At 65.3% G+C, this 53,845-nt stretch carries 60 protein-coding genes and 1 pseudogene (1 of these 61 cut by a window edge); 33 read left to right on the top strand and 28 right to left on the bottom strand.

All coding sequences use genetic code 11. The features are described from left to right. Positions 1-383 carry the beginning of an MFS transporter gene (locus tag BLP96_RS15940; RefSeq protein ID WP_176761542.1) on the bottom strand. It extends 871 nt beyond the left edge of the window, so only the first 383 of its 1,254 coding nucleotides appear in the window; the start codon lies at positions 381-383; the stop codon falls past the left edge of the window. A 154-nt stretch (positions 384-537) separates the two neighbouring features. On the opposite strand from BLP96_RS15940, the gene BLP96_RS15935 reads away from it, so the two are divergent. After that, complete coding sequence (locus BLP96_RS15935; RefSeq protein ID WP_089688143.1) at positions 538-1,437, top strand: LysR substrate-binding domain-containing protein; 900 nt, start codon at positions 538-540, stop codon at positions 1,435-1,437. Next, positions 1,434-1,787 carry a DUF427 domain-containing protein gene (locus tag BLP96_RS15930; protein WP_089688140.1) on the top strand — a complete coding sequence of 118 codons (354 nt, stop codon included), beginning with the start codon at positions 1,434-1,436 and terminating at the stop codon, positions 1,785-1,787. Before BLP96_RS15935 ends, BLP96_RS15930 begins: the two co-directional genes overlap by 4 nt. 237 nt (positions 1,788-2,024) lie before the next feature. On the opposite strand, the gene BLP96_RS15925 is transcribed toward BLP96_RS15930, so the two are convergent. Beyond that, positions 2,025-2,240, bottom strand: a complete 216-nt coding sequence (locus BLP96_RS15925; protein WP_089688138.1) for a DUF3820 family protein — start codon at positions 2,238-2,240, stop codon at positions 2,025-2,027. Positions 2,241-2,400: 160 nt separating this feature from the next. Between BLP96_RS15925 and BLP96_RS15920 the strand changes: the two genes are divergently transcribed. Then, positions 2,401-2,823 carry a GFA family protein gene (locus BLP96_RS15920; protein ID WP_089688136.1) on the top strand — a complete coding sequence of 141 codons (423 nt, stop codon included), beginning with the start codon at positions 2,401-2,403 and terminating at the stop codon, positions 2,821-2,823. Positions 2,824-2,952: 129 nt separating this feature from the next. Further along, the gene (locus BLP96_RS15915) at positions 2,953-3,699 is read left to right on the top strand and encodes a FadR/GntR family transcriptional regulator (protein WP_089688134.1); all 747 of its coding nucleotides are present in this window, start codon (positions 2,953-2,955) and stop codon (positions 3,697-3,699) included. Positions 3,700-3,710: 11 nt separating this feature from the next. Here BLP96_RS15915 and BLP96_RS15910 read toward each other — a convergent pair whose 3' ends face one another. Genes BLP96_RS15910 through BLP96_RS15900 form a run of 3 tightly spaced genes read right to left on the bottom strand, consistent with a single transcriptional unit; the run spans position 3,711 to position 7,091 of the window. Then, entirely contained in the window at positions 3,711-4,976 is a 1,266-nt protein-coding gene (locus BLP96_RS15910; RefSeq protein ID WP_143005128.1) for an allantoate amidohydrolase, read from the bottom strand. Between the two features lie 14 nt (positions 4,977-4,990). Beyond that, positions 4,991-5,692: a DUF1028 domain-containing protein gene (locus BLP96_RS15905; RefSeq protein WP_089688132.1), complete on the bottom strand. Its 702-nt coding sequence runs from the start codon at positions 5,690-5,692 to the stop codon at positions 4,991-4,993. 7 nt (positions 5,693-5,699) lie between these two features. Beyond that, entirely contained in the window at positions 5,700-7,091 is a 1,392-nt protein-coding gene (locus tag BLP96_RS15900) for a YfcC family protein (RefSeq protein ID WP_089688129.1), read from the bottom strand. 205 nt (positions 7,092-7,296) lie between these two features. On the opposite strand from BLP96_RS15900, the gene BLP96_RS15895 reads away from it, so the two are divergent. Next, entirely contained in the window at positions 7,297-7,863 is a 567-nt protein-coding gene (locus BLP96_RS15895) for a nucleoside deaminase (RefSeq protein ID WP_089688127.1), read from the top strand. A gap of 42 nt (positions 7,864-7,905) precedes the next feature. Here the strand turns inward: BLP96_RS15895 and BLP96_RS15890 are convergent, their stop codons facing one another. Beyond that, positions 7,906-8,379, bottom strand: a complete 474-nt coding sequence (locus BLP96_RS15890) for a YbaK/EbsC family protein (protein ID WP_089688125.1) — start codon at positions 8,377-8,379, stop codon at positions 7,906-7,908. 243 nt (positions 8,380-8,622) lie between these two features. Between BLP96_RS15890 and BLP96_RS15885 the strand changes: the two genes are divergently transcribed. The 8 genes from BLP96_RS15885 (at position 8,623) to BLP96_RS15850 (ending at position 14,553) form a co-directional block, all read left to right on the top strand. Beyond that, complete coding sequence (locus BLP96_RS15885) at positions 8,623-9,213, top strand: TetR/AcrR family transcriptional regulator (RefSeq protein ID WP_089688123.1); 591 nt, start codon at positions 8,623-8,625, stop codon at positions 9,211-9,213. Further along, entirely contained in the window at positions 9,210-10,163 is a 954-nt protein-coding gene (locus tag BLP96_RS15880) for a DMT family transporter (RefSeq protein ID WP_089688121.1), read from the top strand. The genes BLP96_RS15885 and BLP96_RS15880 overlap by 4 nt, the downstream gene beginning before the upstream one ends. A gap of 9 nt (positions 10,164-10,172) precedes the next feature. Then, positions 10,173-10,805, top strand: a complete 633-nt coding sequence (locus BLP96_RS15875) for an SDR family oxidoreductase (protein WP_089688119.1) — start codon at positions 10,173-10,175, stop codon at positions 10,803-10,805. A gap of 10 nt (positions 10,806-10,815) precedes the next feature. After that, the gene (locus BLP96_RS15870; RefSeq protein WP_089688117.1) at positions 10,816-11,298 is read left to right on the top strand and encodes a metallophosphoesterase family protein; all 483 of its coding nucleotides are present in this window, start codon (positions 10,816-10,818) and stop codon (positions 11,296-11,298) included. 60 nt (positions 11,299-11,358) lie between these two features. After that, complete coding sequence (locus tag BLP96_RS15865; protein ID WP_089688115.1) at positions 11,359-11,703, top strand: hypothetical protein; 345 nt, start codon at positions 11,359-11,361, stop codon at positions 11,701-11,703. A gap of 120 nt (positions 11,704-11,823) precedes the next feature. After that, positions 11,824-12,561 carry a class D beta-lactamase gene (blaOXA, locus tag BLP96_RS15860; protein ID WP_422666826.1) on the top strand — a complete coding sequence of 246 codons (738 nt, stop codon included), beginning with the start codon at positions 11,824-11,826 and terminating at the stop codon, positions 12,559-12,561. A gap of 225 nt (positions 12,562-12,786) precedes the next feature. After that, positions 12,787-13,167, top strand: a complete 381-nt coding sequence (locus BLP96_RS15855; RefSeq protein WP_089688111.1) for a GNAT family N-acetyltransferase — start codon at positions 12,787-12,789, stop codon at positions 13,165-13,167. 153 nt (positions 13,168-13,320) lie between these two features. Then, positions 13,321-14,553 carry a DUF1835 domain-containing protein gene (locus tag BLP96_RS15850; protein ID WP_089688109.1) on the top strand — a complete coding sequence of 411 codons (1,233 nt, stop codon included), beginning with the start codon at positions 13,321-13,323 and terminating at the stop codon, positions 14,551-14,553. A 19-nt stretch (positions 14,554-14,572) separates the two neighbouring features. Here the strand turns inward: BLP96_RS15850 and BLP96_RS15845 are convergent, their stop codons facing one another. From BLP96_RS15845 to BLP96_RS15835, 3 genes are all read right to left on the bottom strand, one after another. After that, the gene (locus BLP96_RS15845; RefSeq protein ID WP_089688106.1) at positions 14,573-14,860 is read right to left on the bottom strand and encodes a sll1863 family stress response protein; all 288 of its coding nucleotides are present in this window, start codon (positions 14,858-14,860) and stop codon (positions 14,573-14,575) included. Between the two features lie 151 nt (positions 14,861-15,011). Then, positions 15,012-16,319 (bottom strand): MFS transporter, encoded by a 1,308-nt coding sequence (locus BLP96_RS15840; protein WP_089688104.1) that lies wholly within the window; start codon positions 16,317-16,319, stop codon positions 15,012-15,014. Continuing rightward, the gene (locus BLP96_RS15835) at positions 16,316-16,882 is read right to left on the bottom strand and encodes a TetR/AcrR family transcriptional regulator (protein WP_089688103.1); all 567 of its coding nucleotides are present in this window, start codon (positions 16,880-16,882) and stop codon (positions 16,316-16,318) included. Before BLP96_RS15835 ends, BLP96_RS15840 begins: the two co-directional genes overlap by 4 nt. A gap of 266 nt (positions 16,883-17,148) precedes the next feature. On the opposite strand from BLP96_RS15835, the gene BLP96_RS15830 reads away from it, so the two are divergent. Beyond that, the gene (locus BLP96_RS15830; RefSeq protein WP_089688101.1) at positions 17,149-17,979 is read left to right on the top strand and encodes an AraC family transcriptional regulator; all 831 of its coding nucleotides are present in this window, start codon (positions 17,149-17,151) and stop codon (positions 17,977-17,979) included. Positions 17,980-17,992: 13 nt separating this feature from the next. Beyond that, the gene (locus BLP96_RS15825) at positions 17,993-18,607 is read left to right on the top strand and encodes a LysE family translocator (protein ID WP_089688099.1); all 615 of its coding nucleotides are present in this window, start codon (positions 17,993-17,995) and stop codon (positions 18,605-18,607) included. A gap of 53 nt (positions 18,608-18,660) precedes the next feature. Here the strand turns inward: BLP96_RS15825 and BLP96_RS15820 are convergent, their stop codons facing one another. From BLP96_RS15820 to BLP96_RS15810, 3 genes are read right to left on the bottom strand one after another with little or no spacing between them, the layout of a single operon-like run. Next, positions 18,661-19,803, bottom strand: coding sequence for a mandelate racemase/muconate lactonizing enzyme family protein (locus BLP96_RS15820; protein WP_089688097.1), 1,143 nt, complete (start codon positions 19,801-19,803; stop codon positions 18,661-18,663). Further along, positions 19,800-20,990, bottom strand: a complete 1,191-nt coding sequence (locus BLP96_RS15815) for an iron-containing alcohol dehydrogenase (RefSeq protein ID WP_089688095.1) — start codon at positions 20,988-20,990, stop codon at positions 19,800-19,802. The genes BLP96_RS15820 and BLP96_RS15815 overlap by 4 nt, the downstream gene beginning before the upstream one ends. A 1-nt stretch (position 20,991) precedes the next feature. Continuing rightward, the gene (locus BLP96_RS15810) at positions 20,992-22,518 is read right to left on the bottom strand and encodes an aldehyde dehydrogenase (RefSeq protein WP_245682288.1); all 1,527 of its coding nucleotides are present in this window, start codon (positions 22,516-22,518) and stop codon (positions 20,992-20,994) included. Between the two features lie 177 nt (positions 22,519-22,695). Between BLP96_RS15810 and BLP96_RS15805 the strand changes: the two genes are divergently transcribed. Then, positions 22,696-23,619, top strand: a complete 924-nt coding sequence (locus BLP96_RS15805; protein WP_089688093.1) for a LysR substrate-binding domain-containing protein — start codon at positions 22,696-22,698, stop codon at positions 23,617-23,619. Here the strand turns inward: BLP96_RS15805 and BLP96_RS15800 are convergent. Next, positions 23,614-24,516 carry a LysR substrate-binding domain-containing protein gene (locus BLP96_RS15800; protein WP_240455595.1) on the bottom strand — a complete coding sequence of 301 codons (903 nt, stop codon included), beginning with the start codon at positions 24,514-24,516 and terminating at the stop codon, positions 23,614-23,616. The genes BLP96_RS15805 and BLP96_RS15800 overlap by 6 nt on opposite strands. Before the next feature lie 82 nt (positions 24,517-24,598). Between BLP96_RS15800 and BLP96_RS15795 the strand changes: the two genes are divergently transcribed. From BLP96_RS15795 to BLP96_RS15785, 3 genes are all read left to right on the top strand, one after another. Next, positions 24,599-25,492: a HalD/BesD family halogenase gene (locus BLP96_RS15795; protein ID WP_089688089.1), complete on the top strand. Its 894-nt coding sequence runs from the start codon at positions 24,599-24,601 to the stop codon at positions 25,490-25,492. 44 nt (positions 25,493-25,536) lie between these two features. After that, complete coding sequence (locus tag BLP96_RS15790; protein ID WP_089688087.1) at positions 25,537-26,784, top strand: M24 family metallopeptidase; 1,248 nt, start codon at positions 25,537-25,539, stop codon at positions 26,782-26,784. Between the two features lie 125 nt (positions 26,785-26,909). Continuing rightward, positions 26,910-27,779, top strand: a complete 870-nt coding sequence (locus BLP96_RS15785; protein ID WP_089688086.1) for a glycine betaine ABC transporter substrate-binding protein — start codon at positions 26,910-26,912, stop codon at positions 27,777-27,779. A 43-nt stretch (positions 27,780-27,822) separates the two neighbouring features. Here BLP96_RS15785 and BLP96_RS15780 read toward each other — a convergent pair whose 3' ends face one another. Further along, on the bottom strand, positions 27,823-28,695 hold the full coding sequence (locus BLP96_RS15780; RefSeq protein WP_089688084.1) for a sirohydrochlorin chelatase: 873 nt from the start codon (positions 28,693-28,695) through the stop codon (positions 27,823-27,825). 17 nt (positions 28,696-28,712) lie between these two features. Then, positions 28,713-29,045: a heme-degrading protein HmuQ gene (gene hmuQ / locus BLP96_RS15775; protein WP_089688082.1), complete on the bottom strand. Its 333-nt coding sequence runs from the start codon at positions 29,043-29,045 to the stop codon at positions 28,713-28,715. 354 nt (positions 29,046-29,399) lie between these two features. Between hmuQ and tehB the strand changes: the two genes are divergently transcribed. The 3 genes from tehB (at position 29,400) to BLP96_RS15760 (ending at position 31,776) form a co-directional block, all read left to right on the top strand. Continuing rightward, on the top strand, positions 29,400-29,966 hold the full coding sequence (tehB, locus tag BLP96_RS15770; RefSeq protein ID WP_089688080.1) for a tellurite resistance methyltransferase TehB: 567 nt from the start codon (positions 29,400-29,402) through the stop codon (positions 29,964-29,966). A gap of 249 nt (positions 29,967-30,215) precedes the next feature. After that, entirely contained in the window at positions 30,216-31,241 is a 1,026-nt protein-coding gene (locus tag BLP96_RS15765) for a MerR family transcriptional regulator (RefSeq protein ID WP_089688078.1), read from the top strand. Between the two features lie 184 nt (positions 31,242-31,425). After that, entirely contained in the window at positions 31,426-31,776 is a 351-nt protein-coding gene (locus BLP96_RS15760) for a VOC family protein (protein ID WP_089688077.1), read from the top strand. A 40-nt stretch (positions 31,777-31,816) separates the two neighbouring features. Here BLP96_RS15760 and BLP96_RS15755 read toward each other — a convergent pair whose 3' ends face one another. Next, positions 31,817-32,311, bottom strand: a complete 495-nt coding sequence (locus BLP96_RS15755) for a DUF2938 domain-containing protein (RefSeq protein ID WP_089688075.1) — start codon at positions 32,309-32,311, stop codon at positions 31,817-31,819. Between the two features lie 178 nt (positions 32,312-32,489). Here BLP96_RS15755 and BLP96_RS15750 point away from each other — a divergent pair, with 178 nt between their 5' ends. Then, positions 32,490-32,954, top strand: a complete 465-nt coding sequence (locus BLP96_RS15750; RefSeq protein ID WP_089688073.1) for a helix-turn-helix domain-containing protein — start codon at positions 32,490-32,492, stop codon at positions 32,952-32,954. Positions 32,955-33,057: 103 nt separating this feature from the next. Then, positions 33,058-33,855, top strand: coding sequence for an inositol monophosphatase family protein (locus BLP96_RS15745; RefSeq protein ID WP_089688070.1), 798 nt, complete (start codon positions 33,058-33,060; stop codon positions 33,853-33,855). A 229-nt stretch (positions 33,856-34,084) separates the two neighbouring features. Here BLP96_RS15745 and BLP96_RS15735 read toward each other — a convergent pair whose 3' ends face one another. The 7 genes from BLP96_RS15735 to BLP96_RS15705 all read right to left on the bottom strand — a co-directional run bounded on the left by BLP96_RS15735 (position 34,085) and on the right by BLP96_RS15705 (position 42,268). Beyond that, positions 34,085-35,413 (bottom strand): glycosyltransferase, encoded by a 1,329-nt coding sequence (locus tag BLP96_RS15735; RefSeq protein ID WP_089688068.1) that lies wholly within the window; start codon positions 35,411-35,413, stop codon positions 34,085-34,087. Between the two features lie 91 nt (positions 35,414-35,504). After that, a complete protein-coding gene (locus tag BLP96_RS15730; protein WP_089688066.1) occupies positions 35,505-37,166 on the bottom strand; it encodes an ABC transporter ATP-binding protein in 1,662 nt (553 codons plus the stop codon). Further along, the gene (locus tag BLP96_RS15725) at positions 37,163-38,017 is read right to left on the bottom strand and encodes a metallophosphoesterase family protein (RefSeq protein WP_089688064.1); all 855 of its coding nucleotides are present in this window, start codon (positions 38,015-38,017) and stop codon (positions 37,163-37,165) included. Before BLP96_RS15725 ends, BLP96_RS15730 begins: the two co-directional genes overlap by 4 nt. A 55-nt stretch (positions 38,018-38,072) precedes the next feature. After that, positions 38,073-39,623 (bottom strand): ABC transporter substrate-binding protein, encoded by a 1,551-nt coding sequence (locus tag BLP96_RS15720; RefSeq protein WP_089688061.1) that lies wholly within the window; start codon positions 39,621-39,623, stop codon positions 38,073-38,075. 64 nt (positions 39,624-39,687) lie between these two features. Continuing rightward, positions 39,688-40,563 (bottom strand): ABC transporter permease, encoded by an 876-nt coding sequence (locus tag BLP96_RS15715; RefSeq protein WP_089688060.1) that lies wholly within the window; start codon positions 40,561-40,563, stop codon positions 39,688-39,690. Beyond that, positions 40,560-41,492, bottom strand: a complete 933-nt coding sequence (locus tag BLP96_RS15710) for an ABC transporter permease (RefSeq protein WP_089688058.1) — start codon at positions 41,490-41,492, stop codon at positions 40,560-40,562. The genes BLP96_RS15715 and BLP96_RS15710 overlap by 4 nt, the downstream gene beginning before the upstream one ends. Beyond that, positions 41,486-42,268 (bottom strand): HAD-IIA family hydrolase, encoded by a 783-nt coding sequence (locus BLP96_RS15705; RefSeq protein ID WP_218118621.1) that lies wholly within the window; start codon positions 42,266-42,268, stop codon positions 41,486-41,488. Before BLP96_RS15705 ends, BLP96_RS15710 begins: the two co-directional genes overlap by 7 nt. Positions 42,269-42,381: 113 nt before the next feature. Between BLP96_RS15705 and BLP96_RS15700 the strand changes: the two genes are divergently transcribed. Together BLP96_RS15700 and BLP96_RS15695 are read left to right on the top strand one after the other, a co-directional pair. Next, on the top strand, positions 42,382-43,275 hold the full coding sequence (locus BLP96_RS15700; RefSeq protein ID WP_089688054.1) for a LysR family transcriptional regulator: 894 nt from the start codon (positions 42,382-42,384) through the stop codon (positions 43,273-43,275). Positions 43,276-43,493: 218 nt separating this feature from the next. After that, positions 43,494-43,784, top strand: coding sequence for a nucleotidyltransferase family protein (locus BLP96_RS15695; RefSeq protein ID WP_089688052.1), 291 nt, complete (start codon positions 43,494-43,496; stop codon positions 43,782-43,784). A gap of 37 nt (positions 43,785-43,821) precedes the next feature. Here BLP96_RS15695 and BLP96_RS15690 read toward each other — a convergent pair whose 3' ends face one another. Next, the gene (locus BLP96_RS15690) at positions 43,822-44,733 is read right to left on the bottom strand and encodes a LysR substrate-binding domain-containing protein (RefSeq protein WP_089688050.1); all 912 of its coding nucleotides are present in this window, start codon (positions 44,731-44,733) and stop codon (positions 43,822-43,824) included. Between the two features lie 122 nt (positions 44,734-44,855). Between BLP96_RS15690 and BLP96_RS15685 the strand changes: the two genes are divergently transcribed. The 3 genes from BLP96_RS15685 to BLP96_RS15675 all read left to right on the top strand — a co-directional run bounded on the left by BLP96_RS15685 (position 44,856) and on the right by BLP96_RS15675 (position 46,767). Then, complete coding sequence (locus BLP96_RS15685) at positions 44,856-45,560, top strand: FMN-dependent NADH-azoreductase (protein ID WP_089688048.1); 705 nt, start codon at positions 44,856-44,858, stop codon at positions 45,558-45,560. 192 nt (positions 45,561-45,752) lie between these two features. Beyond that, positions 45,753-46,469, top strand: a complete 717-nt coding sequence (locus tag BLP96_RS15680) for an AzlC family ABC transporter permease (RefSeq protein ID WP_089688047.1) — start codon at positions 45,753-45,755, stop codon at positions 46,467-46,469. Next, positions 46,459-46,767: an AzlD family protein gene (locus BLP96_RS15675; RefSeq protein WP_089688045.1), complete on the top strand. Its 309-nt coding sequence runs from the start codon at positions 46,459-46,461 to the stop codon at positions 46,765-46,767. Before BLP96_RS15680 ends, BLP96_RS15675 begins: the two co-directional genes overlap by 11 nt. A gap of 168 nt (positions 46,768-46,935) precedes the next feature. Here the strand turns inward: BLP96_RS15675 and BLP96_RS15670 are convergent, their stop codons facing one another. Next, positions 46,936-48,297, bottom strand: coding sequence for a GGDEF domain-containing protein (locus tag BLP96_RS15670; RefSeq protein WP_245682287.1), 1,362 nt, complete (start codon positions 48,295-48,297; stop codon positions 46,936-46,938). Beyond that, positions 48,191-48,874: a 5'-methylthioadenosine/S-adenosylhomocysteine nucleosidase gene (locus BLP96_RS15665; RefSeq protein WP_245682286.1), complete on the bottom strand. Its 684-nt coding sequence runs from the start codon at positions 48,872-48,874 to the stop codon at positions 48,191-48,193. The genes BLP96_RS15670 and BLP96_RS15665 overlap by 107 nt, the downstream gene beginning before the upstream one ends. 269 nt (positions 48,875-49,143) lie before the next feature. Here BLP96_RS15665 and BLP96_RS15660 point away from each other — a divergent pair, with 269 nt between their 5' ends. Beyond that, on the top strand, positions 49,144-50,145 hold the full coding sequence (locus BLP96_RS15660) for a virulence RhuM family protein/type II toxin-antitoxin system death-on-curing family toxin (RefSeq protein WP_089688040.1): 1,002 nt from the start codon (positions 49,144-49,146) through the stop codon (positions 50,143-50,145). A gap of 101 nt (positions 50,146-50,246) precedes the next feature. Here BLP96_RS15660 and BLP96_RS15655 read toward each other — a convergent pair whose 3' ends face one another. Continuing rightward, complete coding sequence (locus BLP96_RS15655; protein WP_089688038.1) at positions 50,247-50,888, bottom strand: DsbA family oxidoreductase; 642 nt, start codon at positions 50,886-50,888, stop codon at positions 50,247-50,249. 216 nt (positions 50,889-51,104) lie between these two features. Between BLP96_RS15655 and BLP96_RS15650 the strand changes: the two genes are divergently transcribed. Together BLP96_RS15650 and BLP96_RS15645 are read left to right on the top strand one after the other, a co-directional pair. Further along, a complete protein-coding gene (locus BLP96_RS15650; protein ID WP_089688036.1) occupies positions 51,105-51,431 on the top strand; it encodes a DUF427 domain-containing protein in 327 nt (108 codons plus the stop codon). 69 nt (positions 51,432-51,500) lie between these two features. Then, on the top strand, positions 51,501-53,162 hold the full coding sequence (locus BLP96_RS15645; protein WP_143005127.1) for a P-loop ATPase, Sll1717 family: 1,662 nt from the start codon (positions 51,501-51,503) through the stop codon (positions 53,160-53,162). Between the two features lie 23 nt (positions 53,163-53,185). Here the strand turns inward: BLP96_RS15645 and BLP96_RS15640 are convergent. Further along, positions 53,186-53,499: pseudogene (locus tag BLP96_RS15640) on the bottom strand (ATP-binding domain-containing protein); the annotation flags it as partial. 71 nt (positions 53,500-53,570) lie between these two features. On the opposite strand from BLP96_RS15640, the gene BLP96_RS15635 reads away from it, so the two are divergent. Beyond that, positions 53,571-53,845: transposase (locus tag BLP96_RS15635; protein WP_143005126.1), on the top strand; the 275-nt coding region annotated here is incomplete at its 3' end.

Here is a 53,845-nt window from a genome sequence, read left to right as displayed (position 1 = left end):
GCCGTACTGTAGCCGATGCCGACGAAGAACAGGCAGAACAGCAGGCCCGGGAAGGTGGTGGTGATGCCCGCCAGCGTCATGGCCAGGGCCATGATCAGCGCGCCCATCCCGATCACCCGGCGCTCGCCAGCCCGGTCAAGCCACTCGCCGGCCAGCATAAGCCCCACGATGGGCGCCACGTTGAGCACCCCGGCGAGCACCCCGACGCTGGCATGGGAGAGCTGCAGGTCCGCCTGAAGGAATCCGCCGAGCACGCCGATGCCCTGAGTCGCGACGGCAGCCGTCGTTTGTGCTGTCACGGCGGCCGTGAGCACCCACCAACGATAGGGGGCGGATGCTGCCTGCCGTCCGGCCGGTGCATCGCTCTCGTGTATGTGCTTCACGCTGTCTTTCCGCTCCTCGAGTGGAGACCCCGCGCGATATCGCCCGGCGAGCTTAGCCGAGTCGATGCGTGATTGGCTTCACGCTAAGCGATGCACCATAATTTTTTAAATTGGTTATGCGGTATCTATCATTTAGTTTCAGAGTTATGCGCCCATGCACGATTTGGAGATAGAGCTGGTACGCGCCTTCGTCGCCATCGCCGAGGAGGGCAGCTTCACCGGCGCTGGGCGACGGCTGCACCGCACCCAATCGACGGTCAGCCTGCAGCTGAAGCGTCTGGAGCGCCGCCTGGGCCTGCGGCTCTTGCATCGTACGCAAGGAAGGGCGGGGGCGCTGACGCCGACAGGGCAGCGGCTATTGGAAAACGCGCACAGCCTGCTGCGTGCCCATGACCGGGTGATCGCCGCACTCCGTGGGCGGCAGCTCAGTGGATCGGTGCGTCTTGGCCTCTCCGACGAGACGGCCCATCAGGACCTCTCGCAGGCGCTGGCCCGCCTGCAGGCGTCCCACCCCCTGGTCGAGCTCGAAGTGACCTGCGCCTCCTCGGGCGAACTCGAAGAGTGGGTCGCGACGGGTCGGATCGACCTGGCGCTGGTGAACCGCTGTACCCGCGCTGTGAGCGACAGTCTCCGGGTGCACACGCTGTATCGGGAGGCGCTGACCTGGGCCCTGCACCGGGATATCCGCTGGCAAGCGGGCCAGACACTGCCGCTGGCCTGCTCCACTCACGGCTGCGGCTATCGGGCGAGGGCGATTCAGGCGCTCGAGGCGGGGGGCGTAACGTGGCGTGCCGCCTATACCAGCTCGAGCCGGCAAGGTGTGTGGAGTGCCGTGACGGCCGGACTCGGCGCCTCGGCGTTGCCGTTGCACGGTATTTCTCACGATGCGCCCGGGGTGCTCATCGGCGCCGCTACCAAGCTCCCTCCGCTGGAATCGGTAGACGTTGCCATCGTATCCGGCGACAATCGAGACAAGGCGGAGCTATTGACGATGCTGCGCACCTACCTCCAACAGCAATTCGCCACCCGAGCCGACCCCAGGACAACGCCATGATCCACGATCCGACCGGCCGCATCACGCTGCACCGCCACGGCCGGCGCGTGCGGGTCTGGGCCGGCGAAACGCTGCTCGCCGACACCCGCAACGCCGTCGAACTGCGCGAGACCGGCTACCCCGACCGGCAGTATTTGCCGCGTGACGACGTGGCCATGCAGCGCCTCGTGCGCACCGATACCGTGACTCACTGCCCCTTCAAGGGCGGAGCCAGCTACTACGCCATCGAGCTCGTTGGCGAGTCGCTCAGCGACGCCGCCTGGAGCTACGAGGCACCATTCGAGGCGATGGCCGATATTGCCGAGCGGCTGGCCTTCGACTCCGGGAAGCTCGAGGTGAGGGTGGAATGAAGGACAGGGTGCGCTACTGAGCTGCCTCGTGTCGCCTTGCCCTACCAGCGCTCTGCCCGACGACAGGGGAAGGGCACGGAGGCACGGTGAATTTCCCGATAGGGATAAATAGCAAACCTTTCCCTCTTGCCAGCACCATCTCGTGAGGCCCTGACCCTTCGGCTTCATGCTCTTGCCGCCCTCACCGGTGTCTCGCCGGTCAGGCGGCGGAACATGACGATGAAGCGATCACCAGGCTCACTCCCGCTCCCGCAACGGCTCGAGCAGCGGGCTCAGCCCGTTGTGGTCGATCTCGTGCATCAGGTACAGGAGCTGGCCGATCTCGCCGGGCGGGAAGCCCTGGCGGGCGAACCAGTTGAGGTAGGGGCCGGGCAGGTCGGCGATCAACCAGCCTTCGTATTTGCCGTAGGGCATTTTCCGGGTGACCAGTTCTTCCAGATCCTCGGGCTTCACGCGTCGCGCTCCTGGGCAAAGCCCCGAGTATGCCATGGGGCATCCGCTGCCGCTGCTTGCTAAGCTGATACCCGGATGTCCTCGGCGGCTTCTCCGGGCACGTTGCCCCCACCATGAAACGGCCGTCGAGCCATTGTCATGCAGCCTGAGGAGGCGGGGTATGGACGCTAACTTCGAGCATCAAGGGCGTTGTCTATGCGGTGCGGTTCGAGTCACTGCCGGTACGAAGGGCAACAGCATGGGCGTGTGTCATTGCACGATGTGTCGCCGCTGGGGTGGCGGTCCGCTGTTTGCGGTGGAGTGTGACGACGCTGTGGCCTTCGAAGGCGAGGAGCACATCGCCGTCTTCAGCTCGTCGGAGTGGGCGGAGCGTGGCTTCTGTCGGACGTGTGGCACGCATCTGTTCTACCGTTTGAAGGAGGGAGGGCACTACGCGATGCCTGTCGGGCTGTTCGATGACGACGACTCGTGGCGTCTCACCGAACAGATCTTCATCGACCAGAAGCCGGCGTTCTACGCGTTTTCGCAAACGACGAAGAACCTCACCGGCGAAGAGGTGTTCGCTCTCCATTCCGGAAAATGAGGCGTCCACGCCCGCGTGGACGCAGGGAGCAGACCGACAGAGCCTAGCCGAACGTCGGATCCGGCCAGACTGTCCCCTTACCGGCCAATGGCTTACCCTTGATGTCCCTGTGTCGGCATGAGAGAAGCAATGGCTGGTTCTGCATCGCGTCGCCTTCCCTACCACGTCGCGGATACCATCAAGGGCTGGATCGTGGATCGGCAACTGATGCCGGGCGACCGTCTGCCCAGCGAGGCGGAACTCATGGAAACCCTCGACGTTTCCAAGGGCACCATCCGCGAGAGCACGCGGGTTCTGGAGGCGCAAGGCCTGGTGGTGACGCGCACCGGCCCGGGTGGCGGCGTGTTCGTGTGCAAGATGAGCGAGGCCAAGGCGACCTCGCTGCTCAGCCATTACTTCTATTTCCAGGACATCTCGATTCGCGACATCTACCAGATTCGCCTGGCTCTGGAGCCCGAACTCGCCGCCTCGCTGGCGGGCAAGGTCGGGGCCGAGGATCTGGCCCGCCTGCGTGCCAGCCTGCACAGCTATGCCACGGCTGCTCCCGACATGGAAACCGAGCGGCAGCAGCACATCGATTCGCTGCGCTTCCACGAGATGCTCGCCGAACTGGCCGGGGGCAATCCGCTGTTGTCGTTCATCATCCGCTTCACCGTGCAGATGCTCTCCGACCTGACCGTCTACCGGCGGCTCTACGAGCCCGGCGATCACCAGATCGGGCCCACCGGCTGCCAGTATCACGCGCGGGTGTTGGATGCCATCGAAGCAGGGGACGCCGACCTGGCCCGTGAGCTGATGCGCGAGCACATGCTCTCGGCCCAGGCGGTGATGAACGACAACGAGGCTCAGGTCAGACGTGGCTTTCTGGCCGACTGAGACGGCGGGCGTCAGTCCCGGTCGCGGGTCTCGGGTGCCGATCCCAGGTCGCTGAGAAAGCGCATCAGCACGCGGGTGGCGCGGCCGGCGTCTTCCTCGCTGATGGCTTCGTCGGGATGGTGGCTCAGGCCCTCCTTGCAGCGTACGAAGAGCATGCCGATGTCGGTCAGGTCGTGCATGGCCAGGCCGTCGTGGCCGGCGCCGCTGAACAGGCGCTGGGTAGGCTCGTCGCAAGCCCGGCAGGCGCCTTCCAGCGCTTCGATCAACCACTCGGCGCAGGCGACCGCTTCGGCGCCGTAGGTGGGTTCGCTCGACAGCTCGAGGCCGCGCGTTCGGGCGATCCGCTGGCAGGCCTCCAGGATTTCCCGACGTCCTTTCTCGCGCACGTCCGCGCTGGGGGAACGCAGCTCCAGCGTGAAATTCACCTCGGCGGGAATCACGTTCACGGCGTTGGGGCGGACATCCAGCTTGCCGACCACGCCGACCAGGTCGGGCGTGGCGTTCAGGGCCCTATCCGCTTCCACCACCATCTCGGCTGCCCCGACCAGGGCGTCGCGGCGGCCGGCCATCGGCGTGGTGCCGGCGTGTCCGGCCTTGCCGCGCAGACTTAGGCGGTGGCGCTCGATGCCGGTCAGCGCGGTCACGATGCCCACCGCCTGGTCGCGCTGCTCGAGCACCGGCCCCTGCTCGATATGCACCTCGACGAAGCCGAAGACCGACTCGGGCCGGCGGGCTACTTGTGGGATCGCCTGCGGGTTGCCGCCGAAGGCTTCCAGCGCCTCGCCGAGGGTCACGCCCTCGGCGTCGCGGGCCTCCAGGCTGGCTGGGTCGAAGGTACCGGCCAGGGCACGGCTGCCGATCAGGGTCGACTGGAAGCGGGTACCCTCCTCGTCGCCGAAGGCCACCACCTCGACCCCGTAGAGCAGCTCGGTGCCGGCCTCCTTCAGGGCTTGCAGGGCCTGCAGCGGCAGGGCGACGCCCAGCATGCCGTCGTACTTGCCCCCTTCGGTGACGGTATCCTGGTGGGAGCCCAGAATCAGGGTCCGCTCGCCCCGTGCGGCTCGTGCGTTGCGTCCCACCAGGTTGCCCGAGGCATCGAGCTCCGGGCTCAGCCCCGCCTGGCGCATCCAGTCGGCGATGAGTTCCAGCACCGCGCGATGTTCGTCGGAACAGAACAGCCGCGTCACGCCCGGGCCGGGCTGCGAGTGGCGCGCGGCCTCATCCAGGCGTGCCATCAGTCGACGACCGAGGGCCGCCTGCGTCGAGGAATCGGTCATGGTCTCTCCTGGAATCAGTGTGTGGGCAGCGAGGCGAGGAAGGCGGCGAACGCCGGTTCGCGAATGCGCTGGAGCAGTGCCCGAAGTGCGCCAGCGGGGTCGTCGGCCCAGTCCACCCGCAGGTCGATGGGCGCCGCATCGAAGGACTCGATGCGCAGGGCCGCCGAGCGGGTGCCGCGAGCGTCGCCGCCGGCCTGCAACGCCGCCTCCAGCGACTCGATCAGACTCTCCGCCAGGCGTGCCTCGTAGCCATCGCGGTAGCGGGGCGTGGCGGCCTGGCCCCACGCCGCGTCGGGGTTGGTGCAGGTCTGCGTCAGAAAGGTTCGCAGCAGCCTCTCCACGACCCGCTCGTCGGCCAGCATGTTGCCGGCCGCAGCGGCCGTGGGGCGCAGCTCGGCGGCCACCACCGCCAGATTGTCGCTGCCGGAGTGCACGGCGGCCCGGCCATCGGCATCCATCGCCAGGCATTGGCGGCGCGAGGCACCGCTGTCCCGTTCGATCGTCTCTTGCAGCGCTCGTCGGGCATCGAGGCCCTGCTCCAGTGCCTGGCGAATGCCCTCGGGGTACCACGGATTGGTGGCCAGACCCTGGGTGGCACAGGCACCCAGACCGCGCCACGCATGGTGCACGTAGCCACCCACCGCCACACCGCCGGTGGCCGTCAGCGCGGCGACCGTGCCGGTCGCCGGCTGCACGTGAATCAGCGACAAGGTCATGGCGGGCTCAGTATCCGGTCACGTGGCCGATGATCAGGCCGACCCAGGCCAGCACGTAGACCAGCACCATGAAGGGCAGAATGGCCTTCAGCCATGCCACGTAGGAGACCCGACCCAGAGCCAGCATGGCCAGGGTTCCGCCGGACGTGGGCACGATCAGGTTGGTCAGGCCGTCGCCCACCTGGAAGGCGGTGATCATCAACTGACGGCTCATGCCCACCAGGTCGGCCACCGGTATCAGGATGGGCATCGTGACCAGGGCCTGGCCGGAACCGGAAGGCACGAAGAGGTTGATCGCCCCCTGCACCACGCTCGCCATGATCGCCGACAGGGCGCCCGGAATATCCTGAATCAGGCCGCTCAGTCCATGCACGATGGTGTCGATGATCTGCGCCTGGCCGAGGATCACCTGAATGGAGGCCGCCAGGCCGATCACCAGTGCCCCGGGGGTGACCTTGGAGGCGCCTTCCATCATCTGCTTGACGATCTCGTTGGCGGAGAGGCCGTTGACGATGCCGATCACGATGGCGATCAGCAGGAACATGCCGGCGATCTCGTTGATGTACCAGCCGCGGGTGAAGACGCCCACCAGCATGGCGGCCAGGCCCAGCACGAATACGCCCAGGGTCAGCTTGTTGCTCTTGGTCAGCTGGTATTCATCCAGGGACTTGGTCATGGCCTTGGTGTTGTCCGGCTCCTCGAAGTCCATCTTGACCACCCATTTGCAGATGTAGAGGGAGAGCAGGGCCAGGGAAGAGACCACTAGCAGGGTGCGCAGCCAGGCGCCGGAGAAGGTGGGCAGTTCGGCGATGCCCTGGGCCACGCCTACGGTGTAGGGATTGATGGGCGACAGTGCGAAGCCGATGCCGATGCCGCCGACCGCCATGGTGGTGCCGACCAGGCTGGAGCAGCCGATGGCGCTGGCGATGAGCACGGCAATGGGTACCAGGGCGATGTTGTTCTCGAAGCCCACGGCCACGCCGAAGAAGCCGTAGATGAAGGTGCCGGCGGTGATGATGATGTTGCGTCGCTCGACGCCGACCCGGTTCACCGCGACGCCGATGGCATTCTCCAGCGCGCCGGTGCGCTGCAGGATATGGAACAGACCGCCGGCGATGAACACGATGAACAGGTAGAGCGATGCCTCGTTGAGGCCGCGGGGAACCGCCACGAAGATGTCGAAGGGCGAGATGGCCTCGACGTCGGTGAGATAGGTGAAGGATTCGGGGACCACGCGGGTGCGTCCATCTTCCTGGACCCGCTCGTACTCACCCGCCGGCACCACGAAGGTGAGAGCGTAGGTGGCCAGCAGGATCATGAAGATCAGCACCATGGGGTCGGGTACCGTCTGGTACCACTTCTTCTTGCGCTGTGACAGCGCCTGCTCGGTTGTACTCATGTCGTTGTCCTTGTTCGCCGTGCGCCGGCGAGTGGGGGTACCGGCGCATACTGAGCAATTTATCATGATAAATTGCCCGGTCAAGAAACGAGCCGAGAGAGCCCCGGGCGTTCATGCCGATGGCCGTCGGTCGCGATTGCCCGGAAGGAGTGGCATCGCTCGGGTCAAGGCGGCAGGATAGAGTGACAATTCGAACGGAGGCACCATGGAAACGTTGCTGAACGCACGCACGGAAGTCACGCACGCGGCCCTGGCCGCCATCGCTCACATGCCCACGGCCAGCCTGCCGGTGCTGATGGACGAGGCCTTCGCGAGGCGGCTGACCGATGGCGATTTCATGCGCATCGCGGTATTGCTGGCGCAGAAGAGCTTCGACGAGGGCGGCTGTCCCATTGGCGCGGTGATCGTCGACAACGACACCGGGCGCATCGTCGGCAAGGGCCACAACACGCTGGTGCAGGAGAACCACCCGTACCATCACGGCGAGACTTCCGCCGTGCGCGATGCCGGTCGCATCGACTTCAGCCGCACGACGTTGTTCACCTCGCTGAGCCCGTGCGAGATCTGCGCCACGCTGCTTTACATGCGCGGTTTCTCGCGCGTGGTGGTGGGCGACGTCACCAACGCCTCGGGAACCGAGTCGCTGCTGAGCGAGAAGGGCGTCCAGGTCGACATCCTGGAAGACCCCCGCGGAATCGACCTCTACGCCCGCTTTCGTGCCGCAAAGCCCGAACTCGATCGGGAAGACTGGCAGGGTCGGCGCGCCTCGTGAACCTCGATTGGGCCGGCGCCAAGCCCCGGTGCGGGTGCCGACTCAGGCCGTCACCGGCTGCTTGCAGACGTCGACCCACTCCGCCTCGACCAGCTCGGCCAGGCGGCTCGGAGTGAGGCGCACCGCGCTGTTGAGGGCGCCGGCGGCGGGCAGTACCTCGGCGAACGCGCGCAGCGAGACATCGCAGTAGACGGGCAGTGGGGTGGCCAGGCCGAAAGGGCAGACGCCGCCCACCGGATGACCGGTCAAGGCCAGCACCGTTTCGGCGTCGAGCATCTTCGCCTTGCCGCCGAAGGTTTCGCGCATCTTGCGGTTATCGATGCGCGCCTCGCCGCCGGCCACCACCAGCACCTGGCGCTCGCCCACGCGGAAGGCCAGCGTCTTGGCGATCTGCCCCGGCTCGACGCCATGGGCCGCGGCGGCCAGGGCGACCGTGGCGGTGCTGGTTTCCAGTTCCAGTATCTCGAGGTCCGGGGCTTTCTCGGCGAGGAAGGTACGTGCGCTCTCCAGGCTCACGGTCGTCTCCTTGTGGGCGTGTTCGGGGAAGGGGGGCGTGCGGCGTTCGATCCGGGCTCCGGGCTGACCGAAGCCGATAGGACTGTCACGATAGCAGGTCGTGCCGAATGCGCACCACCGGCCCGGTTTGCGTTGCCTGACCCAATGAATGCGGTCGCCTCGCCTTTTTCTGGCGACGCCCCTTGCTGCGATGGCTAGAGTAGGTAGACTGGTCTACCTACCTGTCGCTGAGATGAGCTCTTCATGCCTCTAGCACGACCTCCGTCGCCTAAGAGCGCCCGCGACCGACTGCTCGCCGCGGCCGCCGCGCTGTTCTACGACCACGGCATCCATGCCACCGGCATCGATGCCATCGTGCAGCGCGCCGGCGTGGCCAGGAAGAGCCTCTACAACAACTTCGCCTCCAAGGCCGAACTGGTGGCCGCCTATCTGGAGGCCCGCCACGCCGAGTGGCGGGCGCTCTACGAGGCCCGCCTGCACCGGGCCGGCTCGCCCAGGGAACGGGTGCTGGCGGTCTTCCAGGCCTACGAGGATCATGCCGAGCACGCCTACGAGCATGGCTTTCGCGGCTGCGGGTTGCTCAATGCCGCCGCCGAGCTGCCCGCCGGCGATGTTGGCCGGCAGGCCGTCAGGCAACACAAGGAGGAGGTCGAAGCGCTGCTGGCCGAACCGCTCGGCGAACTGTTCGGTGCCGACCCGGCGCGCCAGGCCGAGGTGGCACGGCAGCTCGCCTTCCTGCTCGAGGGGGCCATGGCGCGTGCCGGACTGGAGGGGCGCAGCGACTGCCTGCGCCAGGCGCGCGAGATGGCCGCGGCCCTGCTGGAGGCACGATGAACGCGACGACCCGAGAGCGCCTGCTGGGTACGGCGACGGTGCTCATCGCCGCCCTGCTGTGGGGCACCACCGGCACCGCTGCGACCTTCGCTCCCGAGGTGAGCGCAGTGGCCATCGGTGCGGTGGCGATGGGCGGGGGCGGTCTTCTGCAGGCACTGCTCGCTGCCGGGCGTATCCGTCGCCATGCGGGAGCGTTGTGCGCTCGGCGGCGAGTGCTGCTGCTCGGTGCCGTGGCCGTGGCCATCTACCCGCTGGCCTTCTATGCCTCCATGCGCCTGGCCGGCGTGACCATTGGCACGGTGGTTTCCATCGGCTCGGCACCGCTGCTTTCGGTACTGATCGAGAACCGTCTGGACGGGCTGCGTCTCACCGTGCGCTGGGCCACCGGTGCCGCCCTGGGGCTTGGCGGCATGCTGCTGCTGTGCCTGGCCGAAGGCGGTGGCCATGTCGCCACCGGCGACGAAGTGGTGCCTGGCGTTCTGCTGGGGCTGCTGGCCGGGCTCAGCTATGCTCTCTACTCTTGGACGGCGCGCCGCCTGATGCAGCGCGGCATTGCTTCGCGCGCCGCCATGGGGGCCACCTTCGGCATCGGTGGCCTGCTGCTGATGCCGGTGCTGCTGGTCACCGGTGCGCCGCTGTTGGCCTCCTGGGGCAACGCCGCCGTCGGCCTCTACATGGCGCTGGTGCCGATGCTGCTGGGGTATCTCTGCTTCGGCCACGGCCTGGCACGCATCCCCGCCAGCACGGCAACCACGATCACGCTCTTCGAGCCGGTGGTCGCCGCCGGCTTGGCCGTAGCCATCGTCGGCGAGCGGCTGCCACCGCTCGGCTGGGTCGGCATCGTATTGATCCTGGCCTGCCTGATATGCGTTAGTGCACCCGTTAGCCCGTCTCGCCGGCAGGCCGTTGCCGAGGCGGCGAGGCGACGTCCAATCAGCCCGCAATCCTGAGGAGAGCCCATGACGACTCTGGTAATCGGTGCCAACGGCCAGATCGGCTGCCAGTTCTGCGCGCTGGCCCACGCGGCGGGCGAGCCCATCCGCGCCATGATTCGCCATCCCGGCCAACAACCCTGGTTCGAGGAGCGCGGCATCGAAACGGTGATTGCCGACCTGGAAGGCGACTTCACCCACGCCTTCGACGACTGCGATCAGGTCGTCTTCACCGCCGGTTCCGGCCCGCACACCGGTCCCGACAAGACTCTGCTGATCGACCTCTACGGTGCCATCCGTGCCGTCGACGCCGCCCGTGAGCGTGGCCTCTCTCGCTTCCTGATGGTCAGCGCCATGCGCGCCGAGAATCCCCAGGCGGCACCCGAGAAACTGCGTCCTTACATGGCCGCCAAGTTCGCCGCCGACGCCTATTTGCGTGCTTCCGGCATGCCCCATGTGATCCTCAAGCCGGGGCGGCTCACCGACGACCCCGCCAGCGAGCGGGTGGCCGCCTCGCTGGAGGAGACCGACGGCGAGAACCGCGTCTCGCGCGGCAACGTCGCCCACGCCCTGCTGCACCTGGTGAAGGCTCGGGAACTCGTCGACCGCGAGTTCGTCCTGCTCGATGGCCAGCGATCGATGGCTGAAGTGCTCGCCTGAGGCCGTTTTCATGCAGGCCATCATTACCGAGCGGCCCATCGGCGTCATCAGCGATACCCATGGGTTGCTGCGCCACGAAGCGCTGTCGATGCTGGAGGGCTGTGGGTTGATCCTGCACCTGGGCGACGTCGGCCATCGCGACGAAGACGCCGCCATCCTCGAACGCCTGGCCGAGCTCGCTCCGCTGGCGACGGTGCGCGGCAATATCGACACTGCCCCCTGGGCCGAGACGCTGCCGATGACCCGCGATCTCGCCGTCAACGGCTGGCGTCTGCACCTGGTGCACGTCCTTCGGGAGTTCGATCCCGCCACCTCCTGCGATGCCGTGCTCCACGGCCACTCCCACAAACCGCGTAACGAATGGCAGGATGGCCGGCTGCTGTTCAACCCCGGCGCCGCCGGCAAGCGCCGCTTCCGCCTGCCCATCACTCTCGGCAAACTGTGGGCCGATGCGCGTGGCCTACGCGGCGCCATCCTGCATCTGCCGCTGTGATTCGCGCCGATGGTGTGACAGCCTTGCCGGCAGACCTCCGCCGATATCGGGATCTCGACCATGGGCACCGTTGAAGAAGCCGACCTGGCACCGCGCCTGCGCGAGCTGCTCCTGCACCTGCCTGCCGAGGCCGTGCCGATCACCTACCGGCAGGCCGCCGAGGCCCTGGGATTGTCGCCGCCGGGCACCATCCAGCGCGTAGCTCAGGCGCTGGAAACGCTGATGCGCGAAGACGTTGCCGCCGGCCGCCCGATGATCGCGGCGCTGGTGGTCAGCCGCCGCGGCGAGTTGCCCCGTCAGGGGTTCTTCGAACTGGCCGTCGAGCTCGGTCGCTTTCCCTCCGATCCGGCGCGGCATGAGGTGGCGTATCGGCAGGAATTGGCGCGGCTCATGCAGGCCCCATGAGCGCTTGGTCGCTCTCACCGTAGGCCTGTCGCCTGGCCTCATGAAACGATGGATGGAACCATGACCCTGAAACTTTTACTGGCTGGCGCCCTCGCGCTGACCTTGACGCCACTGGGCGCGATGGCCGACTCCTGGCAGGAGCGGGACGTCTGGGAGGCGCTTTTTCAGGACTATGACGCGGAGGGCTCCCTGCTGGTGGTGGATCAGCGTCAGGATACCCAAGCGGCCTGGGTGCATGACGCCGAGCGCGCAAGGCAACGCTTCGTGCCTGCCTCCACCTTCAAGGTGCCGCACACTCTTTTCGCCTTGGATGCCGGCGTGGTGGAAGACGAGTTCCAGGTCTTTGCCTGGGACGGTACCGATCGCGGTGTCCCGGCATGGAATGCCGACCAGGATCTGCGCTCCGCCCTGCGCAACTCGACGGTCTGGCTCTATCAGCAGTTCGCCCGGGAACTGGGCGAGGAGAGCGAACGCCGCTACCTGGAGGCGACCGACTACGGCAATGCCGAGGTCGGTGCCGATATCCAGAATTTCTGGCTGGAGCCGGACAATCTGGAGGTCTCGGCCGCAGAGCAGATCGGCTTCCTGCAGCAGCTCTATCGCAATGCGCTACCGTTCGACGAGGCCGACCAGCGGCTGGTCAAGGACCTGATGATCGCCGAGGCTGGCCGCGACTGGATCCTGCGCGGCAAGACCGGCTGGTCCGGCGAGCTGGCCTGGTGGGTGGGCTGGGTCGAATGGCCCAGCGGGCCGGTGTTCTTCGCCCTCAACATGGACACCCCCGATCGTATGGACGACATCCCCAAGCGCGATGCCATCGTGCGCGAGGCCCTGCGTGACTTGGAGGCGCTGCCCTGAGGGCCATCGCTTCGGCTACCGTGAGCGCTGCCTGGTAAGCTGGTACTCCGATGGTAGTGCTCATGCTAAGGACTGTGACTGGTGACTACACTTAAACTTGGGCATTTGAGCGGGCTCGTGCGTGATACCTCGCTCCATCTGGCGCCAGTTCAGGAACGCCACCTAGCAATATTGCAGAACTGGTGGCCAGATGCCGACAGCTGCCGCCTGTGGGGTGGTCCTGACATGCATTTCCCTATCATCCCGGAACAGTTTCGCCAGGATCTGCAACTCGAGAACATGTCGAGCCGCGCGCTGCTTAACGCTAAGGGCGAACTGCTGGGCTTCGGCCAATACTGCCGACGACATGAACGTTGCCACCTGGCACGGCTTGCCGTCGCCCCCTTCCGCCGCGGTCAGGGCCTGGGTGTTCAGCTCATCGCGGCCCTGGCAAGTGAGGGAGTGCAAGCGCTGGGTGTCAACGAGTGTGCTCTCTACGTCTACCCCCAGAACCCTGCCGCCAGGCTCTATACCCGGCTCGGATTTCACGATGTCGCACTCCCCGATGGCCAACGTCTGGATGGCTGTCGCTATTTGGTCGCATCCGTCATGCTTGGGTTTGCGTAGCCTCCGATTGACACCGCGCCATGCTGGGGTACGCTAAACGCAGCGCCGCCAGGCGTCCCCGTCCGCGGAAAGGGCTGCGCCCATCGCTTCCAATCGGCTTCCCCATACGACTCCCGGCCTGTCCGGCGGACGCAGGCATATGGAGGGATTCGTATGACCACGCTTCCCCGGCCGGATGCCCGGTCGCATGGCCGCTTCAATCTCGAGCAGCAGCGCAAGCGCGCCAAGGAACTGTTCAAGGCAGCCCGCGCCGACGAGCCGGCCGCTCTCGCGCGAATACTTCGGCACCTCTCGCCACGCGAGGCACCGCTCAAGCTTGCCGATGCCCAGTTCGTCATCGCCCGCGAATGCGGTTTTCCCAGTTGGCCTCGGCTCAAGGCGCATATCGAATCCCTGGAGGCGTCGCGGCGGCTGATTGCCGAACGGGGCGACGGTGACCTGGCAACGCTGCACATCCGTTGCGGTTCGGATATCGAGCACAGCCTGCGTACCGCTGGTTTTGAGGGCGACTTCCTGGAATTTTCCGATCCGTTCTGCATTGGCCCGCTGAAGGATCTGCTGCCCGAGGAACTGATGCGGTTACGCGCCAATTACCTGGCAGAGGTTTCCGGAATGGCCGAGGGCGACGTTCTGGCGCGTCTTCTCCGGAGCTACCGGGGACTGGCCGAGCTGGACCGTTATGCGCGGCTGGTGCTGTGGTTCGAGCATGACAGTTACGACCAATTGCTGCTGGCCTACCTGTTGCACCGACTGCGGGCGAACCCACCCAACGCCAGGATCGAGCTGATAGCCGTGGAGACCATCCCTGGCGTGGAGCGGTTCATCGGTATCGGCCAGCTAGCCCCGGACCTGCTGGCTTGGCTGTGGCGTCGGCGTCGTCCCGTCGAGGCGCCGCTGCTCGAGCTGGGCTCCCGGGCCTGGGAGGCACTCACGGCCGATACCCCCGAGGCGCTGGAATCCCTGATCGCCACCGGTACGCCGGCCCTGCCGATGATGGGCAAGGCGCTCGGGCGCCATCTACAGGAGCTGCCCGCACCGAATACCGGTCTCGGCCTGACCGAGCGACTCATTCTGGAGACCGTACGCGACCATGGCCCTCTGCCGGTGGGCAAGGCCTTCGCTTACCTGATGCGCGAGTACGAACCGCTGCCCTATCTGGGCGATCTGACGTTCTGGTGGTTGCTGCAACCGCTGATTGCAACGCCCCAACCGCCGCTGGAGATCGGCGAGGCTCACGAGGAGTGGCCCCATCGCCGACTCAGCCTGACCGACCTCGGGCACGATATCCTCGCGGGAAGTCGCAACTGGTTGGATCATGCTCCCGGCGAGCGCTGGGTGGGCGGTATGCGTATTGCGCCACGCCGGGAAGCGATGCGCCGGCCTTGAAACGAACTGCCGGCAGGGCTTACTTGAAGCGCGAGCGAGCCTTCTCGAAGGACTCGCTCAGCGAATCCCAGGCGCGTTCGGCGCCGGCCTTCACATCCTCCCAGGCGTCGTCGCTGGCCTCGCGCATCTCCTGGAGTTTCTGACGCACTTCCTCGCGCCTCGCTTCGAGGCGTGCGGCCTCCTTCTCCCTATCGATACGGGCATCGGCCTCGGCGCCCTTGGCCCGGGCCCGCAGCTTGTCGATCTCTGCCTGCCACTCGTCCAGTTTGGCCTGCAACTTCTGCTCGTAGGCTTCCCTATCGCTCATGAAACGCTCCTTTCCGTCCGAGAGGATGCATGTCGAGAAGCGGCCCCGGTCTTTCGGGGCGCGCCCTACCTGTTCAGAGTGGACCATCCCGCGGGAGTTTCCTACGTTGGCGACGGTCCCGCGGCAGGCCATCGAGCCTCCGGATGTGTGGCTAGGCTAGCCCGTCCTCTTTCGCCACGGGTTCGATTGGCTCGCCATTCTCGTCCAGCAACTGGTGGTCGTAGGCTGCCTGAAGGCCGGTCTCGTCAACCGCCGGCGGCTCTTCCTGTTGCGGTTCTGTGGCGTCTTCCGTCCAGTCCGCCCAGTAATCGATATGGCCCGGATAAATCGGCGACAGCATCGCCAGCAGGATGCCGATCATCGTGAAGATGGCAAATGCATCGGCGTATCCGAATCCGTCGACCAGCGCGCCGACGACCGGAGAGCCAACCGCCTGGCCGAGCGCGCAGGCCATGAATGGCAACACCGGCCCCATCGAGAGGCGGCCCGGCAACAGCCGGATGCCGGTCATGAGGTACAGCCCGGTCAGACTCATGTAGGCAAGGCCGAAGACGAGCGCGGAGAAGATCGCCAGCCCCAGCCGGCCCGGGCTGGCGGCGAGCAATGCCAGGCTCGAGGCGAGCATCATCAGCATCAAGGCTTGCGTGATCGGCGGGTTATTGCGGTCGGCCAGGTCGCTCACCATGGCACCGCCGAGGCCGGCGATACCGACCGCCAGCCACAGCCAACCGGTGTGGCCGGAGGGAAGCGCGCCGAGCGTGACCGCCAGGTCCGGCGCGAAAAGCCAGTACGCCGCCGACACGAAACCCATGGCAAAGGCGAACAGCGTGAGCCGAGCGAGACGCGACCACTGCAACCGAGTGATCGGGGGCGGCGGTGCGGCATTTGCCGGCATGATCCGTGATACCGAGGGAAGGAAGAACCACGCGGCAACGATCCCGATGCCGGCCAGCGCGGCGAACATGGCATACGTGAAACGCCACTCATCGTATAGGAAGACGACGGTCGGCACTGCGACGATGATGCCGACGCTGGTACCGGCATTCATGATGGAACTCACGCGTCCATGCATCGTGCGGCTCACCAGGGCCTGCATGGCGGCGGTCAGTGCCGGCATCATCAAACCGGTGCAGATGCCGCAGATGAACACGCCGACACCGAGCCATAGGGCATCCGATGCCTGACTGATCAGTGCCAGGCCGCCAGCACCGAAGCTACCCGAGAGCACCGCCAAGTTGCGAGCGCCGAGGCTATCGGCGGCCAGTGGCGCGACCAGCGTGGCGAGCACGAAACTGATGAACGGCAGCGCCCCGACGATGCCGATCAGGTACGGCGTCATGTCCAGCTCGGCGCTGATGGAAGGAACGAACAGGCCGAAAGCGAAGCGCGCGAGCCCATAACTGATGGCGATCAGCGCGGCACCGAATAGGGCGAATCCGATGTTCGACAAGGTTCTCATGGGGTCTCGCTCCGGGCCGTTGCGAGGAGGGTTTCGACCACCGCTCGGGTGTCGGCCAGGGCCGTCGGCGCGCCCAGCAAGGCCACCGCCATATTGCTGCCTTCCAGCACCAGGAAGAGGCGGCGCGCCAGGCCGACGTGGGGATCCAGCCCGTCGCGGGCCACGGCGGCTTCGAGGCGTGTCAGCAGCTCGGTCTTGGCGGCCGCCGCCAGGGCATGTATCTCCGCGCTGTGCTCGGCGAACTCGCCCATCGCCTTGGCCATGATGCAGCCCTGCGGGCTGTAGCGTTCCAACCAGCGGCCATGCGCCTCGACCAGGGCGCGCGTCTCCTCGCCCGGCGAGGCGGAAGCCACAGCCGCATCGAGACTGGCGATGAAGCGCTCATGGCGGGCCTCCAGGACGGCGGCCACCAGTGCCTCCTTGGAGGCGAAGTGGTTGTAGAGCGTCATGCGCACCACCCCGGCAGCCGCCACGATGCGGTCGATGCCCGTGGCATGAAACCCCTGCTCGTAGAAGAGGCGCTCGGCAGTGGCGAGCAACTGGTCGCGCTTGGAAGCTGGCATCGGCGGCCTCTCCTATATAGACCGATCTATCTAAATGTGACCCTATTGCAGTACAACGTCTCAGAGGCGTCAAGCGATTCCCTGGCGAAGTGCGCTCGGCATGAGGGCGGAAATTCGCGAGGATGGCGCTATGGCATGCCAGTCGCGGGTCAGGTCGATACCGCGGTTGGCTCACTGCCCGTCGAATTCCGCAATAATGTCCAAGCCGGTGGCCTGGCGTTACGCCTAGACTATGCCCGAGTGACGTTCAGGGGAGGCCTGGCACGGTGGAACGGACGAGTCGCTTCGACTACTACAAGAGTCGGCACATTCCCGAGCTCAAGGTGCTGCGGGCAGCGCTGAGCGATTTCAGCTACGACCGCCATGCTCATGAGGAGTATGCCTTCGGCGTGACCCTCGCCGGGCGGCAGGATTTCTTCAGCGGCGGGGAGTTTCACCGCAGCTCGCCGGGCAACGTCATCCAGTTCAATCCCGAACAGGTGCACGACGGGCACCCGGGCGATGACAGCACGCTGGGCTACGTCATGACCTACGTACCGGCCGCCCAGCTCGAGGCGTTGTTCGCCGATGCGGCGGGGAGCGAACGTGCCGGCGCATTCCGCTGTGGCGACACCTTGATCCCGGATCCCGAATTGCGGCGTGCCATCCTGGAACTCTCCCAGCTCGTCATCCACCGAGTGGGCTCGCGCATCGAGCAGGAGCACGCCCTCTACCGGATAGCGTCGCGCCTGGTGCAGCGTGCCGGCCAGTTCCAGGGGGCCGGCAAGGCGAGTCGCCCCGATGCACTGCTGATGCGCGCCAAGGAGTACATCCTCGCGCACCTGGAAGACGATGTGTCGCTGGACGACATCAGCCAGGCCGCCCACCTCTCGAAGTATCACTTCCTGCGCCTGTTCCGGCAGCAGTTCGGCATTACGCCGCATCAGTACGTGCTGAACTGTCGGGTCAATGCCGCGTGCCATGCCCTGGAGGCCGGCGTGGCACCTGCGGAAGTGGCCTTCCGCTATGGCTTTACCGACCTCAGCCACTTCAACCGCCGTTTCAAGCGCATCTACGGCAAGACGCCGAACCAGTACCAGCGCAGCGTCACTTCGTAACCGGGAATTCGCCATGTTAGCGATCGTTGCCTATGCCCTGGGCGTCATGTACACGCCCGGGCCCGTGAACCTGCTCGGTCTGAATGCCGGGCTTCATGGACAGGCCAGGGCCACGCTGGGGTTTTTCCTCGGGGTGGGGGCGGCCATGCTCATTCTCTTCTTGCTGTTCGGCTGGGTCGGCGCCGCTTGGGTACAAGGCGACGTGCTCGCCGTGGTGGGTGCCCTGGGCTGCGGATACATCCTCTATCTGGCCATCAAGATCGCTCGCTCGAGCATCGATCTGGGTGCCGTGCGCCAGGCCCCGCGGGTGATGCGCTTTCGCGATGGCCTGATCATGCAACTCTGCAACCCCAAGGGCATCGTCGCGACGTTGCCGATTGCCACGATCCAGTTTCCCGCTGCGGGCATTCACGGCATTGCCCTGGTGCTCTGGTCGATGGGGCTGGCCGTGCTGGCGGTCGGCGCGCCCGGCAGCTATGCGCTGGTCGGCGCCCTGCTCGGCAAGCGCATCGAGAACCCGAGAATCCTCAAGGGCTTCAGCCTGGCGATGGCGGCCTTGCTGCTGTGGGTCGCGATCACCATCGGCTACGAGCATGTGTGGCTGCCCCTCGCGACTGGGGGACGCTGAAGGCCGAGGGCACGAACTGACTCTGCACCGCGCTATGAAGAGGCCGCTTCATGTCAGCCATAGGTGGCCTGGTCGGCGCGGGTGTCGCGCAGGCGCTGCTCGTCGAGGGCGATGCCCAGGCCCGGCGCTTCGGAGAGGGTCAGCCAGCCGGCGTCGTCGGCGGTTAGCGGGGCGAGGAGCGGATAGTCGCGGGCCTCGGGCGTCCATTCCGGCGGGTCGAAGGGAAATTCCAGGTAAGGGCAACCTTCGGGGCCCACGGTGCCGGCGGTCAGGTGCAGGTTGGCGATCAGGCCGATGCCGTTGCCCCAGGTGTGCGGGGTGAACCACTTGCCGCGCGCGGTCACCTCCCGCGCCAGTCGGGACAGCCCCAGCATGCCGATCGAACAGACCGCGTCGGGCTGGTAGACGTCCAGGCAGTCGCGCCGCAGCATCTCGTGGAACTCGTAGGGCTCGCGGGTCATCTCGCCGCCGGCGATCTTCAGCCGGTCGCCGGCATGCGCATTGAGCGCCGCCATGCCGGGATAGTCGCCCCGGTAGAGCGGCTCCTCCATCCACAGCACGTCGTGGCGGATCAGTTCCTCGGCCACCTCGGTGGCCTTGCCCAGGTCCCAGGGGGTCTGCACGTCCCACGGCATGCGCCAGCCCTGGTTGCAGTCCACCATCAGGGTGTATTCATCGCCGAGCGCCCGGCGCACCGCCGCCAGGGCCGCCAGGTCGTCGTCGATCCTGGGGCGGCCGAAGCGCAGTTTCATGGCCGGGAAACCGGCGTCTCGCACTCGTTCGGCCAGGGTCACCAGCTGCTCGAGCGGGCGGTGGGTGCCGCTGGAAGCGTAGGCGCGCAGGCGGTTCGAGGTGCCGCCGAGCATGCGCCACACCGGCTCGCCGCGGATCTTGCCGGCGAGATCCCAGAGTGCGACCTCCAGCGGCCAGCAGCGTCCGGCGTGAAAGCCGATGTTGTCGATCACGCCGCTGTGGCGTTCCAGCTCCAGCGGATCGCGGCCGATGAACAGCGAGCGGAAGTCCTCGAAGCCATACATCGCATCGCCGGAGCCCACGCCTTCGCGTCCTTCGCTGTCGATCACGCGGACCAGGGTCGCCGGAAACCGCCGGCGCGGCTGGCTATCCCAGGCCGCCGGAAAGGGCGGCTCGAGCGGCTGTTGGTGGTGGGTGATCTCGATGCGGTCGATGACGCTCATGCGGGGTGCTCCTGGGCGGCTGTCAGGTGGGCCAGACGGCGCTCGAACAGCGACACCGTGGCCTCGGCGAGCGCGTGCCAGTCGTCGGCTTCCGGCCGTCGCGCGGCGTTGTCGGCCATGGGGGCGTTCTCCTCGGCCTGCATGGTCGCCGAGAGGGCTTCGGCGTCCATCTCGAGATCGGCGAAAGGCGCCAGCGCCGCATCGAAGCGGGCGGCATCGACCAGGGTGCTGAAGCGGGCGGGCAGATCGTGCGCCGTGTCGCCTTTCGCCAGGGCCTCGGCTGCCGGGGCGAAGACGGTCTCGCGCCCGTCGATCGTCCAGGCCAGGGTGGCCTCCACGCCGAGCGTCACGGCGACGCCATGCGGCAGGTGGTAGAGCGAGCCGAGGGCATGGCCGATGTTGTGCCCCAGGCCCGTGCCGCCGTTGTCGATCGCCTGGCCGGCGAGGCAGGCGGCGACCTGCATCTGCTGGCGCGCCTCTAGGTCGTCGGGGGCGGCCACCGTGCGGGGCAGCGCCCGCCCGATCAGCCGCATCGCCTGCAGTGCGCTGGCCTCGATGAAGACGTGGCGCCCCTGGCCGCTGGCCGCCTCGAGGGCGTGCACGAAGGCGTCCAGGCCAGTGGCGGCGGTCAGTGGCGCCGGCAGGGTGCGCGTCAGTTCGGGGTCGAGCAGCACCGCCTCGGGCAGCAGCGCGTCGCCCCAGGCCCACTGCTTGCGTCCCCGGTCGTCGGCGACGATCGAGGTGCGAGTGACCTCCGAGCCGGTGCCCGAGGTGGTGGGGATCATCACCGCGGGGGCGCGTCCCGCCCAGGGCGTGCGGGCGAGCAGGTAGTCGGCCATGGCGCCGGGGCTCTCAGCCAGGGCGGCCACCAGTTTGGCGATGTCCAGGGCGGTGCCGCCGCCCAGGCCGATCACCAGCGGCGACTCGAGCTCGCGGGCGGCCTCGGCGCCGGCGTCGACCGTCGCCAGGGTCGGCTCGCCGGCGGGTGCGATGAAGCGCGTCACGGGCAGTTCATCGTCCAGCAGCGAGGCCAGTCGGTCGACAAGGCCGGTGGCCGCGATGCCGGCGTCGGCAACGATCAGCGCACTGCCGGCGTCATGGTCGCGGCACAGCTTGGGCAGTTGCGCCAGCGTGCCGGCGCCGACCACCAGCGGCACCTGCCGGCCGGTCGTGAAGTTCATCGGCATGTCAGGCGTCCAGCTCGATCCAGGTGGTCTTGAGTTCGGTGTACTTGTCGAAGGCGTGCAGCGACTTGTCGCGCCCCTGTCCGGACTGCTTGAAGCCGCCGAAGGGGGCGTTGATGGAGGTGTGGTCGTAGCAGTTGACCCAGACGGTACCGGCGCGCAGCGCGCGGGCGGCGCGGTGGCCGTCGCTCAGGCGGTTGGTCCAGATCGCCGCGCCCAGGCCGTAATCGGTGTCGTTGGCCACGGCCAGGGCTTCGTCGAGGCCATCGACGCCGATCGTCACCAGCACCGGCCCGAAGATCTCCTCGCGGGCGATGCGCATGTCGTTGGTGACCTCGTCGAAGATCGCCGGCGTGATGAAGTCGCCGCCGCTGTCCCGGCGCACGCGCTCGCCGCCGAACAGCAGCCGGGCGCCCTCGTCGCGGCCCTGCTGGAGATAGCCCATGACCTTGTCGGCGTGTTCCGGCTCGATCATCGCGCCCATTTGAGTATCGGGATCGAGGGGATCGCCGGGCTGGAGCTCGTCGGCCCACTGGCGCACCCGGGCCAGCAGCTCGTCCTTGATGGTGCGGTCGACGATCAGCCGGGTGCCGGCGTGGCAGGTTTCGCCCTGGTTGTACCAGACGCCGTAGGCGACATACATGGCGATGCGGTCGAGGTCGTCGACGTTGCGGGTGACGATGTGCGGGCTCTTGCCGCCGCATTCCAGGCCGATGCGCTTCATGTTGGAGCGCGCCGAGTATTCCAGGAACTTCTTGCCGACTTCGGTGGAGCCGGTGAAGCCGATGGCGTCGACATCGTCGTGCAGGCCCAGCGCCTGGCCGGCCTCGTGGCCCAGGCCGGTGATCACCTGCAAGGCACCGGTCGGGATGCCGGCGTCCCGCGCCAGTTCGGCGACGCGCAGGGTGGCCAGCGTCGACTGCTCGGCGGGCTTGAGGATCACCGAGTTGCCGGCGCCCAGCGCCGGCCCGAGCTTCCAGCCGGCGATGATCAGCGGGTAGTTCCAGGGCACCACCGCGGCGACCACGCCGACCGGTTCGCGGTCGATCAGGCAGACGCTGTTCGCCCCGTTGGGCGCGGTCTCGCCGTACAGCTTGTCGAGCGCTTCGGCGTACCAGCGCAGCCCGCCGACCAGCCCGGGCACGTCCACGCTGGTGGTCTGACCGATGGGCTTGCCGGTTTCCAGGGTCTCGAGCAGGGCGATCTCGTCGGCGTGGGCGGCGATGGCATCGGCCCAGGCGAGCATGCGCGCCTTGCGCTCGGTGGGCGGCAATTCGCGCCACTCGCCGGCCTCGAAAGTGCGCCGTGCGATCGCTACCGCCCGGTCGACATCGGCGGCGTCGCAGGCGGCCACCTCGGCCAGGGGCTCGCCGGTGGCGGGGTTGCGGGCGGTGAAGGTGCGACCCGACTCGGCATTGCGCCACTCGCCGCCCACATAGGCGCGACGGGGCAGCGGCAACCGCTCGGCCAGCCCGCGCCAGCCTGCCAGTTCGCGCGTTCGGGGCATCAGCGTTTCGGTATCGTCGGCCATGGTGATCGATTTCCAGAGCTGAGGATTGAGGGTCTCGATGGCCAGTCTGGGCAGCGTCGGATGGGGCGACAAACGAGAATTTGGTACCCTGGGCATGAGTAAAACGCATGACGTACCGAAAAAGCTCGCGTTCCGAAACGCCATCTCCCGATAAAAACGCATGAGGGGCCGTCGCCCATGAGTCGCTACCTGCCACCGCTCAACGCCCTCAAGGCCTTCGAGGCCGCCGCGCAGTGCCAGAACTTCACCCTGGCGGCGCAGCGGCTGCACGTGACGCAGAGCGCGATCAGCCGTCAGGTGCGTCATCTGGAGGAGCAACTGGGGGTGAGCCTGTTCGAGCGGCGGCCGGGGCAGTTGCGGCTGACCGAGGCGGGGCGGCGCCTGCTGCCGGCGCTGAGCACGTCGTTCGACCGCATCGCCATGACGGTGCGCGATCTCGCCTCGCCGACGGATCTCACCCGCTTGCGCCTCAACGTGCCGCCGACCCTGGCCAGTCGCTGGCTGGTGCCGCGCCTGGACGATCTGCGGCGGCGTTATCCCTTCCTGTCGTTGACGTTGACCACCCGCGAGGTCGACGACCTGGCCGCCGACAGCGCGCTGGACGCCGCCATTCGCTTCGGCGACGGCGACTGGAGCGACGTCGAACCGCACTTCCTGATGCAGGAACACCACATTGCGGTCTGTTCGCCGCGCCTGCTGCGAGGCGGCCAGCCGCTGGACCTGAGCGAGCAGACGCTGCTGCACGTGATGCGCACCACCGAGGATCGCTTCCCGACCTGGCGGCACTGGCTGGATGCGGCGGGGATCGAGGGCGTCGATACCCAGGGCGGATTGGAATTCGACCTGCTGGATCTGGCGATTCGCGCTGCATTGGAAGGGTTGGGCATCACCATCGCCGACCGTGCCATGGTCGCCCGGGAGCTGGCCAAGGGAGCGTTGGTGCAGCCGCTGGCGGCGTCGATGCCCGGGCATCAATCCTATTGGTTCGTCACCCGGCCGGGGCAGGGCGACGAGCCGACGCTGACGCTGCTGCGCGACTGGCTGCTCAGCGCCGTAGCCAGCGACAGCTCCCCGGAGCGTTCGTTGGAGCGCTCGTTATAGCGTTGCGGGCAGCGCCTCCGTCATCACCTCGCGCAGCCGTTGCACGAAGGCCTCGAAGGCCGGATGCGTCAGGCTGGGCGAGCGATGGATCTCCAGCTCGGCGGCGGGCAGGGGCGGCAGGCCCTCGGCCTCGCCGAGCACCCGCCAGCGCTCGGGCACCATGCGCCGCTCGCAGAGCGTCACCGCGCGGGCCTGATCGACGATGACGCGCAGGCCGCTGGGGCTCTGGCTGGTCGAGTCGACCTGCCAGGCCAGTCCCCGCTCGGTCAGCGCCTGGAGCGCGCGCCGCCGATACACGCACTGCTCGGGGAACAGGGCCAGCGGCAGTGGGCGTTCCGGGTCTGGGCGGAAGTCGCGATGCGCGGCCCATACCACGGCCTCCTCGCCGACCACCTCGCCGCCGCTGTCGGCGGCGTGGCGCACCGCCAGCACCAGATCCAGCGAGCCGTCATCGAGCCGGTCGAGCAGCTCGGTGGACATGCGGCAGTGGATATGCACCCGCACCTCGGGATGACTCGCCGAGAAACGCTCGAGCAGGGCGGGCAGCCAGGTGCCGGCATAGTCCTCCGGCAGCCCGAAACGCAGGGTGATCGGCTCGTTCGAGACGTTCAGTGCCCCCAACGCCTCGCGCTGGAGCTGCAGCAGGCGCCGCGCGTAGACCAGAAAGGTCTGGCCGTCCGGCGTCAGCGCCAGGTGGCGGCTGGTGCGGTTCAGTAGCCGCGTGCCCAGACGATCCTCCAGGGTGCTCACCCGCAGGCTGACGGTCGACTGCGTCCTGTGCAGATAGCGTGCGGCCGCGGTGAAACCACCGCTGTCGGCCACGGTGACGAAAGCCAGCAGCAGGTCGCTGTCCAGGGCGGGCAGGCGCGATCGATCGGAATCGCCGATTGAATCCATCGGAATGACTCGTTTTTCGAATGGCTGTGGGGCGTCCAGCATAAGCCTGACCGAAGACGACCGACACCCCAGGAGGCTACCGATGAGCGCCACCGACCCTGGCCTGGCCGACGCCGAGGCCCTGGACCTTTCCGATATCGTCGACACCGCGCGATATCCCCTGCACCGGCCCGATGACCCGGCGCTGCTCGAGACCGTCGAGATGGCCCGCGCCCACCTGGACCGCGAAGGCTGCGTCGTCTTGCGCGGCTTCCTGCGCCAGGACCGCCTCGAGCGCGTCCGCGCGGAGAGCGCGCGGATGGCCGAGACGAGCTTCTACAACACCCGCGAGGTCAACGCCTACTTCACCGCCGACGACCCCGAGCTGCCCGAGGAGGATCCCCGGCGACTGTTCATGACCCGCACCAGCGGCTTCGTGACCCGCGACATGATCACTGCCGACACCCTGATCCACCGGCTCTACGTCTCACGCGCCATGAAGTCGCTGGTGCAGCGCTGCCTGGGCGAGCCGCGCATCTACGAGTACGCCGACCCGTACGCCGGGCTGGTGCTCAACGTACTGCCGGACGGCACCGAGCAGCCGTGGCACTACGACACCAACGAATTCATCGTCACCATGATGACCCAGCAGCCCGAGAGCGGCGGGGTGTTCGAATACTGCCCCAACATCCGCAACCCCCAGGACGAGAACTACGCCGAGGTCGGTGCGGTGATTCGTGGTGAGCGAACGCAAGGCGTAAAGCGGCTCGACCTGCAGCCGGGCGATCTGCAGTTGTTCAAAGGGCGCTTCAGCCTGCACCGGGTCACGCGCGTGGAAGGCGACACGCCGCGCCTGACGGCGATCTTCGCCTATTCGCAGGCGCCCGACGTGGTGGGGCGCCTTGAGCGCACCCGCCAGCTCTACGGCCGGGTCTCGGAGCAGCACATGCTGGCAGAGGAGCGCCGCGAGGCGCGTGCCGACGGCCTGATCGACTGAACCGAAACAACGATGACTACCGCCCCCGAGACGAGGAGACACCGATGAGAATGGACCTGGCGTCCATGGGCATCCTGCCGCCCACCCACGAACCGGCGGAATGCGAGCCCTCCGCCGACGAGATTCCACGCATCCTGCTGGATCGGCTCGGACGGGTGCGCGCCGAGCTGGCCAAGCGCGACATCACCGCCGCGGTGCTGTTCGACCCCGCCCACGTGCGCTACGCCACCGGCTCGCGCAACATGCAGGTCTACAGCTCGCGCAACCCCGCGCGCTATGCCTTCGTGCCCGCCGAGGGCCCGGTGGTGCTGTTCGAGTTCTCCGGCTGCGAGCATCTGGCCAGCCACCTGCCCACGGTGGACGAGATCCGGCCGGCCAAGGCGATTTCCTACTACTTCAACGAAAAGAACACCGCAGCGGTGACCCGCGCCTGGGCCGACGAGATCGTCGAGCTGGTACGCCAGTGCGGTGGCGGCGAGCGCATCGCCATCGAGAGTGCCACGCCGGAGGCGGGCTTCGAGCTGCAGCGGCGCGGCTTCCGGGTGCTGGACGCCCAGGAGCCGCTGGAACGGGCGCGTGCCTACAAGGTGCCCAACGAGATCAAGATGATCCGCTCATCGCTGCGTGCCGTGGAAGACGGCGTGCGCAAGCTGGAAGCCGCCATCGCGCCGGGCGTCAGCGAGAACGCCGTCTGGGCCAAGCTGCACGAGCACATCATCGCCACCGATGCCGACTTCGTCGAGACGCGGCTGATGAACTCGGGGCCGCGTACCAACCCCTGGTTCCAGGAGTGCTCCGACCGCCTCATCCGCGACGGCGAGCTGGTCGCCCTGGATACCGACGTGGTGGGGCGATACGGCTACTATGCCGACTTCTCGCGCACCTTCCTGTGCGGCCAGGGCGAGGCGAGCCCGGCCCAGCGGGACCTCTACAAGCTGGCCTACGAGCAGATCCGCACCAACATGGAAAACCTCAAGCCCGGGGTCAGCTTCAAGGAATACGCCGAGCGTGCCTGGCGCATTCCACCCGCCTACCGGGCGCGGCGCTATTTCGCCCTGGCGCACGGGGTGGGCATGAACGGCGAATACCCCTACATCGTTCATCGCGAGGACATCGACGACAAGGGCTACGACGGCGTCATCGCTCCGGGCATGACGTTGTGCGTGGAAAGCTTCATCGGCCACGAAGACGGCGGCGAGGGCGTCAAGCTCGAGGAACAGCTGTACGTCCGCGACGACGGCCGGGTCGAGCTGCTGTCGGATTATCCCCTCGATTCCAGGCTGATCGGCTAGGCACGAGCACCGGCGCCATTCCCTTTTCTCATGGCAGGCATTCTCAATCCAAGGGAGGGGAGTGGCGAAGAGATTGTTAGTATCGAGCTTCCATAAAACAACGCCATAACGGGGAGATTTTTCGAATGAAGAAACTGTCATCCGCACTGCTGGCCCTTGCCCTCATTCCGGCGAGCCAGGCCCTCATGGCTCAGGACGAGAACCTGACCATCGGCACCAACAACTGGGCCGAGAACATCGCCGTCGCCAACATGTGGAAGATCCTGCTGGAGGACGAGTACGGCTACGATGTCGAGCTCTCCAATGTCAGCAAGAATGCGCTATACACGGCCATGGCCCAGGGCGATATCGACATCTCCATGGAGATCTGGCTGCCGATCACCGACAAGCCGTTCCTCGAACCCTACGAGGACCAACTCCAGGTGCACGACGCCTGGTACGAGGGCACGGGGCTGGGTCTGGTCGTTCCCAGCTACGTCGACATCGACACCATTCCGGAGCTCGTGGAACGTGCGGACGAGTTCGAATACCAGGGCAGCCCCTCCATCCTGGGCATCGACAGCGGCTCCGCGATCGCCGGCCTGACCGATGACGCCATCGAGGCGTACGAACTGCCGCTGTCGCAGATCAACAGCTCGGGCCCGGCGATGATGTCGGCGCTCGACAGCGCCTATGCCAGCGAGGAACCCATCGTCGTGACCCTGTGGAGTCCGCACTGGGCCTTCGCCGAATACGACCTCAAGTACCTCGAGGATCCCAAGGGCATCTACGGCGAAAACGAAACCATCTACTGGTTCTCGCGCGGCGACTTCGCCAGCGACGAGCCCTGGCTGACCGACGTACTGAACGCCTGGTACATGGACGACGACAGCCTCGGCGGCCTGATGGCGACCATCGAGGAAGTCGGCGATCCCGTCGAGGGTGCCCAGCAGTGGATCGACGACCATCGCGATCTGATCGACGAATGGCTGGAAGTGGAAGCCGAGGCCCCTTGATCCTCCCCCTGGCCCGGCATGCGAGCGATTGCCGGGCCGTGGCTCAGTCTGGCATGACGCTGCCGCCTGCGGGCGGCAGTTCCGTCAGCAGCGGCTCGCCGGCCAGGGCCTGCTGCAGGCGGGTCGCCAGGATATCCACGATGGCGTCGTGTTCGCCGACCAGCCGCGTCGCGGTCACGTTCAGGCCGGGCGAGCGCGACATTGCCGCTTGGCAGATCTCGGCGATATCGCCCCCTTCGCCGGCGTGGCGACCCGGGGAGAGGAACAGCATGGCGAGAATCACGTCGCCGTGGGCCATCGCCGGTGAAGCCAGCAGGTCGACCAGCAGCGGCTCGTTGAAGCGATAGGCATCGCCGTCGCGGCGCTCCATGGAGGCGAAGGTGACGCAGCTCGCTGCATCGGCCAGCAGCACGCTCAGCTGGCCGGCGAGATAGTTGCGCACCGCCGTGACTTCCGGGTTCGGGCTGCCGTGATCGACCAGCACGACCTTCGGCCGCGACAGCCCCGCCATCCTTTCCCGCACGTTGTCCGCCAGCAGCTGCGCCAGGCGCAGGTCCACCGTCGTCTGGCTTTCGACCAGGGGCAGGGCCACCTTGACGCCCAACTGCGGGTAGCTGGCCTGCACCTCGCCGAGGCGCTCGGGCAGGTAGCCGGTCAGCGCCTGGCTGGGGCCGAAGAAGAAGGGAAGGATGAGCAGCTCGGTCACGCCCTGCTGGGCATAACGCTCGGCCAACGGCCCCAGCGACACGGCCTTGCGGCCGTCGAGCTTCTCTGCGGGGATCTTGAAGGAGTGCAGCAGGGAAGCGGCCTCGACCGCCTCGCCAGTGGTCCGGCTCAGGGCGTGAGCCAGGCGACGCAGGTTGAGCGTGGCCTGCGGGCGCAGGGAGCCGTTGTCGACGAGCACGATCTTTCGCATGGCAGGCCTCGGTGCGTTCAGGCGTCGTTCGACTCGCCGATCGTCTGGATGACCTCGAAGCCCTCGAACTTGGGCGGGCCGAGGTAGAGCCCCTCGCGGCGGCTCTGGCCGGCGTTGGCATGGGCGGCACGGAACGCTTCGGAGTGCGTCCAGGCCTCGAAGTCCTCGCGCGAGCGCCAGATGGTGTGCGAGGCGTAGAGGACGTGATCCTCCTCCTCGGGCCCGCGCAGCATGTGAAACTCGACGAAGCCGGGCAGGCCCTGCAGGTGGGTCTCCCGCTCCAGCCAGATCTGCTCGAACTCGTCCGTTCTCTCGGGATTGACTCGAAAACGATTCATGGCGATGAACACGTTGCTCGCTCCTCGTGGTTGGCCGCTCAAAGGGGTCCAGGTGACGATGACACCTTCACCGATGGTGGGCAAGGCAGAGCGTGGTGCAACTGAGTCGCGCGCTGCACGTCATTCATTCCCATGTCGCCACGAGTGGCTCAGGTGGGCAATGAGTTATCGATTCTTCAATGCTGCTTATGTCCGTTCAGCGTCTACCGCTGAAGATCACCGAACGCTCATCTTGCTGGCGCAGGCGCAGTGGAGCTGAATGGATGACATGGAACAATACTGTAGTGAAATGTTCGGGTATTGCGCTCGGCACCCGTGATCGTCGTAGTACCATGCGGCTTCCCCGTTTAGACACAGGTGAGCATCATGACGTCCAATCTGAACGACCGCTACGGCCTGAACCCGGCGCATAGCGAAGTGGTGGAAGCGTGCAAGACGATCGCGCCATGCAGCGCCCTGGACATGGGCTGCTCCAACGGGCGTAACGCGCTATACCTGAGCGAGCTCGGCTTTGACGTGACCGCAGTCGACAACAACCCCGGCGCGATCAGCATGCTGCAGCAAATCGTGGACGCGGAAGGGATCGCCAACGTCACGGCGCAGGTATACGACATCGACACTGCTGCGCTGGATGCGGATTACGACTTCATTGCCTGCACCGTCACCCTGATGTTTCTCAACCCGGCAAGCGTTCCCGCAGTGCTTGCCGATATGCAGGCGCACACCCGGCCCGGCGGCTATAACCTGATCGTGTGCGCCATGAGTACGCAAGAGCACCCATGCCCGGTACCTTTCCCGTTCACTCTTCAGGAATCCCAGCTGCGTGAAGCCTACACGGGGTGGGAACTGGTCAAATACAACGAAGACTTGGGCACCATGCACAACGGCGCGCAGTTGCAGTTCGCCACCATGCTGGCGCGCAAGCCGGAGTAGAGGCCCCATTGCGTGATCATATTTGCGCTGCAACGTACGGCGCGCCGTGCCAGTCGCCGATCGTGGCCTACCCTCTCTGGACGACCAACCTGGCCTCCGAGGCCTCGAGTTTCGTGAGTGGCAGTGCGGTGCCCGTGGACGGTGGATCGTCCACCAACAGGACCTGAATCTCCGTGTTGCAGGGCATTTGACCCTCACGCGACGTGAGGCTCCAGACTTCAGCCACGCGTGGACAAGAGGAGATGAAGCATGCTGTTACGCGTCGGTGAACTGGCCAAACGCACCGGGCTGACCGTCCGGACGCTGCACCATTACGACGACATCGGCCTGCTCGAACCCTCCACGCGTTCCGACGCCGGTTATCGGCTCTATCGACGCCAGGATGTCGCGCGCCTGCATCGCATACAGGCGCTGCGTTCCCTGGGCATGTCGCTGGCCGATATCGGCACCTTGCTCGACCAGCCGTCTCCACCGCTGTCGACCGTCATCGAGCGACAGATGCGCTTGCTGGAACGCCAGATCGCGCAGAAGAACCAATTGCTCGACCGTCTGGCGAGCCTGCATCGCCAGGTCGTGAACGGCGAGGAACCGGCAATGGACGATTGGCTGAAAACACTGGAGCTGATGACGATGTACGACCGCTATTTTTCCCCGGAGGAACTCGATCGCTTGCCGCTCTATCAGGCCGACAACGCGCGCCGGGCGGAATGGCAGGACCTGGTCAAGGAAGCCGAGGCGCTGTTGCATCAGGGAGCGTCTCCCGCCTCATCCGAAGCCCGGGATCTGGCGATGCGCTGGATGGCGAAACTCGAGCGCGATACCGCCGGCGACCCGACCCTGCTCGAAAAGCTGAATGCCATGCATGCCAACGAACCCGATGCTCAGGAGCAACTGGGCATTTCCAAGCGGGTGTCGGATTTCGTGATGCAGGCATTCGCCGAGTACAAGCTGACGTTCTATCGGCGCTATCTGTCGGATGCGGAGTTCGATCTCATGCGGGAGCGCTATCCTCAGTGCATGCATGAATGGCCGCCCTTGATGGCCCGGCTGCGTCGGTTGCTGGAGCAGGGCACCCGCCCGGAGGAGCCGGCCGCACAGCAGTTGGCCCGGGAATGGCTGGCCCTGCTGCAGCGCTTCGCCGGCGACGATCCGGCCACGCACCAGAAGATCCGGCAGGCCAATGAGCAGGAACCGGCACTGAAGGACAGTACCTGGATGGATGAACGCATGAAGGATTATCTGGGCCAGGCCGTCGCGAGTCTGACGGCGGGTTGATGTCGTTACCCGTGCCGTTGCGGGGCCACGTCTCGACGTGGCCCCGTTCTTTTGCGGCGTGTCTTCGTGAAGAGCCGTCTGTGGCCGCTCGAACACCGGGCGTTTCGACTACAGTAATCGACATCGGCAAGATGTTCCCGGGCGACAATCGAATTCACGAGAAGCACAGCGGACGAGGAGACGCATGAAGGTCAAGCGCATCATGGCCAACACGGCAACGGAAGACCTCGACAAGGCGGAAGCCTTCTATGGTGACATCCTGGGCCTTGAGCGGCTCATGGACCACGGCTGGTTTCGTACCTACGGCTCGGACGAGCGAATGCGGGTCCAGGTGAGCTTTGGCGCCGAGGGCGGTTCGGGTACCGAGGTGCCCGATCTCTCCATCGAAGTCGACGATCTCGAGACCGCGCTGGCACGCTTCGAGGCGGCGAGCGTGCCCATCGAATACGGCCCCGTCAGCGAGCCCTGGGGCGTACGGCGTTTCTACGTCCGCGATCCGTTCGGCAAGCTGGTCAATATCCTGCAGCACGCGTGAGCGGGTCTGCTGTCATGAGCTTTCCGCCCGCCGGCAGGAATCAGCCTGGGAGCATGTGGGTGTAGCCAAGGCCTGCGATCCATAAGCCAAGGCCGAAACTGGTATGTGTGAAGAGGCTGCGAATCCTGGCAACGTTCGGGCGGGGTGTCTTGCGAGCGGCTATCCCCGCTCCCAAGCAAGGCTGCAGGACAAGAAAGGGGACGAGTACCGTCAGCACGCCAAACACTAGCGGAGGCATGAGCGTCGTTCGGTTGAGCCATTCCGCTCCGGTCAGACCGAGAAATACAGCGGCGAAGGCGATCCCGATGAGGTAGTGCGCAGCCCATCCCAGGGCGGATTCGCCGCGAACCCGCCTGCTGTTGTCGATAGGGCGATGGACGATCGTGCCGTCGGGAAGATGCCCCAGCCAGCGTCCCACCATGGCGTAATCCAGTGAGGGAATGCCGAACAGGCGACGTCGCAGCAAGGCGATCACGTCCATGAAGAGGGTCGCGCCTACGCCAATGGGCAAGGCATCTATCATCAGGTCGGTCATGGCCGATTTCCTCCTGTCAGCAGCGAATCTTTCATCTCAGTGCACTCCAGATTGACGCGACCTTGCCTGTGAGGGGCGCGATCATGGGTACCGGGACTTGCCAAGTGAGTTGCTTCCCTTGGGACGTCAGCCGAAGTCGAATAAGCTACTACTTCAAGTCAACTTGAAGTCAAGTCGCATGCTGGACATCTCTGAGCTCTCACGAAAAAGCGGGGCTCCTGCCTCGAAGCTGCGCTATTACGAGGAAGTCGGGCTTATTCGATCCGTCGGGCGGAAAGGTCTGCGTCGTGTCTTCGAGCCCGATGTGCTACCGCGTCTTGCGCTGATAGCCTTGGGGCAGGCTGCCGGATTCTCGTTGGCCGAGATCCGCGGAATGCTTGGGCAGGAGAAGGAGCCAAGCATCGACCGAGACATGCTGGCTGCCAAGGCAGACGCTGTGGATCGCCATATCGAGGAGCTGAGTGCGCTGCGTGATGGCCTGCGTCATGCCGCGACCTGCACCGCGCCCAGTCATCTGGAATGCCCGACCTTCCAGCGCTTGATGCGGATCGCCTTGGTGCGCCAGGGGGCACGAGGTCGTGGGCGGAAACAGGCCCGTGCGATGAGCCAGAAAGGAGGGACTGCTCGCGGTGACAACACATGATGGCAGCCTCGCCTGCCATCCCGCGGACATCTTGTCCTGCTATCGTCATGGCATCGGTGGCGCATCGTCGCGTCGCGCGCTCCACGTTGCCTCGGGAGGAATCATGCACGAGTCGTCTCTGATCGCATCACTGCAACACGCTGCCCGTCTTGCCGGTGAACGCCTTCTCGAGGGTTACCAGAGTGTCGGTGCCATCGACTTCGAAGCCAAGGGGGCCTCCGATTTCGTGACCCACTACGACCGAGTGGCAGAGCGGATCATCATCGAAAGCCTCCAACGCGCTCATTCCGGACTGGCCTTCCTCGGCGAGGAAAGCGGCGCGACGCCGTCCGCGTCCGGTGATACCACGGTGATCATCGATCCCTTGGATGGCACCAACAACTTCCTGCATCGGGTGCCTCACTTCTCGGTCTCCATCGCCGTGCGCCAGGGCCGTTCATTGACCCACGGTGTGGTCTATCAGCCGCTACTGGACGAGATGATGTGGGCGGTGGCGGGGGAAGGTGCGTACCGCAACGAGCGACGCATCGTCGTGCCGCCGGCCAGAGGCCTTCACGAGATGCTGGTCGCCACCTGTCTGCCTTATCACGACAAGGGCGACTGCTCGACCAGCCTGGCCCATCTGACGACGCTGATGCCTCGAGTCGCTGGCATCCGCGTGCCTGGCTCGGCGGCTCTCGAGGTCGCTTATGCCGGCCTCGGTCGCTTCGATGCTTTCTGGTCTCAGGGCGCTCGGCTCGATTTGTGGGACGTCGCCGCCGGCATCGTCATCGCCCGCGAGGCCGGCTGCACGGTCACCGATCTGGCCGGCGACCCGACGCCCGACGAGTGGGCCAGCCTGCTGGTGGCACATCCCGAACGGCACGACGAGTTGCTCGAGATGCTGGCTGCCCCGCGGTAGGCGGCCGAGCCGCTGAATCTTCGGGCTCTCTCCGCCAGGGTTCGGCCGAAGTCCCGAAATGGCTATCCGGCTCTCTATCGCTTTCGATACGTCGGCAGAAAGCTGGCTGAATCAGCAGTCCCAGTATGAGCTCTGGCATGCCGAGCAACACCGTAAAGAGCTCAACGTCAAGAAACTCGTTGCAGCTTGAGACGGCACATGACCAGGCCGTGCATTGGATGCCATCGCCTCATCCCACCGTCGCCGTGACGCATCGCCGATACAACCTTGCCAGCTTTGCCGCCTGGGTATCTTCATGCCACTGCGCGGCGTGAATCGGGCCGCGGCGGGCGAGTTCTTCGCGTAGCGTCGAGTCGCCGAGTACGCGGTTGACCTTGGCCGCGAAGTCGTCGTGCGTCTCTTCGGCGATCAGGCAGCCCTGGCCCTCTTCCAGAACGTCACGGGTGCCCATTGCCGCGGTGGCGATCACCGGCGTGCCCAGTGCCAGGGCTTCCAGCAGCACCAGCCCCTGGGTTTCGGTGCGTGAAGCGAAGACGAAGGCGTCGGCGGCGCGGTAGGCGGCCTGCAGGGGACCGTCGCGGTCCAAGTAGCTCAGAAAGAGCACTGCCTGGCCTAGCCCAGCCTCCCGTGCTCGCCGGGCCAGCGATGCCTGCGCCGGGCCCTCGCCGGTAACGATCAACCGGGCTTCGGGGTGCTCGGCCAGCACTTGCGGCAGCATATCGATCAGAAACTCGATGTTCTTCTCATGGGCGGCGCGTCCCACGTAGAGCAGCAGCCGTGCCGTCGGCGGCAGGCCATAGCTGGCGCGAAAGTCGCTCTCTTCGTGGGGGTGGGTAAAGGCTTCCAGGTCCAGGCCGGTGGGAATCACGTCGATGGACGTCGTCACGCCATAGCGCTCCAGAGCCTCGCGCATGGCGCGGGAGGGAGCGACCACGGCACTCACATGATGGCACTGGCGAACCGAGAGTCGTCTGGCGACAAAACGCAGCCCGCTTCGCGGCAGCCAGCGCACATAGTGGTGCAGGTACTCCTCGAAGAGGGTGTGGTAGGTCGCCACCACGGGAATGCCCAGGCGCTTGCCCAGGGCGATGCCGGCATGGTGCGCGACGAAGGGCGTATGCACATGGATCAGGTCGAAAGCCTGGGCGGCCAACGCGGATGACAGCGCCAATGCCTGGCGGTAGTGCATCATGCGATCCTCCGGATCGCCGGGCACGCCGCGTGAGGGGACGCGCAGTATCCCGGGGGCATCCGTCTGTCCCACCGGGTAGGTGGGCGCGACCAGCGTGACCGAGTGGCCCAGGCGTTTCAGGGCGGCGCTGAAGCTGGCGATGGACGTGGAGACGCCATTGACTCGCGGCAGATAGACATCCGTGATCATCAGGATATTCAGGCCGCAAGCGTCTGCTGCCGAGGGTCCGGCGGCCTGCAAGGTGGCAGTGACCCGGGCCTGCCGCGCTTCCTGCTCGGCCCGGCGCTGCAAGGCCAAGGCATTGCCCTGGGCCAGTCGCGTGAGGCTTTTCAGCTCTGCCGGGCTGAGCGGTTGACGCGGCGGCATGCAGTCGGACTCCCATGGCTCTTCGCATCGAGCATGGCGGACGAGTGTGACAGCCGCGTGTCAAGGCGTTGCCATCGGAGTGCCCGAGAGCTCACCCCCACGCCGCGGCATGGCGTTCCGGCGGCGACACCGCCGTCGCCACGCGTCGGGGAATTTCCGCGTGGGGCACCGCATCGATCAGCTTTCGCGTGTAGTCGTGCCGGGGCGACGTCAGCACCTCCGCGGTAGGCCCGGTCTCGACGATACGCCCCCCGAGCATCACGGCCAGACGGTGGCTGATGCGCTCCACCACGGCCATGTCGTGGGTGATGAACAGCAGGGACAAGCCGTGACGCTGCTGTATGTCCTGCAGGAGTTCGGTGACTTGCCGGGCGATCGACACATCCAGCGCCGATACCGGCTCGTCGGCGACGATCAAGCGGGGCCGCACCGAGAGCGCCCGGGCAATGCACAACCGCTGGCGCTGGCCACCCGAGAACTGATGCGGATAGCGGTCGAGGTGCGCGCTGTCGAGCGTCACCTCCGACAGCAGCGAGGCGGCCAGGTCGCGCCGCTCGCGTTCGCCGACCAGGCCGTGAATCAGGGCGGGCTCGGTCACCAGCTTCCAGGCCGGCAAGCGGGGATTCAGCGAGGCGAAGGGGTCTTGAAAGATCATCTGTGCCGCGCGGCGCATCGGCAGCAGGTGCCGTCCGTGCAGCTGCGAGACGACGCTCCCCTCCAGGCGTATCGAGCCGGACTGGATCGGGGCCAAGCGCAGGATCGAGCGCGCCAGGCTCGACTTGCCGCACCCCGACTCGCCGACCAGTCCCAGCGTCTCGCCGCGGCCGATCTGCAGGCTGACGCCATCCACGGCGCGCACCGGCTGACGCGCCGCGAAGGGGTGAGCTCGTCGGCCCGGATAGGCGGTGACCAGATCGCTGACTTCCAGTAGCGGCGACGTCGCGGGGAGCGTCGGCGAACCGGCACCCAGGCGCGGGGCGGCATCCAGCAGTCGACGGGTATAGGGGGCTTGCGGCGCGGTGAACAGGGCTCGAGCGGGGGCCGACTCGATCTGCCTGCCGGCTTTGAGCACCAGCACACGGTCGGCCATTTCCGCCACGACACCCAGATCGTGAGTGATGAACAGCACCCCCATCTCGGTCTCGGCTTGCAGCCGGCGCAACAGTGCCAGGATCTCTGCCTGGGTGGTGACGTCGAGTGCCGTCGACGGTTCGTCGGCGATGAGCAGACGCGGCCCGGTGGCCAGCGCCATGGCGATCATGACCCGCTGGCGCTGGCCGCCGGAGAGTTCGTGCGGGTACTGGCCCAGGCGTTCGGCGGCTCGCGGTACCTGCACGCGCTCGAGTGCCGCCACTGCCTGACGGCGCAGCTCGCGGCGCGTCAGGGAAGCATGCCGCTCCAGTACCTCGGTCAGTTGCCGGCCAACGGTCATGGTCGGATTGAGCGCGGTCATGGGCTCCTGGAAGACCATCGACACCAGGCGACCCCGTATCGCCTGCATCTGCCGGTCGGAGAGCCGGGTCAGGTCATGGGGCTTTTCATCGAACAGGCGGATGCGTCCGCGCGTGATGGTGCCTCCTTCACGCTCGATCAAGCGCAGTATGGCCAACGCCGTGGCCGACTTGCCCGACCCCGATTCGCCGACGAGCGCCAGGGTCTCATTGCGATGCAGGGTGAAATCGAGCCCCTTCACCGCTTCGTTGTCACCGAAGCGGACGTGCAGGTCGGACACCTCGAGCAGCGGGGCGCTCATGAGGCCGCCTGCCGGGTCAGCGGCCGCGACTCGGGCTGCAGCGGCGCCATCCAACGGCCTGCGCGGGGGGTGAAGCCCACGCTGAGCGGGTCCTTGCCGACGACCTGCCAGCGAACGGCGTCGCCGAGTTCGAGGCGTCCCCAGGCCCCGGCCGGCTGGCCATCCGTGGTGAAGCTCTCGGTGAGCGACTGCTGGGCAAGATAGAAGATGCCGCCCAGCTGGGTGAAGGCATTCCAGTGTACGTGCCCGGTGAGATGAACCACGGGTACTGCCGCCCGCGACAGGACATCGCGCACCCGGGGTGCCTCCGGATAGGCGCTCAGGTGCGGAGCGCGCTCGAAATAGTAGTTTCCCGAGGGTTCGTTCGGTGAAACCGGAATGTGGCTGACGACGAGTTGCGGCCGTTTCGCCCGGCTCAGGGTGCGTTCCAGCCACTCCAGATCGGCATCCGGCAGGATCAGCCGCCGCGCGCCGCCCGGATGCAGCCGGGGGTCGGCCCGCCACAGCACCAGATCCCAGTCTCCCAGCGAAACCACCTCATGCGCCATGGGCTGGCCAAGGATCTCGGCATTCTCGGCGACCGAGAGGTGCTCGAGGTCATGGTTGCCGTTGACGTGGAAGCGGGGACAGCGAATATCGGCAAGAACCTCGGCCACCTCGCGTGCCAGGCGCCGGTCGGTGCCGGGGTCGACGTCGGAGATGCGGTCGCCCAATTCGATGACCGCATCCGGCTGACGGGCATTGACGTCCGCCACGAATTCGCGGGTCAGTTCGAGGGCGGTTTGCCCGCACTTGGTGCGGGTGTTCGGCCCATGGTGAATATCGGTGATGACGGCCAGTTGCAGGGGCATGGTCGAGCTCCTATCGAGCGCGCCGCCCCGGGGACGGCGCGCAGTCGCTGACGGATCAGTTGGCTGCCGGCGTGATCCGGCCGGCGCGGAAGTCCAGCACGTAGGGGATATGGCTAGGCAGCGGTTCCCAATCGATATCCGCCTGCATGCCCCAGGCCTCATAAGGGCGGTAGAGCGGCAGGACGGGGGGATCCTGCTCGATGAACTCCATCAGCTCGGCGTAGGCGGCGCGACGCTCCTCGACCGTTTCCGAGAAGCGGAAGCGCTCCCACGTTTCCTGGTAGGCCTCGTCGGTATTGAAGCGATCGCAGCTCTCCGACGGACCGCCAGGGCCCCACATCACCCCGAAGGAGCCGAAGGGGTCGGCGAAATACATGGGGTTCGACCAGTTGCGGGTCATCATCTCCGGCACGCAGGTGGTCCAGGATTCGGTCACGTTGATTTCGCCATTCACGCCCACGGCGTCCCACATCTCCATGATCGCCTGGGCGGCCAGCAGGCCGTTGGTGTAGTAGGCGGAGTGGGTGTCGTAGGTGATGGTGGCGCCGTCGTAGCCGGCCTCTTCCAGCAGGCGGCGTGCCTCTTCGGGGTCGTAACGGAAGGTCTCGAGCTCCGGCATGTAGAGCTCGCCGAACTCTTCCATGGTGTGCGTCGAGGGTACCTCGGCCATGCCTTTCCACAGCGACTCGTTGAGCAGGTCGCGGTCGATGGCCAGGCTCAGCGCGCGGCGGATGCGCGGATCTTCCAGCTCGGGATGATTGACGTTCATTATCATCACGTGGAAGAGCGGCGTGACCGAACCGGCCGTCTTCAGGTTGGGGTCGCCGTCGACGAGGTCGAGCTGGTCGGGCGCCAGGTTGGTGATCATGTCCACTTCCCCGGAGCGCAGCGCGGTGACCCGGCTGACCGTCTCGGGAATGCGCGTGGCGACGACACGCTCGTAGGGCGCCGGCTCGCCCCAGAAATCGTCGAAGCGCTCGTAGACGATGCGCTCTCCCGGCACGAACTCGGCGATCCGGTACGGGCCGGTGCCCACCGGGGCCAGGCCGAAGGCCTCGTAGTCGCCCACCTCATCGACTTCGGGGTGCCCCGTGAGTCCCATGAGGTAGCCCTTCGGCACGATCATGGTCTGCTGCATCGACAGCAGCGTCTCGAAGATCGGCTCCGGGCGCGCCGTGTAGACGCGCACCTTGCCATCCTCGGTGGCCTCGGCGCGGGTGAAGTTGTCCAGGCGGTCGCGCTTGCGCACCAGATAGGGCGGGTAGGTCGGCGAGAACATGCGATTCAGCGAGAAGACCACGTCCTCGGCGGTCATTTCCGAACCGTCGTGAAACCGCACCCCTTCACGCAGGGTGAACTCGATCATCTGCGGAGAGACGATCTCCCACTCCGTGGCGAGCCCCGGCACGAAATCGCCCGAGCCGCCGTGGTCGCGATCGATCAGGGTATCGAAGCTGTTGTAGTAGTACTGCGAGCCGGCATTGGAGTGGTCGCTGCCCGGATCGAGATAGTTGTTCATGTTCTGGACGCCGACGCGCAGTTCCTGGGCGCTGGCGGACTGCACCGCCAGCACGGCGGCAATGGCACCTAACAAGACACGTTTCATGTTTCCCCCTTGAGCGGCCTTGGGCCGCGATTGATGGCACTTGCGATGGCACTTGGGTCTGGGTTCAGCGCTGCCGCAACCGGATGTCGGTGCGGTCGCGCAGGGAGTCGCCAAGCAGCTGCACGACCAGGGTGACGAGCAGCACGAGCAGCGACGGAACGATCACCAGCCAGGGCGCGCTGGGCATGTAGTCGCGGCCCTGGCCGACCATGCTGCCGAGCGTGGCGGTCGGCGGACGCACCCCGAGCCCCAGGAACGACAGGGTCGATTCGAGAAGGACGATCTGCGAGAAGCTGAGGGCGAACATCACCACCAGCGGCGAGACCAGATTGGGCAGGAGATGCCGCGTGGCGATCCGCCAGGGAGACGCTCCGGCCGCCAGTGCCGCCTCGATGAAGGGCTGGCCACGTAGCTTCATGACCTCGCCACGCACCACCCGGGCAAAGGTCTCCCAGCCGGCGATGCCCAGCACGACGATCAGCACCGTCAGGTCGCCGCCGAAGATCGCCACGGCAAGCAGTGCCAGCAGCGTGAAGGGCAAGGCGATCTGGATGTCGATGGCCCCGGCCACGAGGTCGTCGACGAGCCCACCCTTGAGCCCCGCGATGAGCCCCAGTGTCAGGCCCAGCAGCATCCCGAGCGAGGCGCCGGCCATGCCGATGCCCAAGGTGATGCGCAGCGCATGCAGCCCGCGCGAGAGGATGTCGCGCCCCAGCTCGTCGGTGCCCAGCCAGTGTCCCGCCTTGGCCCCCTCGAAACCGATAGGCGGGCTCAGCCGGGCCAGCAGCGTTTGCTGGTCGGGATCGAACGGCGCCAGCCAGGGCGCCAGGGCCGCCACCGTCAGCAGCACCAGGCCGGCGATGACTGCCAGGCGGAACGACAGGTCGCTATCGCGCCAGGCGGCGGTCGCGCGGGAAGCGTGAGCAGCAATGACGGTCATGTGAGACGCGCCCCCAGGCGCACGCGGGGATCGACCCATGCATAGGCGATGTCGATCAGGGTGTTGATCGTGACCACGGCAACCGCTACCGCCAGTACGCCGAACTGCAGCACCGGATAGTCGCGACGTATCGCGGCGCGGACCAGCAGATCGCCGATGCCCCGCCAGGAGAAGATGCTCTCGATCACCACCGCGCCGGAGGAAACGAGTGCGGTGACCATCAGGCCGAATACCGACAGCACCGTGATCAGGGTGTTGCGAAGCACATGCCGAATCACGACCTCGCGCTCGGACAGTCCCTTGGCGCGTGCCGTGCGCAGGTAATCCTGCCCCAGCACGTCCAGGGTGGCATTGCGGGTGTAGCGAATGAGCGCCGCGATGTAGGTCAGCGACAGTGCCGTGACCGGCATCAGGTAGTGGGCCCAGGTGCCATTGCCGGCGCTGGGCAGGATCTGCAGCCAGTAGGAGAAGACCAGCAGCAGCAGGGTGGCCAGCACGAAGTTGGGGGTGGCATAGCCGAGGAATGCCAGCGTCATGACCCCCTGGGCGGAGGCGTCGCGCCGCCTCACCGCGGCGAAGATGCCGGCGGGCACGGCCACGACCAGGGTCAGCAGGATGGCACCGCCGATCAGCTGCAGGGTGGGGCCGACGCGCTCCCAGAATACCTGGGTGACCGGGCGCCGTTCGGTGAAGGAAAGCCCGAACTCCCCCTCGACGATACCGCGCAGGTAGCGCCAGTACTGGGTCAGGATATCTTCGCGCAGGCCGTAGTAGGCGATCAGCTCGCTGCGGCTCTGGGCGTCCAGCCCCTCGCCGGCAATGAAGTCGATGGCATTTCCCGACAGGCGAGTGGCGAAGAATACCAGCGTGATCACCACGAATAGGGTGACGACCAGCTTGACCAGGCGCATCGACAGAAAGCTCAGCATGTCGCGTCTCCCAGCAGATGCCCGAGACCGAGGTTCGGCTCCACCCGAAGGAATGCCATGCCCAGCGCGTCGGCACCGGCGCCGTCGGTCGCCTCGTTGTCCCCGATCATCACCGTTCGGTCGGCGGTCGCCCCGGCACGCTCCATGGCGATGGCGAATAGGTGAGGTTCCGGCTTGCCGATCACGTGGAAGCGCTGCCGGGGACGAATGCTGCGGATCGCCGCCAGCAGCGCGCCGGTTTCCGGTACCGGCGTGCCCGCAAGGCTGGGATGGCTGACGTCCGGATTCGCCACGACGAGTTCCGCACCGGCCTCGAGAAGGCCAAGGATGCGTCGCAATGCGGCGTAGTCGAAGCCGACGTCACGGCACAGCAGTACGGTGCCGGGTTCCTGCTCCGAGACGTCGAGACCCAGCCGCTCGGCGTAGGCGACCAGCGTCTGGCTGGCGAAAAGGGCGACCGGCGCTGCGGGCGCTCGCTGCGACAAGGCCCTCACCGCTTCGGCCCCCGCCAGGATCAGCCGCTCGTCGGTGATCGGCAGCCCCAGGTCGCGCAGCCGGACCCCAAGGCTCGCGGGCGAGTCCGTCGAGTTGTTGGAGACGATCCAGAGCCGTTCGCCGATGGAGCGGCAGAACGCCGGGACGCCCGGCAATGCCACCTCGCCGCTGATCAAGCAGCCATCCAGGTCGCAGAGAATCGCCTGCCAGTGGGGGGCCATGACATCGGGTGATCGGAAAGGCCGGTTTTCGGCGGCCAGGGTGGGGGCACGTTGCGGCAAGGGTCGGGCTCCGGTGAATGGGCTCACGGGAGCAGAGTGAAGTCACGCTTTGACAATATTGTTGCAACCTAAAGCTGATCTTTTAGTGACTGAACTTTCACTAGGAATCGACCATGACCTTTTCCGCTTCGGCAAGACGCGCGCTGCATGCCGTGCTGACCACCGGCTCCTATGCCGCGGCGGCACGCCATGCCGGGGTGAGCCAGCCCGCCATCGCTCAACAGATCAAGGCGTTGGAGCGCCACTGCGGCACCCCGCTCTTCGAGCGCCGCGACGGCCACCTGGTGCCGACCGCCTTCTGCGAGGAACTGACCGGCATTACCGAGGGCATCGACGTCCTGGAAGCGCAGGCGGCCCGGCTGCTGGAACGCCGCCAATCGATCCAGTCGGGCCATCTGCGCATCGGCCTGGGCAACTCGATGCCCGGCATGGCGCTGATCGCTGCCTTTCAGCGTGAATACCCCGCCGTGACGCTGTCGGTGGTGCTCAGCGACTTCGCCAACATCATCCGGGGTGTGGTGGAAGGAGAGCTGGATGTCGGCGTGCTGCCCAACGTGCCGCAGGACAGACGCTTCGTCCGGGAGAGCCTGATCGACCAGGACGTGGTGGCCATCGTTCACCCCGACGACCCCATCTCGCGTTTCGACCGCATCGACTGCGAACAGCTGATGCAGAGCCCCCTGATCTTCCGTAGCCGCGGCTCGTCGACCCAGGCGATGGTCGACGCCGCCTTCCGTCAGGCTGGCCTCGAGCCACGCGCCAGGCTGGTGCTGGATACGCGCGATGGGGTGTGCGAGGCGGTGGCCAACCGCCTGGGCGTGGGTTTCATGTGGCGACACGGAACGGGGCGCACCGATACCATCCACCGCATCGCCGTCACCGGCATGGGAGCGCCCTGCCCCGAATCGGTATTTCGCCTATCCGAAACGCAGGACCCCATCGTCAGAGCCTTCTTCGTCACCGCGAAGAATTTCCGCCGGCATGCCGAGGTGTTGAAGGCAGGATGATCCGGCAGGCCAGGGGGAGGACGCAGCACTCGCCCCCGAGTGGCTGGTTCCGTCGCGCCGCTGAGCCCTTGATCGAGCCGCCTATGGGCCAAGCCATGCTTCGGTGCTAGGCTGAATGTTGGAAACCCATCACAGTGGCATCGAGTCGTAAGGGCAACCATGATTCGTGGGCCCTGATATCCTCATGGAGTACGGTTCTGCCATGTCGAGAAACCAAGATGAATAGAGCCAGGACCCTTCAGTTGTTGAAAGACCACATGCCGGCTCTGGCCAGGGAGTATGGGGTCACGTCCTTAGCGCTCTTCGGCTCCCTATCCCGCGATGAGGCGCGCGAGGACAGTGATATCGATATCCTGGTGAGCTTCGACGGCCCTGCAACCTCAGCTCGCTATTTCGGTGTCCAATTCTACCTGGAAGATCTGCTGGGCCATACCGTGGATCTGGTGACCGACAAGGCGCTTCGCCCCGAGCTCAGGCCCCATGTCGAGCGTGAGGCGCTGCGTGTCTGAGTTTCGTCCCCAGCGTGAATGGCGCTTCAACTTTCCCTCAGGCGCTGTCCGATAGCTGGCACAGCCCTCCCGGCACCCGCATCACCCAGTCGCGGATCGCGCGTATCGTCGGCGCATCGCGCCGGCTTTCCGGATAGACCAGATAGAACGGCTTGCCTTCCAGCTCCGGCCCGAAGGGCTGGACCAGGCGCCCCTCCGCCAGTTCGTCGGCGATCAGCGGGCGGCTCATCAGGGCCACGCCCTGACCGCCGATGGCGGCGGAGATGGCGTGGGTCTCGTCGGAAAAAACCAGCCCGGCGCCGACATCCAGTCCCGCCACCTTGGCGCGCTTCTGCCAGCCGGCCCAGTCCGCGGGCGTTACCGAAGCGTCCTGGGGCCGAAAGTGAATCAGCGGATGGTCGGGTAGCTCGGAGGGATCGCTCAGGTTCAGGAGGGGGCTGCAGGCCGGGATGAAGGTGTTGTCGAACATCTTTTCCACCACCATCCCCGGCCACTGGCCGTCGCCATAGCGAATCGCCAGATCCGCGGTCACGCCGTCCAGCGCCACCGGTTCGTGGGAGGCATGGATTCGCAGGTCGATGTCCGGGTGCGAATCCCTCAGCAGGCATACCCAGGGCAGCAGCCAGCGCACGGCCACCGCCGGGGTGGTGGAGAGCGTGGCCGCCTGACGGACGGGCGGCATCTTCAAGCGCGCCACGGTCTCCCCGATGCTGTCGAACGCCGCTTCCAGGGTCTGGAAGAGCTCCCGACCCTGGGGCGTGAGCACCAACTGCCGGGGCTTGCGCACGAAGAGTTCCACCTCCAGGGCATCCTCCAACCCGCGGATGTGATGACTGATGGCCGTGGCCGTGACGGACAGCTCATTGGCTGCCCGCTTGGCACTCTCGTGGCGGGCGGCGGCCTCGAACGCCCGCAGGGCAGACAGCGAAGGGAGTCGGCGAGGGTTCATGGTTGAGCTCAACTCATCTATATCGGCAAATATTCATCGTTTGTAGCCCCAATCACTGGGTCATAGGCTCAAGTCGCCCATCAACGATGAGTGAGTTCAGCTCACAAGACAAGGAGCCTGACATGACCCATATCCTGCAACTGGACGCCAGCGCCCGCCCCGGCCTCGCCGGCACCGACGAGCACGGTTCACTCAGCCGTCGCCTCACCCACCGCTTCGTCACCGGCTGGCAGGGCCGCCAACCGGAAGCCACCGTGATCTACCGCGACGTGGGCGGCAGCCCGCCCTCCTTCATCGACCGGCGGTGGATCCAGGCCGCCTTCACGCCCCCGGAACGCCAGGAACCCTGGATGGCGGAGGTGCTCGCCGAGAGCGATCGGCTGATCGACGAACTGACAGCTGCCGACGTCGTGGTGATCGGCGCCCCGCTGTATAACTTCGGCATGCCGGCGGCGCTGAAGGCCTGGGTGGACCTGGTGGTGCGCATGGGGCGCACGGTGGATTACGACCCGAGCCGGCCGGATGCGCCCTTCACGCCGCGCCTGGCCGACCGGCCGCGCCACGCGGTCGTTCTGTCGTCGCGAGGCGGAGCCGGATTCGAGCCCGGCGGCGAGCTGGCCCATATGAACCACCTGGAGCCCGGCCTGGCCACGGTGCTGGAATTCATCGGCATCACCCGAATCCATCGCGTGGCTATCGAGCACCAGGAAGAGGGCGGAGAGCAGTTGGCTGCCTCCATTGCGACGGCAGAGCGCCAGGTGGATGGGCTGATCGGCCGGTTGCAGGCGCCGCGACAGGCCAGCCGCGAGCCAGCGTCAACGACCTGAGAAACGGCCCCGGGCTTGCTCCGTGATGCCCGCCCCGATGGTCCGACGCCATCGGGGCGAGATGCTGGCGTGCGGTGCAGTGGCTGTCGAGCGCTGGCAGTGGCATCCTCGTTGCGGTTGCCAGCGCGGTTCCGAGGGGAACGACCCGCGGCACACTGGCGCTCTCCGCACGACACGCAAAAGGAGCTCGGCATGGCAAAGGAGGAAGCGGCGCTGCATCGCTTGGATGGCGCGCTGGCGTGGGAAGGCTTCAAGGAGCTGCTGCCCATCTCGCTGTTCGTCATCGTCTTCGGTGCCGCCTTCGGCCTGGCCGCGACCCAGGCCGGGCTGAACGAGGCGTCCATCATCGCCATGAGCGCCCTGGTGTTCGCCGGCGCTTCCCAGTTCGCCGCCCTGGAGCTGTGGGGACCGCAGGTTCCGTTCTTCACCCTGATGGCGACCGTCTTCGCCATCAATGCCCGTCACCTGCTGATGGGCGCCACTCTCTATCCCTGGCTGAGTCACCACTCGCCGGCAAAACGCTACGGCGTGATGTTCGTCGCCTCCGACGCCAACTGGGCCATGGCCATGCAGGCGTTCGGCCGCGGCCGGCCGGGGCTCGGGCTGGTGCTGGGCGGCGGGATTGCGCTGTGGTCGTTCTGGGTTCTCGGCACCTGGCTGGGCCTGCACTTCGGTAATGCCGTGCAAGACCCCGCCAGTCTGGGGCTGGACATGGTGATGGGCTGCTTCCTGCTCGCCATGGTGGTGGGCGGCGAGAAGAACCTGCGCATGCTGCTGATCTGGACGATGGCGGCAGGCGCTTCCCTGCTGGCCTGGCGCTACCTGCCCGAGAACAGCCATGTGGTGGTGGGTGCACTCGCCGGCGGCCTGGCCGGGCTCGCCTGGGGGAGGCGCAGCCATGAGCATTGAAACGGGCGGCATGAGCGCGTTGGCCGTCATCCTGGCCATGGCCGTGGTGACCCTGGCGACCCGTTGGGGCGGCGTCTTCGTCATGTCCTTCGTGCCCATCGGCTACCGCGTCAAGCAGTTCATCCACGCCATGTCCGGCTCGGTGCTGGTGGCCCTGCTCGCGCCCCTGGCGGTAAGCGGCGATCACGGCGCCCGCCTGGCCCTGCTGACCACCGCCGCGATCATGCTGGTGGTGAAGAAGCCGCTACCGGCCATTGCCGGCGGCATCCTCGCAGCGGCGCTGTTCCGGCAGCTGTAGCCACGCTTCCACCGGCCTTGGCAATCGCAATGGCGCCGGCACTCGGTGGCGGTGGACGCTCGTCCTCGCTACCCCCGTCACCGCTTCATCCAGCATTTCGTGGCCGCTGTTCACCACAGTGAGGCAGTTCCGTGCGCGGGTGATGCCGGTGTATACCCGCTCCCACCCTCAAGTCTCGTGCGTGCCTTCGTGGCTCATCACGACCCGGTTCCTTCCGCCGTGCTTGCCGGCGTACAGGGCCCGGTCGGCCTGCTGGATCAGGGCGGGCAAGTCGGTCTCTTCATGGAATACCCCGGCGATGCCGATGGTAACGGTCAGACGGTGATCGGGCATTTCTTCCATCGCCGGCAGTTCGGCGACCGTCTTCTGCACGCGTTCCGCGACCATACGGGCGTCTTTCAGGTGAGTATTCGGCAGGGCCACGATGAACTCTTCGCCGCCGAAGCGCCCGATCACGTCCTGGGGCCTGAGGGATCGCTTGCAGGTCCCCGCGATCGCGGTCAGCACCCGGTCCCCCTGGCTGTGCCCCCAGGTGTCGTTGATGGCCTTGAAGTGATCTACGTCGATCATGAACAGGCTGAAGGGCGTCTTCTCGAGCTGCGAGCGTAGAAGCAGCGCCTCGGCGCGCTTCATGAAATGGCTTCGGCTGTCCAGGCCCGTCAAGGCATCCCGCTCGGCGACCATGCGCAGCTGCGTTTCCAGCGATTGTCGGTGAGCGATTTCCTCGACCAGTTGGCGGTTCTGAACGCGCTCTTCCTGCAACAGCGCGAACTGCTTTCGCTGCAGTTTTTCAAGACGCAGCAAGGCGAAGAAACCCACGGCATTGGTCATGATGAGCAACAGCAATATGCGCAATGCGACCACGGCAGGAATATCGGCCACCATCATCGCTGAGGCCAGGAAGCCCAGGCTCAAATAGAGGCTGGCGAATGCCACCACGGGTAGCAGGTTGGGAATCAGCAGATAGAAGGCCATGGTGGCCACCACCACGGCGGTGACCTGTGTCGAGAGGCTCTCGGGACGCAAGGGAACGATCAAGATGATGCCCGTCGCCAGTATCCAGAGTGGCAAGGCATGCAGCCAGCCCTTGCGTGAATAGTTTCCCCAGCGCCCGATCACGAATGCCAGAGCCAGGCATGAGACGACCACCAGGATTCGCATGGCGAGCAGCAGATAGAGTTCGGTGCTCACGCCGGTATAGTAGTAGTCCGAAATGGCAAACATGCCAAAGACCAGGGCAGCCACGCTAAGGGCCAGGCAAGTTTCGAGGCGAACTCTGGAATCGATGTCACGCCGATACATCGATTCCCTGCTTGGCTGGCGAAACTGACCGGTCAGCCAGTTGAGCGAGTCTCTCGTTATTGGCGACGACAAAGGCCGACTCTCCCGTCCTGTATTCATGGAAAAACTGCCGTGCCTTTCGTCATAACCTGGCGTCGTCAAGGCGATCCACGGCGGCGGCGAGCTTCTCGTCGATGATATGCAGGGTCTCCGTCCAGTCATCCACGTGGTGCAGCTCTGCCTTGCCATCCGAGATGCCGCGCAGCACCACCAGCGGCACGTCGAAGCGGGTGCAGGCGCGCAGGCAGGCGTAACTCTCCATATCCACCATTTCGGCGGCGATGGCGTCATAGGCTGCGCCCGAGACGATATCGGCGCCGGTGGAGAGCGTCGCCTCGCGAATGCCGGGTATGCGCAGGGGCAGCGGCAGCGTCGCCGGCAGATCGAGAAAGGGCGTGACTCCCTTCTCGAAGCCCAGCGGGGTGGCGTCCATGTCGCGGTAAGCGACGGAGGTCGCCTGATAGACCTCGGTCTGCTCCAGCACCCGGCTGCCCGCCGAGCCCAGCGACACCACCAGGTCCGGCAGGCGCCCCTGCTGGGCGAGGGCGGCCAGGGCCGCGGTGAGCTCCACCGCCGCCTCCACGGGGCCGACGCCGGTCATGAGCGGGGTGAAACGCTGCCTGAGGTGTGGGCCGTACTCGGCCTTGGCCGCCATCACGAAAAGCACTTGGCGGCCGCCCAGTGTCGTCAGCTGGGGCGCCTCGGTTGCAAGGGCTTGGGAGTCACGGGTACGGGAGTTCTTCATCGACGCGGATTGCCTTGTCATGGGTCTCTTGGGCTCAGTTTACTGCCTGGGGATACTGATGCGCGATGGCGAGCCGTCGCTGGCGCTTCGACCGAGCCGCCTATGGGCCAAGTCATGCTTCGGTGCTAGGCTGACGTTCAATCGGCGCGGGCAAGACCTTCACCGCTCTCACCAGCACCTACCGCCTGCTCAAGCACGCCGGGGCCAAGCGCATGCCGTTCCCGGTGGATACCCGCAACCTGGCGTGAAAGCACGAGACGGTTGCGCCGGCATGAACCGCAGGGGGCTGTATGAGTGAGATCGTGATTTTCGAGGATGCCCGCCAGCCGGTGGAGGTCCGCCTGGAAGGCGAGACGGTCTGGCTCACCCAGAAGCAGATGGCAGAGCTGTTCGGCAAGGATCTGCGCACCGTCAGCGAGCACATCGGTAATGTGTACGAAGAGGGCGAGCTGGACCGAGAGGGAACTGTCCGGAAATTCCGGATAGTTCGTCAGGAGGGCAAGCGGCAGGTTCAGCGCGCCATTGAGCACTACAACCTCGATGTCATCATTTCCGTGGGCTACCGGGTCAAATCCCATCGAGGCGTGCGCTTCCGCCAGTGGGCCACCAGAGTCCTCCGCGAGCACCTGACTCAGGGCTACAGCCTCAACGAGTACCGCCTGGCCCAGCAGGGCCTTGCTGAGCTGGAGCAAGCCGTGGAGCTGCTCGGCCAGACGCTCACCCGGCAAGAGCTGGTATCGGACCTGGGCCAGGAGGTGGTGAGCCTGATCCTGGGCTACGCCCGCACCTGGCGGCTGCTGCAGGATTACGACGAGAACGCGCTGGGCGTGCCTCCGGGGGCTCGGCCGGCCCGGGGTGTGCTGGGCATGGAAGAAGCCCGGCGCGCCCTGAATGCCCTGGCCAGAGAGCTGCGCGACCGTGGCGAGGCCAGCGAGTTGTTCGCGCGCGACCGGAGCGACGGGCTTGCCTCGATCCTGGGCAACCTGGAACAGAGCATGTTCGGCGAGGCGCTGTACAAGACCCGCGAGGAGCGCGCCGCCCACCTGTTGTATTTCGTGATCAAGAACCACCCCTTCTCGGACGGCAACAAGCGCTCCGGTGCCTTCCTCTTCCTGCTCTACCTGCGCCAGGAAGGCATGCACCTGCCCCTGAACGAGCAGGGTCTTACGGCCCTGACCCTGCTGATCGCCGAGAGCGACCCCAAGGCCAAAGAGTTGATGGTGCGCCTGGTGATGAACCTGATCGTCGAAGACGGCAACCCGTCACAAGACGACAGCGAAGCGAACCAATGAACGCCAACCGCCAGGAACAGGCTTCTCGAAGCCCAACGGCGAAGCGGCCATGTCGCGATAAGCGACGACAGCCACCCTCGAGATCGTCGGGACGCGGGCCCTCAGCGCTTGCCGATCCTCTCGAGGATCGCCTGGCGCAGTGCCTCGGGCGGTTGGGCGCCCGCCAGACCCACTGCATCGTCGATGATGAAGGTGGGCACACCGCTCACACCCAGTCGCTGCGCCTCGTCGAGGGCTGCTCTTACCTCATTGCGGCCCTGGTCGCTCGCCAGGAAGGCGGGTACGTCGATATCCGCTAGCCCGCCGTCTCGGGCGGCGTTGGCCAGTACCGCGCTGTCACCGATGTCCTGCCCTTCGACGAAGTAGTACCGAAAAAGCGCGTCTACCACGGCCGACTGGACGCCATGTTCCCCGGCGAGCCAGATCAGCCGGTGGGCGTCGAAGGTATTGGGCGTTCGCGTCATGCGTTCGTGGTGAATCTCGAGACCGGTCTGGGCGGCAGCCGCCTCCACCTGGGCGTCGAGAGCCTGGGAACGCTCCCACGAGCCGAACTTGGCGGTGCGGTAGTCGCGTCGCGACAGCCCCCCGGCGGGCATGTCGGGGTTGAGCTCGAAAGGATGCCAGGCCACCGATACGCCGACTTCCTCAGGCAGTTCGGCCAGGGCGAGATCCAGGTGGCGCTTGCCGATGAAGCACCATGGGCAGATGGCATCGGAGATCACGGTGATGTCGACGTGGGGCATGGTCGCGGAACCATTGGGAAGGGTTCCCTCGAACCCTAGCATCTCCAGGAGCCATGGTGTGGTTCATCGACGCGGCTTGCCTGGCCATGGGCCACCGCGTTGAGTGTACTGCCCCGGCCATTCCGTTGATCCAACGCATGGGGCAAAACATCCTTCGGTGCTAGGCTGAAACCAATGACACCATAACGACACAACCCGTACGCAAGGGATGGCACCATGGCACCGGCTTCCTCCGAGCCCCGCATCACCCTGCACCCGCACGACCGCCGAGTGCGTGCCGTCATCGACGGCACTCCGCTTGCCGACACCACCCGCGCCATCGAGCTCCGTGAACGCGGCTATCCGCCACGCCAGTACATTCCCCGCGACGACGTGCGGATGGACCTGCTGACTCCCTCCGAAACAGTCACCCACTGCCCATTCAAGGGCGATGCCGCGTATTTCTCGTTTGGTGATCGCACAGATGTGGCGTGGAGTTATGAGTTGCCGTTGGAGGGGATGGAGAAGATAGAGGGGAGGCTGGCGTTTTATCATGAGAAATGAAAAAAGTGGAGGGGTGAGAGGCTGCCTCCGATTTTTCATAAAATGATGTGCTAGATAAAGTTGGTGAATATGGGAAAGAAGGGTTTATCTAAATCTAATGTTTTTAAGTTCAAAAGTCATCACAGGATAGGCGCTGTTCAGGCAGAGCTAGATTCGGATTTTTTGGAGTCTTGTTACGTCGATACAGGAGATATTGATGCCTTGCTGGATTTAAGTAATACATGCTCTCTAGTTATCGGTAGAACAGGGGTGGGAAAAACTGCGCTCCTGTCTGAGTTGCGTAAAACGGCTGAGCATGCTATTGATCTTGCACCAGAAAACCTTTCTATTGATTATATAGCTAATAGCAATATACTTCAGTTCATGCATTCCTCTGGTGTTAATCTTGATGTTTTGTTTAGGTTGCTTTGGCGGCATGTGATTGTTGTTGAACTTTTGAAGTATAAGTATAGCATTAGAAATGAGACAGCTATGGACTCCTTTAAGCAAGCAATTGGCGGGGTCCTTAAGAAAGATAAGCCAAAAAAGAAGGCGATTGAATATCTTCAGAAATGGGGTGACCAATTTTGGGAAGAGACAGAGGACAGGGTTAGGGAGGTGGTTTCTTCTATTGAAACTGAGTTGAGTGGGGGGTTCTCATCTTCCGCCTTTAATTTACAGGGTGGAGCTGAGGCGGCGAAAAAGCTAACTGAGACTGAAAGAAGAGAGGTGGTAAATAAAAGCAAAGGCGCCATACAGAAAATTCAAATAAAAGAGCTTGGTGAGGTTGTTAGTTTTTTGGCTGAGGATGTTTTTACTGATAGACAGAAGAAATATTTTGTATTGATCGACAGGCTGGATGAAAATTGGGCGTCTGATGATATTAAGTATAAGATATTGCGGGCGCTAATCGAGGAAATGCGTACTTTTCGTTCGATCACTACTCTCAAGCTTGTAGTCGCCATGAGGCTGGATGTAGTAGAAAGGATATTCAGTGAAGCTAATGATACAGGATTTCAAGAAGAAAAGTATCGCGATCTTATGATGCCATTGATGTGGAGTCAGGAGCATTTGCAGGAGTTGGTGGAGAAAAGGATAAATTATTTATTGAGATATAAGTATACAAGTCAGTCTATAAACTTCGATGATATTTTTCCGGGGAAGGTTGGAAAGAGGAAAACGTTTGAATATATTTTGCAGCGCACATTTAATAGGCCGCGAGATGTTATAACTTATGTTAATTATGTTTTGGATGCATCGGTTGGCAAGTCCTCTATTACTCAGGATGTTGTGAGAGGTGTTGAGGAGCAGTATAGTGAGGATCGTTCAAGGAGTATTATTGATGAATGGGTGTCGATATATCCAAATCTCTCAGTATTTTTGCCGCTGTTAGATAATCGTCAGGATGGGTTTAGGCTTGGTTCTATTGATGGCGAAGAATTGATGGCTGTTGCTAATTCGGTTGTGCAGAGGGATGGGTATAAGTCTGACACCCTAGGTCTTTCTGCGGAAAAGTTCCTTAATGGTGAAATTTCTGAGTCTTTTTTTAGAATAGAAATAGCAAGGTCGTTTTATAGGGTTGGGGTTGTAGGGGTTAAAAAAGATTCCCAGAGCCCTACGCGATGGAGTTTTGAAGAGAGAATGATATATACAAATCCGAATGTAAAAGGTAATAGCAGAATATATGTGCACCCTATGATGTGGAGGCGTTTTTCGATTGTCAGGAGTGAAGATTGCGCTAAGGATGCCTGATTTTTATAACTCGCCACTGCATTTCACGACAATGGCCAGTTATCTACTAATCCAGACCCCAACCCACTCACCTCCCTCGTCACCGCTTCATCCAGCATGCTGCGGCCGGTTTCCACCACGGTGAGCCAGTCGCGGGCGCGGGTGATGCCGGTGTAGACCAGCTCTCGGGTGAGGAAGGGGTTTGGGGCGTCGGGGAGCATCAGGGTGGTGTGGGTGAATTCCGAGCCTTGGGATTCGTGCACCGTCATGGCGAATACGGCCTCCACCGCCTGCAGGCGGCTGGGCAGCACCCACTTGATCTGCCGCTATCGTCACTGGTGGGGAGGGCGGCGTGCAATGTGGTGGTAGTGATCTTGCCCAGCAGCAGTGGACACCTCGTTAAGACAGTACACTGAGACGAGGTGACCCATGGCAAGGCAAGCAGCTTCGATGAAGAAGACCCGTACCCGCTACTCCCAGGACTACAAGGCCGAGGCACTGGCCCTCGCCGACCGTGTCGGCATCAGTGCCGCCGCCCGAGAGCTTGGCCTGCAGCCCAGCCAGCTCTACCAGTGGCGAGCCAAGGCCCAGCAGCAGCAAAGCGCCTCAGAGCGCGAGCAAGCCCTGGCCGACGAGAATGCCCGGCTCAAGCGTCAACTGGCCGAGAAGTCGGAAGAGCTTGAAATCGCAAAAAAAGCCGCGGT

It is taken from the genome of Billgrantia gudaonensis, assembly GCF_900100195.1.
Taxonomy (GTDB): domain Bacteria; phylum Pseudomonadota; class Gammaproteobacteria; order Pseudomonadales; family Halomonadaceae; genus Halomonas; species Halomonas gudaonensis.
Note: the sequence above shows the minus strand (reverse complement) of the source record. Positions and strands in the feature narration are given on the sequence as shown.

Excerpts from the sequence above, each read along its gene's own strand:
- BLP96_RS15935 (WP_089688143.1), top strand. The coding sequence starts at position 538 with ATGCACGATTTGGAGATAGAGCTGGTACGCGCCTTCGTCGCCATCGCC.
- BLP96_RS15930 (WP_089688140.1), top strand. The coding sequence starts at position 1,434 with ATGATCCACGATCCGACCGGCCGCATCACGCTGCACCGCCACGGCCGG.
- BLP96_RS15920 (WP_089688136.1), top strand. The coding sequence starts at position 2,401 with ATGGACGCTAACTTCGAGCATCAAGGGCGTTGTCTATGCGGTGCGGTT.
- BLP96_RS15915 (WP_089688134.1), top strand. The coding sequence starts at position 2,953 with ATGGCTGGTTCTGCATCGCGTCGCCTTCCCTACCACGTCGCGGATACC.
- BLP96_RS15910 (WP_143005128.1), bottom strand. The coding sequence starts at position 4,976 with ATGACCGATTCCTCGACGCAGGCGGCCCTCGGTCGTCGACTGATGGCA.
- BLP96_RS15905 (WP_089688132.1), bottom strand. The coding sequence starts at position 5,692 with ATGACCTTGTCGCTGATTCACGTGCAGCCGGCGACCGGCACGGTCGCC.
- BLP96_RS15900 (WP_089688129.1), bottom strand. The coding sequence starts at position 7,091 with ATGAGTACAACCGAGCAGGCGCTGTCACAGCGCAAGAAGAAGTGGTAC.
- BLP96_RS15895 (WP_089688127.1), top strand. The coding sequence starts at position 7,297 with ATGGAAACGTTGCTGAACGCACGCACGGAAGTCACGCACGCGGCCCTG.
- BLP96_RS15885 (WP_089688123.1), top strand. The coding sequence starts at position 8,623 with ATGCCTCTAGCACGACCTCCGTCGCCTAAGAGCGCCCGCGACCGACTG.
- BLP96_RS15880 (WP_089688121.1), top strand. The coding sequence starts at position 9,210 with ATGAACGCGACGACCCGAGAGCGCCTGCTGGGTACGGCGACGGTGCTC.
- BLP96_RS15875 (WP_089688119.1), top strand. The coding sequence starts at position 10,173 with ATGACGACTCTGGTAATCGGTGCCAACGGCCAGATCGGCTGCCAGTTC.
- BLP96_RS15870 (WP_089688117.1), top strand. The coding sequence starts at position 10,816 with ATGCAGGCCATCATTACCGAGCGGCCCATCGGCGTCATCAGCGATACC.
- BLP96_RS15865 (WP_089688115.1), top strand. The coding sequence starts at position 11,359 with ATGGGCACCGTTGAAGAAGCCGACCTGGCACCGCGCCTGCGCGAGCTG.
- blaOXA (WP_422666826.1), top strand. The coding sequence starts at position 11,824 with ATGGCCGACTCCTGGCAGGAGCGGGACGTCTGGGAGGCGCTTTTTCAG.
- BLP96_RS15855 (WP_089688111.1), top strand. The coding sequence starts at position 12,787 with ATGCATTTCCCTATCATCCCGGAACAGTTTCGCCAGGATCTGCAACTC.
- BLP96_RS15850 (WP_089688109.1), top strand. The coding sequence starts at position 13,321 with ATGACCACGCTTCCCCGGCCGGATGCCCGGTCGCATGGCCGCTTCAAT.
- BLP96_RS15845 (WP_089688106.1), bottom strand. The coding sequence starts at position 14,860 with ATGAGCGATAGGGAAGCCTACGAGCAGAAGTTGCAGGCCAAACTGGAC.
- BLP96_RS15840 (WP_089688104.1), bottom strand. The coding sequence starts at position 16,319 with ATGAGAACCTTGTCGAACATCGGATTCGCCCTATTCGGTGCCGCGCTG.
- BLP96_RS15835 (WP_089688103.1), bottom strand. The coding sequence starts at position 16,882 with ATGCCAGCTTCCAAGCGCGACCAGTTGCTCGCCACTGCCGAGCGCCTC.
- BLP96_RS15825 (WP_089688099.1), top strand. The coding sequence starts at position 17,993 with ATGTTAGCGATCGTTGCCTATGCCCTGGGCGTCATGTACACGCCCGGG.
- BLP96_RS15820 (WP_089688097.1), bottom strand. The coding sequence starts at position 19,803 with ATGAGCGTCATCGACCGCATCGAGATCACCCACCACCAACAGCCGCTC.
- BLP96_RS15815 (WP_089688095.1), bottom strand. The coding sequence starts at position 20,990 with ATGCCGATGAACTTCACGACCGGCCGGCAGGTGCCGCTGGTGGTCGGC.
- BLP96_RS15810 (WP_245682288.1), bottom strand. The coding sequence starts at position 22,518 with ATGGCCGACGATACCGAAACGCTGATGCCCCGAACGCGCGAACTGGCA.
- BLP96_RS15805 (WP_089688093.1), top strand. The coding sequence starts at position 22,696 with ATGAGTCGCTACCTGCCACCGCTCAACGCCCTCAAGGCCTTCGAGGCC.
- BLP96_RS15800 (WP_240455595.1), bottom strand. The coding sequence starts at position 24,516 with ATGGATTCAATCGGCGATTCCGATCGATCGCGCCTGCCCGCCCTGGAC.
- BLP96_RS15795 (WP_089688089.1), top strand. The coding sequence starts at position 24,599 with ATGAGCGCCACCGACCCTGGCCTGGCCGACGCCGAGGCCCTGGACCTT.
- BLP96_RS15790 (WP_089688087.1), top strand. The coding sequence starts at position 25,537 with ATGAGAATGGACCTGGCGTCCATGGGCATCCTGCCGCCCACCCACGAA.
- BLP96_RS15785 (WP_089688086.1), top strand. The coding sequence starts at position 26,910 with ATGAAGAAACTGTCATCCGCACTGCTGGCCCTTGCCCTCATTCCGGCG.
- BLP96_RS15780 (WP_089688084.1), bottom strand. The coding sequence starts at position 28,695 with ATGCGAAAGATCGTGCTCGTCGACAACGGCTCCCTGCGCCCGCAGGCC.
- tehB (WP_089688080.1), top strand. The coding sequence starts at position 29,400 with ATGACGTCCAATCTGAACGACCGCTACGGCCTGAACCCGGCGCATAGC.
- BLP96_RS15765 (WP_089688078.1), top strand. The coding sequence starts at position 30,216 with ATGCTGTTACGCGTCGGTGAACTGGCCAAACGCACCGGGCTGACCGTC.
- BLP96_RS15760 (WP_089688077.1), top strand. The coding sequence starts at position 31,426 with ATGAAGGTCAAGCGCATCATGGCCAACACGGCAACGGAAGACCTCGAC.
- BLP96_RS15755 (WP_089688075.1), bottom strand. The coding sequence starts at position 32,311 with ATGACCGACCTGATGATAGATGCCTTGCCCATTGGCGTAGGCGCGACC.
- BLP96_RS15750 (WP_089688073.1), top strand. The coding sequence starts at position 32,490 with ATGCTGGACATCTCTGAGCTCTCACGAAAAAGCGGGGCTCCTGCCTCG.
- BLP96_RS15745 (WP_089688070.1), top strand. The coding sequence starts at position 33,058 with ATGCACGAGTCGTCTCTGATCGCATCACTGCAACACGCTGCCCGTCTT.
- BLP96_RS15735 (WP_089688068.1), bottom strand. The coding sequence starts at position 35,413 with ATGCCGCCGCGTCAACCGCTCAGCCCGGCAGAGCTGAAAAGCCTCACG.
- BLP96_RS15730 (WP_089688066.1), bottom strand. The coding sequence starts at position 37,166 with ATGAGCGCCCCGCTGCTCGAGGTGTCCGACCTGCACGTCCGCTTCGGT.
- BLP96_RS15725 (WP_089688064.1), bottom strand. The coding sequence starts at position 38,017 with ATGCCCCTGCAACTGGCCGTCATCACCGATATTCACCATGGGCCGAAC.
- BLP96_RS15720 (WP_089688061.1), bottom strand. The coding sequence starts at position 39,623 with ATGAAACGTGTCTTGTTAGGTGCCATTGCCGCCGTGCTGGCGGTGCAG.
- BLP96_RS15715 (WP_089688060.1), bottom strand. The coding sequence starts at position 40,563 with ATGACCGTCATTGCTGCTCACGCTTCCCGCGCGACCGCCGCCTGGCGC.
- BLP96_RS15710 (WP_089688058.1), bottom strand. The coding sequence starts at position 41,492 with ATGCTGAGCTTTCTGTCGATGCGCCTGGTCAAGCTGGTCGTCACCCTA.
- BLP96_RS15700 (WP_089688054.1), top strand. The coding sequence starts at position 42,382 with ATGACCTTTTCCGCTTCGGCAAGACGCGCGCTGCATGCCGTGCTGACC.
- BLP96_RS15695 (WP_089688052.1), top strand. The coding sequence starts at position 43,494 with ATGAATAGAGCCAGGACCCTTCAGTTGTTGAAAGACCACATGCCGGCT.
- BLP96_RS15690 (WP_089688050.1), bottom strand. The coding sequence starts at position 44,733 with ATGAACCCTCGCCGACTCCCTTCGCTGTCTGCCCTGCGGGCGTTCGAG.
- BLP96_RS15685 (WP_089688048.1), top strand. The coding sequence starts at position 44,856 with ATGACCCATATCCTGCAACTGGACGCCAGCGCCCGCCCCGGCCTCGCC.
- BLP96_RS15680 (WP_089688047.1), top strand. The coding sequence starts at position 45,753 with ATGGCAAAGGAGGAAGCGGCGCTGCATCGCTTGGATGGCGCGCTGGCG.
- BLP96_RS15675 (WP_089688045.1), top strand. The coding sequence starts at position 46,459 with ATGAGCATTGAAACGGGCGGCATGAGCGCGTTGGCCGTCATCCTGGCC.
- BLP96_RS15670 (WP_245682287.1), bottom strand. The coding sequence starts at position 48,297 with ATGGCAAGGCAGAGCTGCACCACGTGGATGACTGGACGGAGACCCTGC.
- BLP96_RS15665 (WP_245682286.1), bottom strand. The coding sequence starts at position 48,874 with ATGACAAGGCAATCCGCGTCGATGAAGAACTCCCGTACCCGTGACTCC.
- BLP96_RS15660 (WP_089688040.1), top strand. The coding sequence starts at position 49,144 with ATGAGTGAGATCGTGATTTTCGAGGATGCCCGCCAGCCGGTGGAGGTC.
- BLP96_RS15655 (WP_089688038.1), bottom strand. The coding sequence starts at position 50,888 with ATGCCCCACGTCGACATCACCGTGATCTCCGATGCCATCTGCCCATGG.
- BLP96_RS15650 (WP_089688036.1), top strand. The coding sequence starts at position 51,105 with ATGGCACCGGCTTCCTCCGAGCCCCGCATCACCCTGCACCCGCACGAC.
- BLP96_RS15645 (WP_143005127.1), top strand. The coding sequence starts at position 51,501 with ATGGGAAAGAAGGGTTTATCTAAATCTAATGTTTTTAAGTTCAAAAGT.